The 56418-nt window shown below is 64.8% G+C and carries 57 protein-coding genes and 1 pseudogene (1 of these 58 only partly in view); 23 read left to right on the forward strand and 35 right to left on the reverse strand.

Annotated elements, in window-relative coordinates; translation table 11 throughout:
* The first annotated feature begins 282 nt into the window (after positions 1-282).
* The 6 genes from FOY91_RS02320 (at position 283) to FOY91_RS02345 (ending at position 9147) form a co-directional block, all read left to right on the forward strand.
* Positions 283-564, forward strand: a complete 282-nt coding sequence (locus FOY91_RS02320; protein ID WP_145147744.1) for a GNAT family N-acetyltransferase — start codon at positions 283-285, stop codon at positions 562-564.
* A gap of 331 nt (positions 565-895) precedes the next feature.
* Positions 896-3364, forward strand: coding sequence for an ATP-binding protein (locus FOY91_RS02325; protein WP_145147747.1), 2469 nt, complete (start codon positions 896-898; stop codon positions 3362-3364).
* A gap of 63 nt (positions 3365-3427) precedes the next feature.
* Positions 3428-3820, forward strand: coding sequence for a response regulator (locus tag FOY91_RS02330; protein ID WP_145147883.1), 393 nt, complete (start codon positions 3428-3430; stop codon positions 3818-3820).
* A gap of 66 nt (positions 3821-3886) precedes the next feature.
* On the forward strand, positions 3887-4723 hold the full coding sequence (locus tag FOY91_RS02335; protein ID WP_145147749.1) for a GGDEF domain-containing protein: 837 nt from the start codon (positions 3887-3889) through the stop codon (positions 4721-4723).
* The gene (locus FOY91_RS02340; protein ID WP_145147751.1) at positions 4716-6119 is read left to right on the forward strand and encodes an EAL domain-containing protein; all 1404 of its coding nucleotides are present in this window, start codon (positions 4716-4718) and stop codon (positions 6117-6119) included. The genes FOY91_RS02335 and FOY91_RS02340 overlap by 8 nt, the downstream gene beginning before the upstream one ends.
* A 109-nt stretch (positions 6120-6228) precedes the next feature.
* Positions 6229-9147 (forward strand): S8 family peptidase, encoded by a 2919-nt coding sequence (locus tag FOY91_RS02345; RefSeq protein WP_162527102.1) that lies wholly within the window; start codon positions 6229-6231, stop codon positions 9145-9147.
* A gap of 66 nt (positions 9148-9213) precedes the next feature.
* Here the strand turns inward: FOY91_RS02345 and FOY91_RS02350 are convergent.
* Together FOY91_RS02350 and FOY91_RS22200 are read right to left on the reverse strand one after the other, a co-directional pair.
* Positions 9214-9684 (reverse strand): annotated as a pseudogene (locus tag FOY91_RS02350) (integrase core domain-containing protein); the annotation flags it as partial.
* A gap of 277 nt (positions 9685-9961) precedes the next feature.
* A complete protein-coding gene (locus FOY91_RS22200) occupies positions 9962-10162 on the reverse strand; it encodes a hypothetical protein (RefSeq protein WP_238995188.1) in 201 nt (66 codons plus the stop codon).
* Positions 10163-10534: 372 nt separating this feature from the next.
* Here FOY91_RS22200 and FOY91_RS02360 point away from each other — a divergent pair, with 372 nt between their 5' ends.
* Complete coding sequence (locus FOY91_RS02360) at positions 10535-10861, forward strand: type II toxin-antitoxin system PrlF family antitoxin (RefSeq protein WP_145147755.1); 327 nt, start codon at positions 10535-10537, stop codon at positions 10859-10861.
* A 3-nt stretch (positions 10862-10864) separates the two neighbouring features.
* Positions 10865-11401 carry a type II toxin-antitoxin system YhaV family toxin gene (locus FOY91_RS02365; protein WP_145147757.1) on the forward strand — a complete coding sequence of 179 codons (537 nt, stop codon included), beginning with the start codon at positions 10865-10867 and terminating at the stop codon, positions 11399-11401.
* 15 nt (positions 11402-11416) lie between these two features.
* Here FOY91_RS02365 and FOY91_RS22685 read toward each other — a convergent pair whose 3' ends face one another.
* From FOY91_RS22685 to FOY91_RS02395, 8 genes are all read right to left on the reverse strand, one after another.
* On the reverse strand, positions 11417-11668 hold the full coding sequence (locus FOY91_RS22685) for a helix-turn-helix domain-containing protein (RefSeq protein WP_338062061.1): 252 nt from the start codon (positions 11666-11668) through the stop codon (positions 11417-11419).
* Positions 11560-11991 (reverse strand): recombinase family protein, encoded by a 432-nt coding sequence (locus FOY91_RS02370; protein WP_238995189.1) that lies wholly within the window; start codon positions 11989-11991, stop codon positions 11560-11562. Before FOY91_RS02370 ends, FOY91_RS22685 begins: the two co-directional genes overlap by 109 nt.
* A gap of 97 nt (positions 11992-12088) precedes the next feature.
* Complete coding sequence (locus FOY91_RS02375; protein ID WP_145147759.1) at positions 12089-12619, reverse strand: hypothetical protein; 531 nt, start codon at positions 12617-12619, stop codon at positions 12089-12091.
* Positions 12620-13067: 448 nt separating this feature from the next.
* Positions 13068-14309 carry an esterase-like activity of phytase family protein gene (locus FOY91_RS02380; protein WP_145147761.1) on the reverse strand — a complete coding sequence of 414 codons (1242 nt, stop codon included), beginning with the start codon at positions 14307-14309 and terminating at the stop codon, positions 13068-13070.
* 44 nt (positions 14310-14353) lie between these two features.
* A complete protein-coding gene (locus FOY91_RS21525) occupies positions 14354-14527 on the reverse strand; it encodes a hypothetical protein (RefSeq protein ID WP_162527103.1) in 174 nt (57 codons plus the stop codon).
* A 165-nt stretch (positions 14528-14692) separates the two neighbouring features.
* On the reverse strand, positions 14693-15316 hold the full coding sequence (locus FOY91_RS02385) for an SOS response-associated peptidase (RefSeq protein ID WP_145147763.1): 624 nt from the start codon (positions 15314-15316) through the stop codon (positions 14693-14695).
* Between the two features lie 22 nt (positions 15317-15338).
* Positions 15339-15608 carry an HU family DNA-binding protein gene (locus tag FOY91_RS02390; RefSeq protein WP_145147765.1) on the reverse strand — a complete coding sequence of 90 codons (270 nt, stop codon included), beginning with the start codon at positions 15606-15608 and terminating at the stop codon, positions 15339-15341.
* Between the two features lie 102 nt (positions 15609-15710).
* On the reverse strand, positions 15711-16160 hold the full coding sequence (locus FOY91_RS02395; RefSeq protein WP_145147768.1) for a hypothetical protein: 450 nt from the start codon (positions 16158-16160) through the stop codon (positions 15711-15713).
* A 168-nt stretch (positions 16161-16328) separates the two neighbouring features.
* Between FOY91_RS02395 and FOY91_RS02400 the strand changes: the two genes are divergently transcribed.
* Genes FOY91_RS02400 through FOY91_RS02420 form a run of 5 tightly spaced genes read left to right on the forward strand, consistent with a single transcriptional unit; the run spans position 16329 to position 22600 of the window.
* Complete coding sequence (locus FOY91_RS02400; protein ID WP_203234469.1) at positions 16329-17090, forward strand: ImuA family protein; 762 nt, start codon at positions 16329-16331, stop codon at positions 17088-17090.
* Positions 17005-18798: a Y-family DNA polymerase gene (locus FOY91_RS02405; RefSeq protein ID WP_338062057.1), complete on the forward strand. Its 1794-nt coding sequence runs from the start codon at positions 17005-17007 to the stop codon at positions 18796-18798. Before FOY91_RS02400 ends, FOY91_RS02405 begins: the two co-directional genes overlap by 86 nt.
* Positions 18795-22058 (forward strand): error-prone DNA polymerase, encoded by a 3264-nt coding sequence (locus tag FOY91_RS02410; RefSeq protein ID WP_145147770.1) that lies wholly within the window; start codon positions 18795-18797, stop codon positions 22056-22058. Before FOY91_RS02405 ends, FOY91_RS02410 begins: the two co-directional genes overlap by 4 nt.
* A gap of 3 nt (positions 22059-22061) precedes the next feature.
* On the forward strand, positions 22062-22349 hold the full coding sequence (locus tag FOY91_RS02415) for a hypothetical protein (protein WP_145147772.1): 288 nt from the start codon (positions 22062-22064) through the stop codon (positions 22347-22349).
* Positions 22350-22366: 17 nt separating this feature from the next.
* Positions 22367-22600 carry a hypothetical protein gene (locus FOY91_RS02420; protein WP_145147774.1) on the forward strand — a complete coding sequence of 78 codons (234 nt, stop codon included), beginning with the start codon at positions 22367-22369 and terminating at the stop codon, positions 22598-22600.
* A gap of 33 nt (positions 22601-22633) precedes the next feature.
* Here FOY91_RS02420 and FOY91_RS02425 read toward each other — a convergent pair whose 3' ends face one another.
* The 3 genes from FOY91_RS02425 to FOY91_RS02435 form a co-directional block, all read right to left on the reverse strand.
* Positions 22634-22837: a hypothetical protein gene (locus tag FOY91_RS02425; protein ID WP_145147776.1), complete on the reverse strand. Its 204-nt coding sequence runs from the start codon at positions 22835-22837 to the stop codon at positions 22634-22636.
* Between the two features lie 53 nt (positions 22838-22890).
* Entirely contained in the window at positions 22891-23307 is a 417-nt protein-coding gene (locus FOY91_RS02430; protein ID WP_145147778.1) for a hypothetical protein, read from the reverse strand.
* 95 nt (positions 23308-23402) lie between these two features.
* A complete protein-coding gene (locus FOY91_RS02435; RefSeq protein ID WP_238995190.1) occupies positions 23403-23732 on the reverse strand; it encodes a hypothetical protein in 330 nt (109 codons plus the stop codon).
* A 29-nt stretch (positions 23733-23761) separates the two neighbouring features.
* Here FOY91_RS02435 and FOY91_RS02440 point away from each other — a divergent pair, with 29 nt between their 5' ends.
* Positions 23762-23968: a hypothetical protein gene (locus FOY91_RS02440; RefSeq protein WP_145147780.1), complete on the forward strand. Its 207-nt coding sequence runs from the start codon at positions 23762-23764 to the stop codon at positions 23966-23968.
* Positions 23969-23970: 2 nt separating this feature from the next.
* On the opposite strand, the gene FOY91_RS02445 is transcribed toward FOY91_RS02440, so the two are convergent.
* The 20 genes from FOY91_RS02445 to FOY91_RS02540 form a co-directional block, all read right to left on the reverse strand.
* Positions 23971-26853 carry a conjugal transfer protein TraG N-terminal domain-containing protein gene (locus tag FOY91_RS02445; protein ID WP_145147782.1) on the reverse strand — a complete coding sequence of 961 codons (2883 nt, stop codon included), beginning with the start codon at positions 26851-26853 and terminating at the stop codon, positions 23971-23973.
* Positions 26854-26868: 15 nt separating this feature from the next.
* Positions 26869-28338, reverse strand: coding sequence for a conjugal transfer protein TraH (locus FOY91_RS02450; RefSeq protein WP_145147784.1), 1470 nt, complete (start codon positions 28336-28338; stop codon positions 26869-26871).
* The gene (locus tag FOY91_RS02455) at positions 28338-29105 is read right to left on the reverse strand and encodes a conjugal transfer protein TraF (protein ID WP_420822852.1); all 768 of its coding nucleotides are present in this window, start codon (positions 29103-29105) and stop codon (positions 28338-28340) included. Before FOY91_RS02455 ends, FOY91_RS02450 begins: the two co-directional genes overlap by 1 nt.
* Before the next feature lie 118 nt (positions 29106-29223).
* Positions 29224-29646 (reverse strand): hypothetical protein, encoded by a 423-nt coding sequence (locus tag FOY91_RS02460; RefSeq protein WP_145147786.1) that lies wholly within the window; start codon positions 29644-29646, stop codon positions 29224-29226.
* The gene (locus FOY91_RS02465) at positions 29624-31378 is read right to left on the reverse strand and encodes a conjugal transfer protein TraN (RefSeq protein WP_338062058.1); all 1755 of its coding nucleotides are present in this window, start codon (positions 31376-31378) and stop codon (positions 29624-29626) included. The genes FOY91_RS02460 and FOY91_RS02465 overlap by 23 nt, the downstream gene beginning before the upstream one ends.
* Entirely contained in the window at positions 31375-32118 is a 744-nt protein-coding gene (gene trbC / locus FOY91_RS02470) for a type-F conjugative transfer system pilin assembly protein TrbC (RefSeq protein ID WP_145147788.1), read from the reverse strand. Before trbC ends, FOY91_RS02465 begins: the two co-directional genes overlap by 4 nt.
* Before the next feature lie 12 nt (positions 32119-32130).
* A complete protein-coding gene (gene traU / locus FOY91_RS02475) occupies positions 32131-33147 on the reverse strand; it encodes a conjugal transfer pilus assembly protein TraU (RefSeq protein ID WP_145147791.1) in 1017 nt (338 codons plus the stop codon).
* Positions 33144-33419, reverse strand: a complete 276-nt coding sequence (locus FOY91_RS02480; RefSeq protein WP_145147793.1) for a hypothetical protein — start codon at positions 33417-33419, stop codon at positions 33144-33146. Before FOY91_RS02480 ends, traU begins: the two co-directional genes overlap by 4 nt.
* Complete coding sequence (gene traW, locus FOY91_RS02485) at positions 33419-34057, reverse strand: type-F conjugative transfer system protein TraW (protein ID WP_145147795.1); 639 nt, start codon at positions 34055-34057, stop codon at positions 33419-33421. Before traW ends, FOY91_RS02480 begins: the two co-directional genes overlap by 1 nt.
* The gene (locus FOY91_RS02490; RefSeq protein WP_238995192.1) at positions 34054-34596 is read right to left on the reverse strand and encodes a S26 family signal peptidase; all 543 of its coding nucleotides are present in this window, start codon (positions 34594-34596) and stop codon (positions 34054-34056) included. Before FOY91_RS02490 ends, traW begins: the two co-directional genes overlap by 4 nt.
* Entirely contained in the window at positions 34586-35257 is a 672-nt protein-coding gene (locus tag FOY91_RS02495) for a type-F conjugative transfer system protein TrbI (RefSeq protein WP_145147797.1), read from the reverse strand. The genes FOY91_RS02490 and FOY91_RS02495 overlap by 11 nt, the downstream gene beginning before the upstream one ends.
* Positions 35254-35595, reverse strand: coding sequence for a hypothetical protein (locus tag FOY91_RS02500; RefSeq protein ID WP_145147799.1), 342 nt, complete (start codon positions 35593-35595; stop codon positions 35254-35256). The genes FOY91_RS02495 and FOY91_RS02500 overlap by 4 nt, the downstream gene beginning before the upstream one ends.
* A 5-nt stretch (positions 35596-35600) precedes the next feature.
* Positions 35601-38177: a type IV secretion system protein TraC gene (gene traC / locus FOY91_RS02505; RefSeq protein WP_145147801.1), complete on the reverse strand. Its 2577-nt coding sequence runs from the start codon at positions 38175-38177 to the stop codon at positions 35601-35603.
* Positions 38174-39178: a conjugal transfer protein gene (locus tag FOY91_RS02510; protein ID WP_145147803.1), complete on the reverse strand. Its 1005-nt coding sequence runs from the start codon at positions 39176-39178 to the stop codon at positions 38174-38176. Before FOY91_RS02510 ends, traC begins: the two co-directional genes overlap by 4 nt.
* A complete protein-coding gene (locus FOY91_RS02515; protein WP_145147805.1) occupies positions 39175-40053 on the reverse strand; it encodes a DsbC family protein in 879 nt (292 codons plus the stop codon). The genes FOY91_RS02510 and FOY91_RS02515 overlap by 4 nt, the downstream gene beginning before the upstream one ends.
* Positions 40040-41374 (reverse strand): TraB/VirB10 family protein, encoded by a 1335-nt coding sequence (locus tag FOY91_RS02520; protein ID WP_145147807.1) that lies wholly within the window; start codon positions 41372-41374, stop codon positions 40040-40042. Before FOY91_RS02520 ends, FOY91_RS02515 begins: the two co-directional genes overlap by 14 nt.
* A 5-nt stretch (positions 41375-41379) precedes the next feature.
* The gene (locus FOY91_RS02525; RefSeq protein ID WP_145147897.1) at positions 41380-42189 is read right to left on the reverse strand and encodes a type-F conjugative transfer system secretin TraK; all 810 of its coding nucleotides are present in this window, start codon (positions 42187-42189) and stop codon (positions 41380-41382) included.
* Positions 42189-42761 (reverse strand): type IV conjugative transfer system protein TraE, encoded by a 573-nt coding sequence (locus FOY91_RS02530; RefSeq protein ID WP_145147809.1) that lies wholly within the window; start codon positions 42759-42761, stop codon positions 42189-42191. The genes FOY91_RS02525 and FOY91_RS02530 overlap by 1 nt, the downstream gene beginning before the upstream one ends.
* 1 nt (position 42762) lies before the next feature.
* The gene (gene traL, locus FOY91_RS02535; protein ID WP_145147811.1) at positions 42763-43053 is read right to left on the reverse strand and encodes a type IV conjugative transfer system protein TraL; all 291 of its coding nucleotides are present in this window, start codon (positions 43051-43053) and stop codon (positions 42763-42765) included.
* Positions 43054-43109: 56 nt separating this feature from the next.
* Complete coding sequence (locus tag FOY91_RS02540) at positions 43110-43430, reverse strand: TrbC/VirB2 family protein (protein WP_145147813.1); 321 nt, start codon at positions 43428-43430, stop codon at positions 43110-43112.
* Positions 43431-43827: 397 nt separating this feature from the next.
* Between FOY91_RS02540 and FOY91_RS02545 the strand changes: the two genes are divergently transcribed.
* From FOY91_RS02545 to repC, 4 genes are all read left to right on the forward strand, one after another.
* Positions 43828-44289 (forward strand): hypothetical protein, encoded by a 462-nt coding sequence (locus FOY91_RS02545; RefSeq protein WP_145147815.1) that lies wholly within the window; start codon positions 43828-43830, stop codon positions 44287-44289.
* A 101-nt stretch (positions 44290-44390) separates the two neighbouring features.
* Positions 44391-44903, forward strand: coding sequence for a hypothetical protein (locus FOY91_RS02550; protein ID WP_145147817.1), 513 nt, complete (start codon positions 44391-44393; stop codon positions 44901-44903).
* Between the two features lie 362 nt (positions 44904-45265).
* Positions 45266-46144, forward strand: coding sequence for a replication initiator protein A (locus FOY91_RS02555; protein ID WP_145147899.1), 879 nt, complete (start codon positions 45266-45268; stop codon positions 46142-46144).
* Positions 46145-46666: 522 nt separating this feature from the next.
* Positions 46667-48049: a plasmid replication protein RepC gene (gene repC, locus FOY91_RS02560; RefSeq protein WP_238995193.1), complete on the forward strand. Its 1383-nt coding sequence runs from the start codon at positions 46667-46669 to the stop codon at positions 48047-48049.
* An 8-nt stretch (positions 48050-48057) separates the two neighbouring features.
* Here repC and FOY91_RS22550 read toward each other — a convergent pair whose 3' ends face one another.
* The gene (locus tag FOY91_RS22550; RefSeq protein ID WP_275265916.1) at positions 48058-48909 is read right to left on the reverse strand and encodes a lytic transglycosylase domain-containing protein; all 852 of its coding nucleotides are present in this window, start codon (positions 48907-48909) and stop codon (positions 48058-48060) included.
* A 172-nt stretch (positions 48910-49081) separates the two neighbouring features.
* Here FOY91_RS22550 and FOY91_RS02570 point away from each other — a divergent pair, with 172 nt between their 5' ends.
* A complete protein-coding gene (locus FOY91_RS02570) occupies positions 49082-50374 on the forward strand; it encodes a hypothetical protein (RefSeq protein ID WP_145147819.1) in 1293 nt (430 codons plus the stop codon).
* Between the two features lie 2 nt (positions 50375-50376).
* Here the strand turns inward: FOY91_RS02570 and FOY91_RS02575 are convergent, their stop codons facing one another.
* Positions 50377-50646, reverse strand: a complete 270-nt coding sequence (locus tag FOY91_RS02575; protein WP_145147821.1) for a hypothetical protein — start codon at positions 50644-50646, stop codon at positions 50377-50379.
* Positions 50647-50874: 228 nt separating this feature from the next.
* Here FOY91_RS02575 and FOY91_RS02580 point away from each other — a divergent pair, with 228 nt between their 5' ends.
* From FOY91_RS02580 to FOY91_RS02595, 4 genes are all read left to right on the forward strand, one after another.
* Complete coding sequence (locus FOY91_RS02580; RefSeq protein WP_145147823.1) at positions 50875-51111, forward strand: hypothetical protein; 237 nt, start codon at positions 50875-50877, stop codon at positions 51109-51111.
* Positions 51108-51965 (forward strand): DUF7146 domain-containing protein, encoded by an 858-nt coding sequence (locus FOY91_RS02585; RefSeq protein ID WP_145147825.1) that lies wholly within the window; start codon positions 51108-51110, stop codon positions 51963-51965. The genes FOY91_RS02580 and FOY91_RS02585 overlap by 4 nt, the downstream gene beginning before the upstream one ends.
* 36 nt (positions 51966-52001) lie before the next feature.
* The gene (locus FOY91_RS02590) at positions 52002-56222 is read left to right on the forward strand and encodes a strawberry notch family protein (protein WP_145147827.1); all 4221 of its coding nucleotides are present in this window, start codon (positions 52002-52004) and stop codon (positions 56220-56222) included.
* Positions 56223-56300: 78 nt separating this feature from the next.
* Positions 56301-56418, forward strand: partial view of a hypothetical protein gene (locus FOY91_RS02595; RefSeq protein ID WP_162527104.1) — the 5' end (the start) only. The gene runs 245 nt beyond the window's last position; the window shows 118 of its 363 coding nt (coding positions 1-118); it begins with the start codon at positions 56301-56303; its stop codon lies off the right edge, out of view.

Consider the following 56418-nt stretch of genomic DNA (forward strand, 5'->3'; position numbering starts at 1 on the left):
TTCAAGAACCGCCGCCTGGTCCGCGACTATGAGCAGCTCACCGCCGTCGCCGAAACCCTCATCACCATCGCCGCCTCCGCCACTCTGCTACGTCGATGGACGTGAGGAGACGGCCTTTTCAAACGCACTCTGAGCCTGCGACCCTACGCCACTGAGGACTATGCGGCTATGTGTTCAGACAAGGCGGTTGTGCGGTACGTAGGGGGGTAACCATTGTCTCCCGAGGATGTGTAGAACCGCGTTCTGCAATACGCAGGTCACTAGTCTCTCCTTGGCTACAGTATGTTCGCCGTCATCAAGAAGGTTTCCTGTCGCTTCGTGGGAGAGACCGGCATCGCTGACTTTCATCGCTGCATCGGTCATGGCTTCGATGATGTGGGAGAGGCGGCTTGGGTGTTCTCGTCTGAGGTACACGGACGCGGCTACGCGTTCGAAGCTGCTGACGCCGCACACCGTTGGTTCGCTCGGCAGAAGGGGGATAGCCAGACTGTCTGCTTGATTGATCCTGCAAATGGACCTTCGCTCGCGCAAGCAGCACGCTTGGGCTACTCCCCCTTTTGGTGAAGCGAGATACAGGGGGTATATGGCCGTCATGCTCGAAACGCGTTCTGCCTGCGCGTGACCTACGTTCAAGAGAGAACGTCTGGGCTCCACTACTTTTTGCCATTCCGGAAAGGCCCGTGGCCTGGAGGCGTGCTGCCTTATGTAGGTTTTCTGTTCCGTTGCTACTCAACCCCCACGTTTGACTGGCTAGGGGCGCGGGCTACCGGTTTTATGGCATCCGGTCGGGGGCCCGCTGCTCCTGCCGCAGTCGCCGTTCTGCCGGGGGCCTAATAATTAACCGTCTGTAAGCCCGCGCAAGTTACTTGTATGCTGAACTTCGAGTAGGATCGACATGAAACAGGCAGCTCTTGCCATGGCACTGGCACTGGCCGTCCCGGCCAGTGCGCAAGCCGCCACGGCTACACGTTTCAACGTCGAGCTTTTGCAGGCCACGGCGATGATGATGGCCGAGCCCCAAAAGGCGCTGGTCCATGCCCGCGCGGCAGTGCGTTTGGCGCCAGGCGTGGCCGGTTCCGGCGAGCAATTGCTGGCACGCGCCCAGGCGCATTGGCTCGAGGGCGAGGCGTTGACGCGGGTGAATCAGCCCGATGCCGCCGATCCGGTCATCAACGACGCGCTTTTAATAGCCAAACGTATGGCGCCTCGCAGTAAATTGCACGCAGACCTGTTGATGTCGGCCGCGACGATCGACTGGATGACAGGGCGCGTTCGTGACGCCCTCGGCGGTTTCCAGTCGGCGTATACGGTCTACGAGGCGCTTGGAGAAGCGCGGTCCCAGGCAAAGGCGCTTCAATATATCGGCACAATCTATTTCGATGCGCGTGATTACTCACGGATGCTGCGCTATTATCGCCAGTCCGAAGACGTCTATCGCGGGGATCCTGCACTAACTGTCTCCGCGCTTAACAATCAGGGTGATGCGCTGAAGGAAATGAGACGTTTTCGCGAGGCGATCGATCATTATCGCCGCGCCCTCGCGATAGCACGCAAGCTGGCCAGCCCGGTGCTCGAGGTACGCATCCTCACCAACCTGGCCTCCGCCCAATATCAGGCCGGCAACTTTGCCGCCGCCGACACGCTGGCCGATCGTGGCCTTGCCCGTGCGGCGGGGCAGGATACCGGCTGGGAGCAGTTCCTTTGGGGCGTGAAGGCGCAGACTGCGCTTGCTCGCGGCGATCTAGAGGCTGCACGACGCTTCATCGACCGGACATTTGAGGGCAGCGACCTCACCAAGACCACCGTCCAGCTCCGCGAGTTCCACGAAGCAGCCTACAAGCTGTTCGAGCGGCTGGGCGAGGATCGGTCCGCGCTTGCGCACCTGACGGCGTTTAAGCGGCTCGACGACGAGCAGCGCGAGGTCACCTCCTCGACTGTGTCGGCGCTGCTCGCCGCGCGTTTCGACTTCGCCAACCAGGAACTGAGCATCACCCGGCTCAAGGCTGGGCAGCTCCAACGCGACATCGCGCTCGAGCGGTCGCGCACCCGTCTGCGAACGATGACGCTCTATGGGCTGATCGCCGCGTTGATCGTTGCCGGCGCGATCCTGTTCGGCACGATCTTCGCCGCGCTCAAGCTGCGGCGGAGCCGCAACGAGGTTCGCGCGGCCAACGACAGCTTGAATGTCACCAACAGCGCGCTGGAGAAGGCGCTGAAGGCGAAGACCGAGTTCCTCGCAACGACGAGCCATGAGATACGCACCCCGCTCAACGGCATCCTCGGCATGACCCAGGTGTTGATGGCAGATTGCCAGCTCGACTGCGCGGTGCGCGAGAAGGTCGAGGTTCTCCACGGCGCCGGCGAGACGATGCGCGCGCTGGTCGATGACATCCTCGATGTCGCCAAGATGGAGACGGGCGAGTTGGTGATCGTCGAGCGTGAGGTCGATTTTGCCCGCGTGATGCGGGAAACGGTGCGGCTGTGGAGCGGCCAGGCCGAAGCCAAGCAACTGCTCCTCGCGTTCGATGTCGCCTCCAACGTCCCGCAGCGGATGCTCGCGGACGAGGAGCGGTTGCGCCAAATTCTCTTTAATCTGCTTTCGAATGCGATCAAGTTCACCCCCACAGGGAAGGTTGCTCTGCATGCCGCCGTTGAGTCGGATGGCACCGCCGAGACGCTGGTGTTGCGCTTCAGCGATACTGGAATCGGCATCGCCGCCGATCGCCACGAGGAAATCTTCGAGCCCTTCAAGCAGATCGAAGGCGGCACCGATCGCCGTTTTGGCGGCACCGGGCTCGGCCTGTCGATCTGCCGCAGCCTAACCAACGCGATGGGCGGCGCGATCTCGGTGGCTAGCGACCTCGGCGAGGGATCATGCTTCACCGTTCGCTTGCCGCTAAAGCGGCTGGCAGCGTCCGCTGGCGAAACCACCGCGTCGGCGACGTCTAGCCCGGCCAGCCTCGCCGATGCCGCGGTGCTAATGGTGGAAGCGAACCCACTCGCCCGTAGCATCTTACAGGCTGTGATCGCGCCGGCAGTGCGCCGCGTGCAGACCGTGCCGGACGGGGCGGCCGCGATTGACGCGCTCGACGGCGGTGCCGACGTGCTGCTAGTTGAGGCGGCAAGCGCCGTGATCGACGGCGGCCACCCCCTCGATGGCCTCAAGGCGCTGGTTCTCGCCGCCCGGGCGCGGGATTTACCTGTCGTAATCCTGCTCAAGCCGTCGGACGATCTTTCCGCCGAGGCAGTGCTCGCTATTGGTGCGGAGCACACCGTGATGAAGCCTGTCGCGGCACCGGCGGTGATCCAGGCGCTCAGCCGGCTGTGGGGTGGCGAGGCTGCGGATCAGGCCACGGCAGCCTGAACGGCCGCTTTTCCTTGTCTTAACCTTTACCAGCTAGGCTCTTTCGAAAGAACGAGGTTGGTGATGCAGGTGCTTTTCGTCGAAGATGATCCAATGAACCGGCGGGTCGTGCGCGACATGCTCAGCGTGGCGGGGGCCGATATGGCCGAGGCCGAAGATGCCGAGCGCGGGCTCGCGATGATCGACGCCGGATCCTATAATATCATCCTGATGGACCTGCGCATGCCGGGTATGGATGGCCTCACCGCGATCGGCCACATTCGGGCACGTACCGATGCCAAGGCTAGCCTGCCTGTCATCGTCGTTACCGCCGATACTGCGCTCGACCTACGAGCATCGTGCCTTGCGGGCGGCGCCAATGAGGTTCTCCAGAAGCCCGTCGCGATGAACGCGCTGTTCGATGCGATCGGCCGGATGATAGCGCAGGCCGATGGCGACCAGATGATTCTCAATTAGCCGGCGCACGTGCGCCCCTTCGTCTCGCCTTCAGTTTTCCAAAAGTGATTATGGGCTCGTAGCGCAATGATCCGACCGCCCGGCATCGACACTGACAATTCTAGGCCGACCGGTATCTCGGAGTCTGCGATCGGCAATGCAATCGTTGTCGTGGGGGCGGCGCTCACCGCGCTATTGGCGATTCGTTTCCAGGCGTTTGAGCGGTTCGCTAGCTTCTCGCGCGGCTTCGAGCATTTCCAAATTGACGAGGCTCTGGTGGCGCTGCCTGTGCTCGCCGCGGCAGTAGCGATCATTTTCATGCGGCGAAACCGAGGACTCCGCGCAAAGCTTCGATTGAGTGAGATCCGCGAAAGCGCTGCCTACATCGCGGCACGCGAGGATGCGCTGACCGGCCTCGCCAACCAGCGCGGCTTCACCGAGGCGCTCGAGTCAGCCTGTGACGGCGGGACGTCGTTCTGCCTATTCGTCATCGATCTCGATGGCTTCAAGGCGCTTAACGATCGCTGCGGCCATGCCGTCGGCGACAAGGCGCTCGGGTGGGTTGGCGAACGGCTGCGTTCTGCCACCGCACTCGTCGGTGCGCTTTGCGCTGGCCGGATCGGTGGCGACGAGTTCGGTGTTATCGTTTTTGGTAATCCGAATCCGGACGGTGTTGCGGCAAGTATCCTCGCAACCTTAGGCCACGGCTTTAAATGCGACGGCTGCAGCGCAGGCCTGAACGCTTCGATCGGTTACGCACGGGCCTCGGGACGGTCGGTGGCAGCGGGCGATTTGCTGCGGCAAGCCGACGCGGCGATGTATCGCGTCAAGCGCGCCGGCGGTGCCGGCTGGCGCGGTGCCGAGGAGTCTTCGGCGTCATACAGCGGGCACACGCCGGCTATCTCGCGCGCGCGGAATGCTTGACATCGTGTACGCCACGCTCGCGATCGTGGCGTGCGCTGAACTGGGTGCCATCGCTCTGATCCTGCGCGCAGTGCGATGGCGACGCGTCAATCGAGTACGCGAACCGTCCGGGCCGGCCCCATTCTTCACCGCCCTCCGCCCCTCCGAGCGTTCGCCTGCGGACGTGCCGCCGCTTGTCGTCGCCCTTTGCGAGTTCGCCCGCTTCGAGGCGATTCGCCGAAACGTCGGCTACTCGACCGCGAACGCAATCATCGCGCAGGCGGCCGCTCGGATCCGTCGCCTAATACCGGACGTCGAAATCGGCCGGACGCATCGCGCGTCGATCGAGTTCGCCTTCGCCGCCGACAGCCCCGGCGGCGCCACCAGGCTGCTTAATGCGGTTATCGCTGCGTTCGATCAGACAGTGTATGTCGAGGGGTGCGACTTCCGCTTGGTTCCGCGCATCGGCTTCGCCATAACCGGTGCGGCGCTCAATCACGACGAACTCATCGAGCGGGTAGAGACCGCGCTGCAGAATCGCGCGGGCGCGCATCTTCGCATCATCGACGCCACCGACGCACTCGGCGAGGAAGCTTCGGCGCGCCTCGGGCTGCTGCGTGACCTTCACTATGCGATCGAGAATGATGCACTTGAACTTCACTACCAGCCAAAGCTCCGCTGCCGCACCGGCGTGATCGACGCGGCCGAGGCGCTGCTGCGCTGGACGCACCCAAGCCTCGGTCCGGTCCGCCCGGACGAGTTCATCGCCATCGCCGAAGAGACTGGATTGATCGGGCGCCTCACCCGGTGGACGCTGGCACGTGCGGTCGAGGACCAGCGACGGCTGAGCGAAGCGGGGCACGCCCTAACCATCTACGTCAATATCTCCGGCCTGCTGCTTCCCGACCCGGACTTCGCCACCGAGGCGCTGCGACTCGTCGAGGGTGCTGCCGGCCGCATCGGCTTCGAAATCACTGAGACGGCCGTGATCGAACGGCCCGAGCAGGCGATCGGCAATTTGCATGCGTTTGCCGCGGCAGGGATCAAGCTGGCAATCGACGACTATGGATCCGGCCTCTCGTCGCTCGCCTATTTGAAGCAGCTTCCCGCTCACGAACTCAAGATCGACAAGCTGTTCATCTCGGGCCTCACCAGTAGCCATCGCGATCCGCTGCTGGTGCGATCGTCGATTGATCTCGCACATGCCCTCGAAATGGAGGTGACCGCCGAGGGGGTCGACAATCCGATGGCGCTATCACTGCTCAGGGTAATGGGCTGCGATCTGATCCAAGGCTTCCTGGTTGCAAGGCCGCTGGCGCTGGAGGCGCTACTCACCTTTCTCGACGCCAGCGACTATGCCGAACGGATCGCCGGGCAGACGATACCGCGCTTCGACGCCGCCACTTCCGCACGTTGAGTGGTGAAGCAGACTAGCTAACCAAAATTAAGCAATCTCTTTGGAAGATTGGTCACCTCACCCAGGTAAATCAGAATCACGGACGATGTTTGATCCGTGGGGGATTGTCGTGAAGAAGTCGAAACAGGCCCGTCGCGTCACGCTTGCCCTGCTGCTCACCAGCGCACTCGTCGGCATGGCCGGCACCGCGCAGGCAAAGCCGGTCAAGTCGATCCTCGCGGGCGTCAGCACCGCGCCGACCGAGATTGATCCGCTCTATCGCAACATCAATCCGTTCTACCGGAACATTGGTGCCTTCTGGGGCACGGTAAACCCCTTCTATCGCAACATTGGGGCGTTTTGGGGCGACATCGATCCGTTCTACCGCAACATCGGCGCGTTTTGGGGCGACCTAAATCCGCTCTATCGCAATATAGGCGCATTCAACGGCCAGATCGTGCCCGACTATCGTAACATCGGCGCCTTCTGGGACGAAGCCGGTGGCCTCTGGACGGGCATAGACTCCACCTGGGCCGCGGCAGGCACTTTCGCCGCGAACCCTACCGCCTATTCCTCCTTGGCCGCGCAGCTCAACGCGCTGAGCGCGAAATCCGAGACCTACTGGGGCGCGTCGGTCACTTCGCAGACTGGCAAGAGCTTCGCCGAGGGCTTCGCTAACCCGCTGTTCGCGAAATATGGCATCAATCCTAACGACCCCGCCTCGCTGGAAAAGCTGCCCGCCAACGAGCGATCGCACTTCTTTATGGATTGGTATGACGGGCTGATGGATTTCTCCGGCACCGATCACGCCGATCATTGGATGAAGACGGTCAATTGGACTCCGCTGCTCACCCAGACGCAGGGGGCCGGCAAGGGCGTGGTCATCGGCCTAGTCGACTTCCATGTCGCCGGCGACGCCGATCTCCAATCGAAGACGATCTACAACGGCGGGAACGCGACCTATTCGAACGGCCACGGCGCCGCAGTCGGTAGCCTGATCGCCGCCGCGCACGACGGAAAGGGTGTGATGGGCATCGCGCCCAACGCGACGATCGCGGCGTACAACCCGTTCGATGCGACCGGCACCGCTGATTGGCCCGATATCAAGGCCGGCATCAAGGCCGTGGGAAGCCGCGCAAGTGTGGTCAACCTCTCCCTCGGCGTTCCGGGCAGTGTCCTTGATGCCGGCTGGCGCGGCGTGTTCACCGATCCGGGCGTGAAGCCGCTTAACAGCTCGACCGTGTACGTGATTGCCGCCGGCAACGATGGCATCACTCAAACGCAAAACGTCGAGTTCAAGGACGCCTTCTCCACCGCTTTCATCGTCGTCGGCTCGGTTGATCCAACCGGCGCGATCTCCGACTTCTCGAATCGACCCGGCAAGGCTTGCCTGACCGACGGCGGGAAGTGCGGCGACGACACCAAGCTCAACGGGAGCGGGCTGCTGCGCAATCACTTCATCGTCGCGCCGGGCGAATTGATTCTTGTCTCCGATGACAAGGGCGGCACGACCCGGCTTTCCGGCACGTCTTTTGCCGCGCCGCTCGTTTCGGGAGCGATCGCGCTGCTCCACGATCGCTGGCCGTGGCTGAAGGCGCAGCCGATGGCCACCGCCGCGATCATCCTCAATTCCGCTAAGGATCTGGGTGCCCCCGGGACGGACGATGTCTACGGCGTTGGTCTGCTCGACGTCGAGGCAAGTCAGGCGCCGCTGAACTTCGCCACGCTGAAATACTATTTCGTTGACGGCACCACAACCAAGTCGGTCGACGTTAAGACCGTGCGGTCGACTGTAAATGGCACGACGACATCGACGGCCATAAACCTGTCCAGCGGCTATCTTACCGTGTTCGAGGATCTCGGCGGCGGCGTCAAGCGCGACTATCTGATCCCGCTGTCGAGCCGACTGGTCGGCACGCAGGTGAACGGCGAATATTTTCAGGGCTATGTCGCTAACCGCCTTGTCGACTGGGCTACCAGTGCACCCGCCGCCAAGCTGGGCTTCACCCAGGCGCCGCGTCTCGGCTTCATGGGCGCACCGGGGTATAGTTGGCAAGTGTCGATGAGCTCGCGGCTCGCGAACACTTATGCGGTGCGCAGCGGCGGTGCCCGGCCGAAGATCAATAGCGCGATGCAGTTCACTTCTCCGCAGGGCGGGCTGAGCCTGACGCTCGGAAATGGCGATGGCTCGATCGAGGTTGGTCGCCAGGCAGGGTTCGGTCTGCTGTCGGACTATGATCCGCGCTCCGGCGGCGTGAACCCGCTGCTCGGCTTCGCCAGCGGCGGGGCACATGCCAGCGCCCAGATAGCATTGGCACCCGACCTCAAGCTTTCACTCGGATTGACCGATCGGGTTGGCAGCCGCCGCGCGGATATGAATATGCTTGCACGCGGGCTCGACCACTCGCTGGCGACGGGACTACGCCCTTACCGTGCCGAGGCGCAGAGTATGAAATTCGACTATCGCGTCGACCGTCGCTTGGGCGTCTCGGCGGCCGTTACCCAGCTAGCCGAGCGGAACAGCCTTCTCGGCCTCCGCTCGATCGAAGCTGACGATTTTGGCAACGGTACCGCCACCCGCTCAATTACGCTTGCCGCGCATTATGCACTCGACCACGGCCTCTCATTCAGTGCCTCGGCGACCGGATCGCAAAGCCGCAGCCGCGATCAGGCGGCGTTGCGGATCGGTTCGGGCGGGTTAATTGGATCGGCGTTCCAGGTCGGGGTGGCGAAGACCAGCATACTTGCCGACCAGGATCGCCTCCGCCTCTCGGTTGCCCAGCCGCTGAAGATCGAGACCGGCTCGATCGACTTCAAGTCGGTCGCCGTGGTCGACCGCGAGACCGGCGAGATCGGTGTCGTGACGCAAAAAATCGGCTTGGCCGGCGCGCAGCGTCGCTTCGTCGCGGAGGCGATCTATGCGACGCCGATCTTTGCCGGTGCTGCGGAGATCAGTGCCTTTGGCCGCGGCGAGCTAACGGGGCATGAAGACGCCGAAGCTGACCTGCCGAGCTACATGCTCGGGGCGAGGGCCCGGCTCTCGTTCTAACCCGCGAGCCTGAAGCTTTCGCAAGCGGTCGGCGTGAGCAGCCCCCCCGGGTGGTACGGGTGTTAGTTAGTGCATTGTCGTCTCCGCCGCCATCGCCGGCTGGAGGTGGAGCGAAGCGGAACCGGAGGCCGGCAATGGCGGTGTCGCCGCTTCTGGTGCGGGCGGCCGGTAACCCAGGCTGCTGTGTGGCCGGACGGTGTTGTAGTGGCGCCACCATGCCTCGATCAGCACCTTGGCCTCGGCGAGGCTGTAGAAGATCTCGCCATTGAGCAACTCGTCGCGCAGCGAGCCGTTGAAGCTCCCGTTGTAGCCGTTCTCCCATGGCAAACCCGGCGCGATGTAGAGCGTCTTCACGCCGATCTGGCCGAGCCAGGTCTGGACGGCGGTGGCGCTGATCCCGCTGCCGTTGTCCGACCTGATGTGCGCCGGCGAACCCCGTTCGATAAACAGCTCGGCCAGAGCTGCCAGTACGTCTTCATGGCGGAGCTGGCGTGACACGACCAGCGCTAGGCACTCGCGGCTGGCCTCGTCGATGATTTCAGATCGGCGTCCAACCCGGGACCCTCCGATTAGCGACCAACTACTTGTGATAGAACGTAAACGTGTGGCGCCAGCGCAAAAGATCGGCGCGTCCGGCCCCCCCCCCGTCCCAGTGAGTTTCGTTCTTCTTGTTAAGCATTTAGCCGGATCCGACCGCGGAGCACCAGCCCCACCCATGCCGACGTTTACACGCTCACGGAAGAGGGGTCCGCTTACCCCCGTTCCAATCTCTTAATACGGCACAACCTGCTACCGGCTGCACAATGTCGCATAGCTAGCGGTACGCGCCCAAAAACAGGTCGCCGGAAGCTCGGCGCCGGAAGAGCGTTGCCCAGCGCTGCCGGCGATGCTCGGGCCGGTCATGCGCTAGGTGGCAACGCTGGCAGAGCGCGGCGAGATTTCGCTGATTATTGTTGCCGGGATCATGGTCGAGGTGCGCGCTGGCCAGCACCACCCGCGTGCGCGCCGGCGTCATATCGCCTGCAGCTCTACCATACGCAGCTGTTTGGGAAGGCGATCGGGCGAGGCGGGCCCACGCAACCGCCGACCACGATCATCACGCCAGCACCGGCGCTCCTCGTCATACCAGCGGCCGTCGCCAAGATGGCGAACCTTCACGCCATGCGGTCGGCCGCAATGCTCGCATCGTCCTTTGGCACGCTGGAACCGGACAAGGGCAGACAGCTCGCGCCAGTCGATCGGGTATAGCCAGCGATGCTCCGGGCGGATAGGCATAAGGCGATTCTGATTCAATAAGCCGTAGAACGAAAGAGGAAAGTTACTCTTAGCAGAGAGTTGTTGAAGGGGTAAGGATTATTCCTTACATACCCTTGCGTGGAGGACTGTTATGGCTACTATCGTGCAAGAGCGCAGCAGGATCACTGCCAAGGGGCAGACAACCGTGCCTAAGGCTGTGCGCCAGGCACTGGGGGTCAGCTATGGTGGTGAGATCGCCTTTGTCGTCGATGAGCACGGCGTTAGCGTTCGACGCGTCGAGACCGAGGAAGCCGATCCGGTGATCGGAGCATTTCTGGGCTTCCTGGAACAGGACATGCTGCGCAATCCGCAGCACGTCGTTGCCTTTCCGCCCAGCCTGGCCGACCACATGGCAGCGCTAACCGAGCATGTCCGGGTCGATCTGGACGAGGCAATCGACGGACCGGTTGCACTCTGATCCATGATCGTCGTCAACGATTGGACCATCTACGCGCACCCGCTGCTGCTCGATCAGCTTGAGAAGCTGATTGCGGCCGTCGAGAAGGCGAAAGCGAAGAGCCTGCAGGATTGGGCCCGGAGCGCCAACGCCAAGGTACTAGCCGCTGTGCGATCCTTGATGTTGGAGAGGGTCCCTAGCGACCCCGCCCGGCCCGAGTATCGACAGGGCGGCACGCTTGGCGCCGCTCGGAAGCACTGGTTTCGGGCGAAGTTTGGCAATGGGCGTTTTCGCCTGTTTTTCCGTTATGACAGCCGCTCCAAGATCATCATCTTCGCCTGGGTGAACGACGACACCACGCTGCGGACCTACGGCTCGAAGACCGACGCCTATGCCGTATTCAACGGGATGCTCGACAAGGGCAATCCTCCTGACGATTGGACAGCGCTGCTCAAGGCTGCGTCCGTCGATATGGCCCACAAGGATTCGCTTCAGCAGATGACGGACCTCGATCAAGAAGCCGGCATCTTCGACGATCACGCCCCCCTCAATCGTTCCTGAAGGCGGGATACTCGCCTAAGCTCCTCCTCGTCCCTGACGATGTTCGCGCAACACGCGCTGCACGGTCGAGCGCGACACGCGGAACAGGCTGGCAAGCTGGGACGGCGATCCTTGACCGGACTCCGCCTTGGTGATGATCTCGGCACGCTGCTGGCTGGTCAGGCTCGGTCTCCGGCCGGTAGCCGGCCGGCACTGCGGGCATGGGCTAACCCGTTCATGGTCCGCTCGCGGATCATGGCGCGCTCGAACTCGGCGAAGGCACCCAATGTCTGGGTCATCAACCGGCCTGCAGCCGTCGTCGTGCCCACGGCCTCGGTCAGCGACCGGAAGCCGGCACTAGCCGCGGTGATCGCCTCCAGCGTGAACAAAAGGTCGCGGGGGGATCGCGACAACCGGTCGAGCTTCCATACCACCAGCACATCGCCCGGCTGCAGGCTCTTGATCGCTTTCGTCAGTTCGGGACGATCGGCTTGGCCGCCCGAGGCCTCTTCCCGAAAAATGGGTTCGCACCCCGCGCTGGTGAGCGCGCCGAGCTGAGCAGCTAGGTCCTGATGATCGCCGCGGGACACCCGCGCATAGCCGATTTGCATCATGCCGTTCTGACACCTGTAAACCCTTAGAAAACCACAATCGGGTCTGCAGCGTCAGAACCGACCGGTTCGACGCCAACATAGATTTGCGCCATGTCTACGGCATATTCTCAACACGCTTATGAATCGTCAGTCTTCTTGGGGAATAAGGCCCAGTTGCCGTCGAAGCGCTGATCAAGGTTATGCTGAAGAGGCTTCCCGCCATCGTCATGACCATGCGGTTGTAGCGGGACACCTCGCTGCGGCGCGGCACTTGTACGGTCATCATCCAGCTGCGTGGCCCTTCGATCGCTGAGGACACTATCTCGTGCCGCTCAATAGGCCTTGCCTTGCCGCCATCCCAGCCTGTCAGCTCATAGGCATCACGAGACAAATCGACGTCGAAATCGACGTCGCCGCCAGCTTTATAAAACCGGCATTTGCTTGGCCCTGTCGGCTTTACCTCCCACACCCCATCCGAAAGATCAGGGCTCCAGACACCGTCCTTGCCCATGGAACTGTCGTCTTCGACCTGCCACTTCCCAGCCCATCCTTCGCAGACCGAGGAGAAGTCGCCAGCGAATGCGGGAGACGCCAGAACCAACGCAAGAAACGAAGCAGCCGCCCATCTGAGCATGATCGCCTCCATAGATCTTTCAGTAGATTTGCTGCGGAATTGATACTCTTAGAGTGGGAAAATAGCACCAAAGGGATAGGCCGTGATACCCGCACTACCAATTACCGGGACCAAGCAGGTCCGCATCAGTGATGCAGACAACGCGGCCCCTCGGCGCGTAGTGCGTCCCAGCTGGTCTTCCGCGCGACCATTATCATCGCCGCGCGCATATCGGGCCGGTCCATCATGGGCAGCGCGGCGGCGAGCTTCATCGCATCCCGGCGGATGATCGGCGCATAGTGTGCGACCTATAATAGAACGTAAACGTGTGGAGCCAACGTAAAAGATCGGCGCGTCCGGACCCCCCCCGTCCCAGTAAGTTTCGTTCTTCTTTGCAGGCATTTAGCCGGATCCAGGTGGGGTCTTACGTTGGACTCCGATCTACACGTCCGATGGGTGTTGAGGACGCCGGTCCAGCGGCTCAGTCGCATCCGATCGGCCGTTTCATCTCGACCCGCCAGAACCGTGTAGGTACGCCTTCAATTCCGAAATCATTGTCGTTGACGAGCAGGATGGTGCGCTCGTCAAGAAGTGTGAGCCCCTCCAGATCGGGGCTGATCTCCGGATGGTCGTCGGTCGAGAAAAGCAGGTGCTTGTCGAGGCAGGGGAAACCCGGCGCATCGCCGGCGCTCAGTTCCTCGATCGTCGGTCTGGTGGCGGGGTCGCTCCACTTCGGTGCGAGTGCGCGTTCCGGATCGAGCCTCGTCAGATAGAGCTTGGCCGTCGCCGAGATGCGCTCGAGCACGATTAGCGTGTTGGCGTCGAGCATCGCAACGTCGCACAGTTTCACATCGGCGCGGTCGACATCGCTGAGCGCGTTGTCGCGCAGGAAGCTCTTCGGCTTGTCGAGCGGGTATAGATGCTCGGTAAGCAGAGCGCCGGTCGTGGTGTCCAGCGTCCAGAGACGAACATGGCGCGCGTGATCGCCGGCATGTTCGTCGGGATGAGCCAGCGGGCTCTGGAAGGCGACGTGCAGACGCTGGCCGTCCATCGAGAGCGTCAGCCCCTCGAAGCCGCGATTGAGCCGCCGATACGCCGCCAGTTGCGGCAGCGCGCCGACGACCGGGTAGTTCGCGCCGGCGAACGACGCCTCGGTGCCGGCCGGAACCCAGCGGACGCGGACACTGCCGTCCGGATCGAGGCGCAGCAGCGATGGCCCATATTCTTCTCCGACCCAGAACCCGCCGTCGGGCGTACCGGTGAGGCCCTCGGTATCGGCACCGCCTGGATCGGGCGGCAGGACTTCCCCGTTCAGGTCGAGCGCGGGTTCGGCGGCACGCGCATCGGTGCCAGCGGGCGGCAATCCCGATAATGCTGTGCCGGCAACATCGCGCAAAGCAAGCGTGCGGATGGCGGTCACGTGACGATCGCCGACATGGAGTTCGACGATGGCTGGCCCGATGGAAGGATAGGGCATCAGTTTGGCCCCGCTCTTGCCGGTGTGGGCCGCGAGGTGATCGAGCCCGTAGCGTTCGATCGCGAGCGGCAGCTTCAGGTTCGGCCCGCGATCACCGACCGCCCAGACGATGCCGTCGGCGTCACCGGCACGACGGGTAAGGCCGGAACCGATCCCGCGCGTGACGCGCAGTTTCCCGCCCGGAAGGTCGAGGCAGGCGAGTTCCTCGTCGGAATAGGCCAGCTCAGTAACGCGCGCTTTGGACATGATGGCGGGATAGCATCCTTCTTGGCGCACATGACAGCGCCTGGTTATTTTCCCCGATCAATGGGATTGGGGTGATTGCCTGCTCCCACGATCCGCACCGCACCCGAGGCGGTGGTCTTCAGCCCTTCGACCTTGCCGATGATGCCTTCCAGCAGGGCAAGCCGTCCTACGCCCGAGCCGACCGTCCCGGCAAGATCGTCCTGTTTCGTCTGGTCCAAAGCTCGTTTCTTGGTGATCACGAAATCGATAACGGTTCAGACGGGATAAGGATCGGAACGTCTGGCGGCTGCCAAACAGATGTTCATGCTTTCCTGCGGAACAGGCGGCTGACGAGCGGTCGTTAGCGCCACAGCGGCAAACCGGTCGCATCGCAACCGGAAGGGTCACTCGATACGCATCAGTTGAGAGGGATAGGGCGCGGCAAGCGCTTTCAGATCATCCCAGGGGGCGGACAGCCACCGGTCATGATCCTCGTCGTGAAGGATCACCGGCATGGCCTTGGGGTGGATCGGCGCGACGACCCCGTTCGGCTCGGTGGTCAGGAAGCCGTAGGCATTGCCGCGTTCGGTCGGTCGCCAGATGCCGGCGAAGGCGAAGAGCGGCCGGCTGGGCACATCGAACCAGTGCAGCGGCTTCCTGCCATTGCCGCCCGCCTCCTGGCCGTATTCGGAGAAGGATGTCACCGGCACGAGGCAGCGTCGCGCCGGTGCCGTCAGCATCGAATGCCAGAAGGGCGAACTCAGGTTACGCACGTTGGTCACGTATTTCGTCAGCCGGACATCAGGATCCCGCTTGCCCGGCACCTGGGTGGGCACGCCCCACTCCATCGGCTCGACCCGGCGAACGCTATCCTCCTCGATGATCACCAGCCCATATGCCGGCGTCTTCTTGCCCGTCGGGAAGATGTCGCCGACCGGGAAGGTCACGTCCGGCATGAACGGGAGCGCGACGCCGAAGGTCGCCGCGATCTCGGCCTGTTGCGCGGTCAGGCGATACCGGTTGCACATCGCCTGATCCTCTCGGCAAGCATCACAGCTTGTCCTTCAGCCCCTTGGCGGCGGTGAACGCCAGCTTCCTGGACGCCACGAACGTCATCGCTTCGCCGGTCGCCGGGTTACGGCCCTCGCGCTCCGGCCGGTCCTTGACCGTGAACTTGCCGAACCCTGGGATCGACACATCCTCGCCCTTGGCGGCTGCGTCGGCGATCTGGTCGAATACGGCGCTGACAGCCTTTTTGGCATCCGCCTCGCTGGTGCCGATGACGGCTGCGACGCTCTTGGCCAGTTCGCTGATGTTCATGATCGTCATGTCCTTTGAGAAAACCGGCGCGACCTTACTCGCGAACGCCAGCGAAGCAACGCTGCCGGATGCGGCGACGCTCGCCGGGCGTCTGGCCCTGGATCAGCGACGCCCCGCCATGCGCTCGCGCGTCAGGCGCGGATCCTCGTAGAGATCGCGAAGAGCCCTCAGCCGGAACAGGTTCCACCAGCGCTGCCAGCGATGCTCGGCCGCGGCGTGGATCATGTGGCAGCGTTGGCAGAGCGCGGAGAGGTTGGCGGGCAGGTTGTGCCCTGGATCATGGTCGAGATGAGCACAGGCCAGCACGACGTATGTGGTCCGCACCGAGGCGAACACGAGCCGCTCCCTGACCGCCACCCTCCGGCCCCGGTCGGACCGCCAATACCCCGCCTCGGCATCCCACCAGCGACCATCGCCAAGATGCACCACCCGGCGCAGATGTGGGCGGCTGCAGCGCTCGCAGCGCGCCCCGGCCCGAACGAAGCGGATCGTCGCGGACAATTCCTGCCAGTCGATCGGGTAGAGCCAGCGGTTCTCGGCACGGATCGGCATTGCATTTCTATGAGTCAGGGGACCGCTCATGGGAAGCGGAAATTCGCGGTCTGTTACCGCTTCGTATCGCGTGCGTTCCGTTCTGAAACGATGAACCGCGGCGATCGGATCTTGACCGATAGGATTTAGTAACGGAACATAAAGGGAACGAGTAGAGTCTGGAACCCGATGTCCGTCGCCCTTCAAACTTTGGCGCCCAGCATAGCGCATCTCCGGACGATCGCGATCCCGGTCACCGATTATCGCGTGCTGCCGTTCGGGATCGAGGCGCTTGATGGCCGGCTCGGGGCAGGAGGGCTGCGTGCCGGCGCGCTTCACGAGGCGACCGCTCGAAGCGACGCTCTGGTCGATGACGCGGCAACCACGCTGTTCCTGGCCGGAATTGCAGCGCGTGAGGCGGCAAGCACTGGCGGCCCTGTCCTATGGGCGAGCTGTCGGCCCGATATCTATGCGCCCGGATTGGCGCAGGCGGGCCTTGCCTCGGCCAACGTCATCCATGCGCACCCGCCCGACGATGCCGCCTTGCTCGCCGTGATCGAGGATGCCGTGCGCGATGGCACGCCGTCTGCCATTGTTGCCGAGGCCCACAAGGTGTCGATGGTGGCGACCCGTCGCCTGCAGCTGGTGGCAGCCGAGGCCGACATGCCGGTCCTGCTGCTGCGACGACGACGTCGTCGGGACCAGGATCCGTTTACCGAGCCTTCCGCTGCATGGACGCGCTGGCGGATCGGCACCGCGCCGTCCGGGCGACTGAATGTCGCGGGTGTAGGAAGACCCAGGTGGTCGGTCGAACTGGCGCGACAGCGTGGTGGTGAGGGCTTCTCCCTGATCGTGGAGGGTAGCGATGAGACGGGTCGTCTCGCTGTTCCTGCCGAACCTGGCCGTCGAGCGGCTGAGACGGTTGGAACGGCCCGCCACGCGGCCGCCTGAGCGGCCCGCCCTCCAACTGCCGGTCGACGACGATCCCGGTGCCTGCTCGGTCCCGCGCGGAGGAGGCTGGCGTCTTGGTGCGCGCTGGGCACGGCAGGGCATGCCGACACGCGACGAGGTTGAGGCGCAGGTCGCCGCGCTGCCGACACACGCTCAACCGCCGATGCGCGAGCTCGGTCGGCGATCGGAGGCGGCACAGCATCCCTACAAGGTGCCGCCGCCGTTGCAGGACAGAGTGGAAGCATCGCGCTTTCATATTAAAAGCACTTTGTTTGCCCCGCTGGCGTTGGTCGGGAAGGTCGGCCGCCGTGAGGAGGTCGTTGCTGCCTGTAGCGCTGCTGCCGCGCTCGGCATCCACGTCGGGATGGCCGCGACCCATGCACGCGCGATGGTGTCGGACCTGGACTTTCGCCCATCCGATCCGGCGGCCGACATTGCACTACTCGACCGACTGGCGCTGCTGGCGGTGCGTCGCTGGTCACCGATCGCCGCCATCACCCCCTCGGACGGGCTCTGGATCGATCTGGCCGGCTGCGACCATCTCCATGGCGGCGAGGAGCGCTTTTGCCGTCGCCTGCTTGCCTTCTTCCGCCGTGCCGGCTTCACCGCCCGCCTCGCTGTGGCCGACACGCCAGGTGCTGCCCACGCGCTCGCTCGATTCGGAGGAAGTGACCTCATCCGCGTCGACCCGCGAGGGACTGCGCAGGCGATTGCGCCGCTGCCGATCGCGGCGCTGCGGCTGACACCGTCTGCGCTGAGCGCCGCGCGCAAGTTCGGCTTCGAGCGCATCGCAGACCTGCTGCCGGTCGCGCGCGGGCCGCTGGCTCGCCGTCTCGGCCTGCCGGCGATCACCCGGCTCGATCAGGCGCTAGGCGCCGTGGCAGAACCGATCACCCCGCGCGAGGACCGGCAAGTGCCGATCGCCGAGCGCCGGCTCATGGAGCCGATCGGGACCGCCGAGGCGATCGAGCAGGTCATGGGCGACCTGCTGCGCGACCTGACCGATGTGCTGCGCGAACAGGGGCTAGGCGCACGATCGCTGCGGCTCACCGGCCTGCGGGTGGATGGCAGCGAGCAGGTCGTGGCGATCGGCACGTCGCGGCCGACGCGTGAGGTGCCGCACCTCTTGCGGTTGCTGAAGCTCCGCATCGAGCGGATCGATCCCGGCATGGGGCTGGAGCAGTTCTGGCTGGCGGCGCCGCACACCGAGCCGCTCGATGCCGTCGACCTCGGCGCGGTGCTTGCCGGCGAGACGCGGGCGCGCGACCCGGCCCGTCTGGTCGACGTCATCGCCGGTCGCATCGGTCCGCGCTCCGTCTTCCGGCTCGCCCCCGTCGAAAGCCATGTGCCGGAGCGGGCGGTCACCCGTTCCGATCCCATCGGCGTGCCGGGCAACTGGCCGAGCTGGCAGCGGCCGATCCGCCTGTTCGCGCGTCCCGAGCCGCTGTCGCGCGTCATGGCGCTGCTGCCCGACCAGCCACCCCGACGCTTCGAGTGGCGGGGCACCATCCACAAGGTCGTTGGTGGGGATGGGCCTGAGCGCATCCACGGCGAATGGTGGCGGCGGGACGCCGAGATCTGGGCTGTCCGCGACTATTACCGCGTCGAGGACGAGGAGGGCGGCCGTTTCTGGGTCTTCCGCCGCGGTGACGGCTTCGAGGACGACACCGGCGACATGTCCTGGTGGATGCACGGCGTGTTCGCATGACCCACTATGTCGAGCTGCAGGTGCTTACCCATTTCTCGCTGCTGCGCGGCGCATCGAGCCCGGAGGAGCTATTTTCCGCCGCAGCGCTGCTCGGCTACCCCGCGATCGGCGTCAGCGACATCGGCAACGTTGCCGGCGTCGTGCGCGCCTGGGAAGCGCAGAAGGTAACCGGCGTGCGCTCGATCGCCGGCACCCGCGTCGACCTGTCCTGCGGCCGACGCCTGCTCCTCTATCCAACCGACCGCCCCGCCTGGTCGCGGATCACGCGGCTTCTGACCGTCGGTAAGAAGCGGGCAGGGAAGGGCGGTTGCCTGCTCCACTGGGACGACCTTCAGCCCTGGTCCGAAGGTGTCATCGCCATCCTGCTGCCGCACGAAGCGGACGAGGAGAACATCGGTGCACTCGCTGACCTGAGGGCGATGTACGGGCGACGCGGCTACATGGCGCTGTTCCAGCGGCGGCGCCCAGGGGACGCGGTCCGCATCGATGCGCTGGCGCGGCAGGCGGGCGGTGCCGGCGTGCGCGCTGTCGTGACGGGCGACGTCCTCTACCATGCACCCGAGGCGCGGCTGCTGCAGGACGTGGTGACGGCCGTGCGCGAGAAATGCACCGTCGACGAGCTGGGCTACCGCCGTGAGGTCAACGCCGATCGCGCGCTTAAATCGTCCGACGAAATGGTGCGACGCTTCAACGCCTATCCGGATGCACTGCAAGCCAGCCTCGATATCGCCCGCCTCTGCACCTTCGATCTCGGGGAGCTGGCCTACCAGTACCCGCACGAGCGGCTGATCGACGGGCTGACCGCGCAGGAAGCCTTGCAGCAGCTTGCGTTGGAGGCGGTCGACCGGATGTTCGATGGCGAAGCGCCATCGGCCTACACCGACCAGATCGCCCACGAGCTGCGGTTGATCGGCGAACTTGGCTACGCGCCCTACTTCCTCACTGTCTATGCGATCGTGCGCGAGGCGCGCCGGCGGGGCATCCTCTGCCAAGGCCGCGGCTCGGCCGCCAACTCCTGCGTCTGCTTCGTGCTCGGCGTCACCTCGATCGACCCGATCAAGCACGAGTTGCTGTTCGAGCGCTTCGTCTCAGGCGAACGCCGCGAGCCGCCCGACATCGATGTCGACTTCGAGCATGAACGCCGCGAGGAGATCATCCAGTGGATCTATGAAACCTACGGCCGCGACCACTCAGCCCTCACCGCTGTCGTCCAGCGCTACCGCGCGCGAGGTGCCGTGCGTGACGTCGGCAAGGCGATGGGGCTGCCCGAGGACCTGACATCCTCGCTTGCCGGCCTGGTGTGGGGCTGGTCGGTCGAGGGCGTCGGCGAGAAGCAGGTGGACGAGCTCAACCTCGACATCGCCGATCGCCGGCTGCGCCTGACGCTCGATCTCGCCCGCAAGCTAATCGGCGTGCCGCGGCAAATGAGCCAGCACCCCGGCGGGTTCGTGCTGACCCACGACCGCCTCGACGACCTGGTGCCGATCGAGCCCGCCGCGATGGAGGACCGGCAGATCATCGAGTGGGATAAGGACGACATCGACGCACTCAAGTTCATGAAAGTCGACGTTCTCGGCCTCGGCATGCTCGGCGCCATGAACCGCGCCTTCAACATGCTCGAGGCGGACAAGGGGATCCGCGTCGGGCTGGCCGACCTTCAGGACGACGACCCCGACGTCTATGCCATGATCCAGAAGGCCGACACGCTCGGCACCTTCCAGATCGAGAGCCGGGCGCAGATGTCGATGCTGCCGCGGATGAAGCCGCGACGGTTCTACGATCTGGTCATCCAGGTCGCGATCGTGCGCCCCGGCCCGATCCAGGGCGACATGGTCCATCCTTACCTGCGTCGGCGTGAAGGGCTGGAGAAGCCGGAATATCCCCGCCCCGAGCTGCGCGCCGTGCTGGAGAAGACGCTCGGCGTCCCCCTGTTCCAAGAGCAGGCGATGAAGGTGGCGATCGTCGGAGCCGGCTTCACCGCGGCTGAGGCAGACCAGCTGCGCCGCGCCATGGCGACGTTCAAGTTCACCGGCGGCGTGTCGCACTTCAGCGAGAAGCTGATCGAGGGCATGGTCGAGCGGGGCTACCCGCGTGAGTTCGCCGAACGCACCTTCCGCCAGCTCGAGGGTTTTGGCTCCTACGGCTTCCCCGAGAGCCACGCCGCCAGCTTCGCCAAGATCTCCTACGCCTCCTCATGGATGAAGCATCATCATCCCGACGTGTTCTGCGCCGCGCTGATGAACGCGCAGCCGATGGGCTTCTATGCGCCGGCGCAGATCGTCCGCGACGCGCGCGACCACGGCGTCGAGGTGCGGCCGCCCTGCATCAACGCCAGTCGCTGGGACTGCACGCTGGAGCCGACCGGCGGGCGTTATCTCGCGGTGCGGCTCGGGTTGCGCCAGGTGCGTGGCCTCGCCAACGCCGACGGCGCCGCGATCGTCGCTGCGCGCAGCACCACGCCCTTCGAGTCCGTCGAGGATGTCTGGCGTCGCTCAGGCGTCCGTCGTGTCGCGACCGAAAAGCTGGCAGACGCCGATGCCTTCCACGCTTTCGGCGCCGATCGCCGGCAGGGACTGTGGAAGGTGCGCGGCCTGGGCGAAGCGCCGCTACCGCTGTTCGCCGCGGCCGACCGCTCGGCCGAGACGTTCAGCGCGGTGGGGCTAGAGCCTGTCGTCGCGCTGCGGCCGCTGACCGATGGCCGAGAGGTGGTCGAGGACTATCGCTCGTTGCAGCTTTCGTTGCGCGCGCACCCGCTGACCTTCCTGCGCGACGAACTCACCCGACGCGGCGTGACCAGATGCGCCGATCTCGGCCTCATCCGCGACGGCCGCCACGCCGAGGTCGCCGGCATCATCCTCGTCCGCCAGAAGCCCGGCTCCGCCAAGGGCGTGCTGTTTATCACCATCGAGGATGAAACGGGCGTCGCCAACGGCATACTCTGGCCCGACCGCTTCGAGGCGCAGCGGCGCACCGTCATGTCGGCCTCGATGGTCGGACTGAAGGGCCGGGTGCAGAAGGAAGGCGAGGTCATCCATGTCATCTGCGATCGCATCGTCGACCATGGCGAGCTGCTCCACCACATCGGCGACATGTCGTTTCCGCATCGCACCGGCCGAGGGGACGCAGGCCAGCACCCGGGTTCGCCTGATCGGGGCGACAAGGGATGGCAGCCGGAGGTGCGCAACCAATACTGGCCGCCCCACGCCGACGGCATGGATCCGGAGGAAGTCATGCGGTTCAAGTCGCATGATTTCCACTGATCCGTGGCGACGCTTCCGCGGCACCAGCGCGTCGTGATCGCACTCTCGGTCCACATCCTGCGCTCCGGCGTGTCGCGCTGCTCGGAGGCCCGCGTCGACGTCGCCGAGGTGCGCCTGGCGCTGCGGTGTCTGTTGCCGCACTGCCCCGAGCGCTGGCCTCTCGTTCTCTATTGGGATGCCGCCTCTCAGCCGAACGACATCGGTCGCGCCCAGGGGGTGACAGCTGCATTCAACGGGATCGTGCGCCAACTGCGCAAAGCCGGCCGTTATGAGGAAGTTACCCCATCGTGAACCCGTTGAAAGCCTGAATGCCAGCGACCGATCCACCCCCGTACAAATCCCTCGCCGAGTGGGCGGCCGACCGGGCCGACATGCTGATCGTCTGCACCTGTGGTCGGACGATCAACCTGCCGTCGGGAAACATCGTGGAGCGCTTTCGCGGCGAGGGATCGGTTTCCACCGCCGCCATCAGGCTGGTCTGCAAGGGATGCGGGCGGCGTGGCCACGCGACATTGACTCCCGTCCCGAAACTTCGGCGATAGATCCACCCGCCGGGGCGAGCGATCTTCCGTCGATCAGAAGAACCCTTCCTTACGACCTTCGCCGGTGTCATGGAGCTTATCACCGTTCACCGCCGAGCGACGAACCTCCAGCTCGACCCCGTCGCCGGCCTGCCGGATCTGGTAGTCCTGCACGCTCAAATTATTCCGTTTCGCGTAATCGCCGGCCGCCTTCTCGCTTCCGAAGGTGCCGCTCTTGTCGAAGTCGAAGCCACTCATTGTCTTTCCTTTCTCTGACATCCGGGACCGGGTTGGACCCGAGAACTGTTCGCCTAGAAGCTTAGAACGACCGCCTGACGGATCGGCGAGGCAGTGAACGTCGCCCGAGGGGGCTGCGGGCTCGGCCGGCGTGCCAGGAGCGGCACCGAGGATCCCATGCCCGACCAGCCAAGGGAGACAGCAACGGATGAATAGCTGTTCGGATGGACCCGATCCCTGCTGCCGTAACTCGCCAGTTGGACGACGTTATCGCCGAACGAACGCGCAATCGCCGTCACCACCTGAGCGGCCCCGGGATGATAGGGTGCCAGCCACGTCACGCGACCGGCGAGCACGCGCCGGCGCAAAGTAAGGAGGTTCTCGGCGAGCTTGGGGCTGGTCGCGTCGTTCGATCCGAGGGCAATCAGCGCGCGATAGACAGGTCGACCGCCATGCCACGTCTGCACCGTCTCGGAGGAGGGGGCACTCACCCGTGCATGAACCTCACAGCGCAGGCCTTGGGCGGCCAGAGCGTCAGCTGTTCCAACGCCAGTGCTGTCACCAAGGATGAGACATAGAGGCAGAATCATGCGTGCCCCGTCGCGAACAGAGCGATCGCGAGCGACATGACGAACAGCGACAGCCAGACGGCGATCTGGCCGTAGATGTGCATGACGAGCCCCACCCAGGAGTAGCGACGGCGTAGAAGAACACCGCTACCCACGGCCACGAAGAAGGCGATCAGGCTAGGGGTTGTAACTGACGGCGACCGCAGCAGCGCTGCCTCGACAAGCGGCATCAAGCCGATCGCCATCACCAAGAGCCAGGAGAACCCAAACAAAGCTGTTTGAGCTACGCCCATCGGCATGATCCCGGCCGAAGCCAGTCGAGAAGAGGTTGCCATTGGATCCGGCACGTGACATTCTCCTCGCGGAGGCGTTTGCCATGTCACAGCTTAACCTTTCGATTTATAATGCCACGAGAGACAATCCTGGCGGGCCGCTTGTCCTCATGGAGGACACCAGTGATGCTGGTATAATCCAGCCTATCCTTGATGACGACGGTCGCATGACCCTTGGCAGCGCGATAGGGCAGATCATCGCCTTTGTTATTCTGGGCGGAAGCTTCGCTTATTGCGCCTACATTCTGTAGTATCACTTCCTAAGCTCCGGATTTGTGAAAAACTCCTTGTTTGTGCCCCTGCCGACTTCAGCAGTCACGTCGCTCCCCGCAACGACGCTTCCCGCACGCATGGCTTGCTTGGTCTCCTGATCCGCGGCCAAGGTAGCAGTGCCGCCCTCAACACGCTGTACGACAGCCGATCCGTCCCCCGGCCCTGCGAGGGACGGGACGGCACTTAGCCCGTGTGGGTGATACTTGGCATTGACGTCGGCGGCCGTAGCCACCGGTACGGCCGGAATGGTTACAAGATCCGGCTCGTGCAAACGTGGCGCCACCTCGTCGAAGATGGCTTGCCGGCGCTCGGCCAGGAAAGTCGAAATCATCGTATCGCGAGTTCGCCGCTGCTGATCCGACAGCGCCGTTTCATACAAGCCAGGAGCATTGAGGCCCCGGTTTTCGGAGGCTTCCCGACTATACCATTGCGCGAGTTCCTGGCTTAGGTTTTCGCTCATTTGCATGCCGTGGCTTTCGGCAAAGCTGGCATCATTGGACAGCTGCTGAGCCCGTTCATGGAGCTGTCTTGCACGAAGTTCGTGCGAGTAGGCCTGCGACCTCGCATCCTCCTTGCTGACAGACGATGTCGTTGACGTCTGGTTTCGAGCGTACACGCCACCCTTGTCGTAGGTGCCGGTATTGACACTTGCACCCTCGCCGTTGCTCCTCTCGTTCCGCATGCCATCGGTCGCACTTGACCCGTCGTCCACGGATCGAGTTCTCTCCTCAGTATGCCCCAACCGCGAGGTCTGCTGGCCGGTCCACGTCCTGCTGCCCTCAATACGAGGTATCATCCGACCCATGTATTCACCTAGGCCAGGCAAACCAGCGCCACCGCCGGCCCCTGAGGCTTCCTTGCCTTGAGGCCCAGAAGCTGCGCCCAGCTTGCGTGAACCCGAACCGCCGACACCAGCTCTAATCGATCCGCTGACCGCATCGACCTTCTCAGCACCGCTCGCGTTCTGATCGGTTACACGATTGCTCTGGTTCACACTCGATCGATTGTCGATCCCGTCGAAGGTAGATCCCGACCTACGGTCGAATCGATCAAGAGACGTGCCGCTTTGGCTACCACTTCCAGTCTCGCTGCCACGGGTCATATCCGTCGACCGACCTGTCTGGCTTCGATCAGTATGCGTCGTCGTCAGGATGGAAGCTGCGGCCTGCTCTTCGCTCTTTGCCTCTCGCTCCAGCATGCTGGCCTGTTGGCGCATCTCGGAAACGTAGCCCGTCGACATCGTTGGCGTGACGCCCAGTCGGGACATGCCTGACGTGGTGTCGATCACGGCGAAGCCGTTGCCGTTGTTGGTAACGGTGGAGCCATTGTCCATCCGTTGCGTGAACCCTCCGGGGCCCGTCACCATGGTCGGCGCGTCTGACCACTGTCCGGTCTGGTACATGCTGCCGGTGGTGTTGGCGAAGCTGGTGTTGCCGTAGGAGTAGTTGCCGGTGGTCTGCTCCAGCGCGCCGGCCTCGGCTGCGTTCTGCGCCGGCGCCAGGATCGAGGTCGCCTGCCCCGAGATCCCCATCGCGCCGCGGGCGAGCCCGCCGGCGATGAACGGCACGCTCATCAGCATGAACCCCGCGATCGTCGCGGTCTCCGCGTTGACCGCCCCGATCCCGGCGAACGTCCCGAGCGACATGCCTCCGTCCGCCACGCCGTGCGCGGCCGACGTTGCCCGCGTCATGCAGATCATGTGGAGGATGACGTAGAGCGGCCCCCACGCAGCGAGGTAGAAGAACCCGGTCACGTAGCCTTTAAGCGCACCGACCCCGGTCTGCGGCAGCAGGAACAGCGGAAAGATGACCGGGAACATCGCGTAGAACACGACGGTCAGGACGATGTTGAGGATCGGCACCCACGACATCGCCTGCTGCGCGATCGAGTTGTAGGTGTTGCGCGCCTGGATGTCCGCCCGCGTCGTCGCGAACGTGTCGATCGAGGCGGCACCGACCCCGCCGGCCATGCCGTCGCGCGCCATCATGAAGGCGTTGATCGCAGTGTTCTGGCGCATGGTGGCGATGTAGTCCGAGCCGGAGCCGGTGAAGGCGGTGTTGGCGATCGGCACGTCCTGCCTGAGCTTGGCGGCCGCCTCCGCGTTCGACAGTTTGGGATAGGTCTCCTTGGCCCAGAACGGGGTGTTGGCCTCGATCATGCTTGCCCACTGCCCGCTTAGCATGTCGTAGGCGTTATGGCAGGTGACGATGTTGCTGGTCACGGTGCCCGGCGCCATCGGCGTGCCGGTGCGATCAAGCCACGGCTGCGCGCGCGCCTCCGACCCCGGCCCGAGGCTCGCCCACAGGTCCTTCGCCTGCGCCAGATCGGTCAGCGACTTGCGGTGGAGCAGGATGTCGCCGAACACGCAATTCTTGAAGTGCGCCTGCAAGTTGCTGGCGAACTCGGCGTCGCGAATCTGGAAATTGCGCGTCTGGTCGAACAGGCGCGCGCCGTAGATCATGCCGTTGGTCGAGTAGTTGAGCTGGCTCGGCATGGTGAAGACGGTCTCGGCCGTTCGCGTCAGCCAGTCGCCGACCTGGCTGGAGAAGCTCGCCGTTACGGCGAGCCCGAGCGGCACGTTGGCGACGGTGGCGGGGGCCAATGACGGGTTGATCCGGTCGGTGACCTTCACGTCGATCGTCGGCACCATCAGGCAGAGATAGATGAGGGTCGCGCCGATGAACCAGTTCATCCACGCCCGCACGTTCATCGTGAAGGCGACCACGAGCAGCGACCAGATCAGGCCGATGACCATGACGACCTTGATGAGCGACTTGAAGCCGCCCCCGCCGGTCCAGGCGGCGACCGCGTTGAAGGTGTTGACGATATACTCGCCGCCGCCAATCGTGAAGACCTCGACCATGACCGTCGTCCCGCCTTAGTTGAGACCTTGGGCGCTAAGCCCGCGCGAGAAATTGAGCGACGCGGCCATCCCCGGCGACATCGCGTTCTGGAGCGTGGACTCCAGCTGCACCGAGCGATTGATAAGCGCGATCGTCATGTTGAGCGTGTTCTTCAGCTTGACGTCGCGCTGCGCGTAGCGATTGCGCGCTTCGGAAAGCTGCGTCCGCCACGTCTGCGCCATGCCCTCGTCGGCCGGCTGGAAGTGGACCTCGGCCTGGTTGATCCGGTCGAGCATGTTCTCGATCATCGCCGAGAGCAGGTTGACCGAAACCATCTCGGCCATGGCGTCGACCTCGTCACCGGTGAAGGTTCCGTGGGCGAGCGCCTGGACGGTGAGGATCTTGTAGAGCGGCACCGTGGTCATGTTGAGCAGCTGCTGCTCGGCCGCGCTCAACGCGCCATCGGTGCGGATCTTGTCGTTCATCGACTCGATCATCGTCTTCACCTTCTGGCGAAGCCCATCCCTGGTCGCGATGTTGAGCTGCTGCTCGGACACGTTGAGGCACTTGTCGGCCTCGTCGCACGACAGGAATTTGACCGAATTGCCGGTCTGGGTGCCATCGAGGAGCGCGGTCACCACTGCGTCCTCGGCCGGACCGACGAACTGCACGCTGGCGCCGCCGGCTGCATCGGGGTTGGTGATGATCGTGCCGACCAGCGTCATCAAATATTCGGAGAAGCCCTTGTCGAAACCGCCGAACTTGTTGGACCGCTTGATCGCCTCCCAGGTGTAGTTGCGCGGCGCTCCCGGGATATGCTCGGCCATCTTGGGATCGCTATTACCGGCGAGCGTCGAGTCTTGCTGGCCCTCCGCGTTGCAGCCCTGCCGCGAGCGTGCCCAGTCGGAGAACTTGCCCTGCGCATTGCCGACCGCGGTGCAGATCGTCGAGCGCGCGCCCGCCATCTTCGGCCAGACCGAGCCGACCAGCCCTTGCGCCGCCTCGCACGAGGAGATGTTCATCTGGTTCATCTGCTGGGCGGCCTGCTGGAACTCGCCCATGACCTTGCCGATCTCGGGCGAGACGCTGTCGATCGCGAGCTTGAAGGCAAAGCCGAGCGCGTTGTTGGCGACCGCCTTCATCATCGCCACCATTTCCGACGCGTTGATGAACGAGAAGGAACCGGAGAACAGGTCGATGCCGCCGCAGCCGGCGCGCGCGCTCGGCAGCTGGAGGTTGAACGGCTGGACGCTCTTCTGCGGGAAACGCGACCAGACGTTGCCGCCGGTGTAGTAGCCGGCCGTCTGGCCCTGATAGGCGCTTGGCCCGGTGACGTTGGCGGCCCCGCCGGCGTCGTTGAAGAAGTTGTTCATCTGCCCGGCGACGTCGGCCCGTGCGATGCCGACCGGCACCATGCTGGCAGCACCGAGCGTCATCGCGACCGCGGCGGTCCGGCGCAGGAAAGCGCGGAAAGCAGAGGGGCGGGGAGAGGGGGCTTGAGCCATCAGTAGTCGCTCCCGACCTTGGTGTTGGTGAGCATGAAGATGCGGTCCATGATCTCGTCGGCCGACATCACCCCGAACCCGATCGGCACCGTCTTCCTGGTCGCGGTGTCGAACAGCACCAGCGCCGGCGTGGCGAGCGGCACGCCCATGCGTTTGCGCTGGCCGCTATCGACCACATAGTTGGGGAACTGGTGGCTAGGTCCTCCATCGGTCGAGACCGCCATCACTGTAATGCGGTGGCTGTCGGCAACCGAGCGCAGGATCGGCGAGAACACCTCGCAGGCGGCACAGCTCTGCGCGAAGAAGTAGAACATGCCGTAGCGCTGACCCAGCGCCGAGAGCACCCGGTCGCGATCGGCGGTGCGGTTGTCGGTCCATGCGCGCTTGGCAACGGTCGAGACTGGCCGCTGCAGCGTGTAGTCGATGTCCGGGTTCTGCCACAGCGCGCGCTGCCACGTATCCGAGAAGGTCGAGGCGCGATCCAGCTGTTCGCGCTGGAAGCGGACGTAGGCGATGACGTTCTCCTCGGTCGGTTCCAGGATCGCGCGGGCCTTCAACTCGTCGAGCTGCGCCGAGATGGCCTTCATCCGCTCGGCTGCACTCTGCGCCGGGGCTGGCGCGGCCTTCGGCCTGGCCACCTCCGCCTTGGGGCGTTCGCAGTAGAACCACTGCCCGAGCCGCCGCTCGCCGCAATAGAAGCTGTCGCCGCGATCGCCGCGATCGGAGGCGGACACCGACTGCGGATCCGCCGCGTCAGCCTGATCCATCGCGGCATCCGCCAGCGCGACCTGCTCCGGATCGAGCGTCTGCGCGGCGACCGGCGCTGCGATCGGCGCGACAGTCGCGACCAACATCAGCAGGCAAGCCGCCAGACGGCCGCGGCTCTCAATCCTCGCCATCGTCATCAACCCCTTCCTCGTAATCGCCATCGAGCTCGGTCTCGGCGAGCTTCAGCATCGCCATGGTCAGTGCGACGTCGATCATCCTGGTGCCCTGATCCATCATGCGGACAAGACCGCGCAGGTGGAGGCGGCCATGCCTGCGGCCGTTGGCCGTGGCGCGCATTCCGGTCTCACGGCGGACCAGCCAGCCCTTGTCGACCATGCGTGGAAAGGCCGCCTCGATCTCACGCGGATCGATCGCGCAGCCGAACCAGCGTGAAACCGTCGCTGCGACCTCGCCGGCCGACTGCCCGCGTCCGGCGCGGTGGATGCGCAGGAAGATCGCGAGATCGAGCACCGACATGTCGATCGGGCAGGGCGAACGCCCCCCGGCGCCGTCAGCATCATTTGCCCCCGTGAAGGTCATAATACCCCTGTATCTTGTGCTGGATATCGCCCAGCGTCCCCACCTCGTCGGGCAGTTTCGCGGCTTCGGTGAACTCGGCGTAGACCTCGGTGAAATCCATTTTCGACAGGTCGAGGCGCTGGAACTCCTCAATGGTGAAGCCCTTGCACTGCTCGGTCTTGGGCTTGCCCCAGGCCTTGCCGATCTGGGCACGGCCCTGGACCTGGAGGATGCGGGCAAGCTTGCTGCCGAAGCAGCAATAGGCATCCTTGGAGGTGACGCAGACGCCCAGCACCTTGTCGGAGCAGTAGCTGCCAACCTTGTAGCAGAGGCCCTTGTCGTCCTTCTCGTCGAGCTTCTTCTCGGCCGCGCTGCAGAGCGCCGGGGTCAGCAAGGGGACGCCCTTGCCCGAGCAGCAGTTGGCGGCGCCGAAAATCTTCTTGTGGCAGGTGTCGCGCTCGCCGGAGAAGACCGTCAGGTTGTTCGGATCGAACTGCTTGCCGGCATCCCCGATCGAGTGGAGCGCGACGACGGCATCCTTGAACTCGGTAGACGCCTCGCGCTCGATCGTCTCGCAGTTGCCGTTGAGGCAGTAGACGTCGCCGCCGCAGACATATTGCTTGTCGGCCGCGGGACCGGCGGGAAGGGGACATTTGTAGACCCGTTGGGAAACGCGACAGGCGCCCTCCTGCGGATCGTCCAGGCATTCGTCCCGCAAATAGCTGCAGAGGCCATTGCCATCGAGGTCGGCGCAGTCGCTGGTTTCCGAGGTGCGGTGGCAGCTGTAGGTACGCTGCCAGTCCCAGCAGGCGCGCGTCACTTCAACACCACTGACGGTGCGGGTCGAGGGCTCTGGGTCGACGCAGGTTTCGGCCGACAACTCGCAGGTCTGGTTGGCGGTCGCGGCGCTGCACATGCGCTCGTCACGATGCTCGCTGACTACTCCGCCGGTCACCTCGGTCTGGTACGCTCGGCGGACCGCGGGCGTATCGCACTCGTAGGTGATCGTGTCGCCCTCCTCGACGTCGGGCTCGATGCAAAAGCGTGATCTTCGCGCCCGGCAGATGTTGTACGTGACGGTCTGGCGAGAGCGTTCCCGGCAGACACCGCTCGCGACCGGTGCGTTGAAAGTGGGGAAGCACCGCCGCGATGTGTTATTGTTGCCCTGCGCGGTGGTCGTCGCCCAGTTCTCGCAGGTATAAAGGTACTTGGTGGTGCCGGGCGTCACATTGACGACGAGGGGTGTGCGGCAGACCGCCCCGCCTTCCTCGATCCTGGTGCCGCGGTTACAGGTTGCCTCGTAATAGCCGTTGCTGCCCGATGCCGGCGGTAGCGGGGTGCAGGAGCCGGACGTGCCGCCCATGCTCTCGCCTTCGAGATAGGTGTTCGGGTCGCCTACGATGGTGGTGCCCCGGCTTGTCGTCGACAGGATCTCGGCGTTGCTGAAGGTCGCACGACTATGGTCCCGGTCAGTCACCGAGCCGTAGGCGGCATCGGTGTTCGCCTGAGCGGTTCCGTCAACCACCAGGCGGTCAGGATCGTCGTAGTAGACGTTCTGTGGCAGGTCGGTGCCGGCATAGCCCGGCACCTCGGCGACCTTCGCGTCACTCGGCATCAGCGCCTCGTCGGCGCGCATCGCCTTTCCCATGTCCTTGCCCTGCTGGCGCGCCTCCTCGATCGTCGTCTGCGCGACGACGTCGCTGGCACCTGCGAGCGCCAGCGACAGCATGATCGAGGCGACCAGACGCTTCAACCGCCAGCCTTGGCCATGTTGCGCCGCGCCACGGCAGCGACGCCGGCGCCGGGTCCGCGTGCGTCGACGAAGGTGTCGAGGACGTAGCGCACCGACACGTTGCCGGTGATCCGGTCATAAGGCGGCACCACCGTCTTGCAGTGGAGCCCGGCGCACATGTCGAAGTCGGACGAGACCGCGACATACGTCGGCACTGCCTGGACGTCGAAGGCGCGGAACAGGCGCGGGTCGATGCCGACGTTGGAGAGCTGGTCCTTGTCGTTGACGACCTTGCCCAGCATCGCGCTGAACTGCTTCATCGAGTTATTCGGAAACCCGCGAAATACAACGATCCCGCCGGCTTTCGACGTCTCCGCAATCAGCTGACGAAGCGACGCCGGAGGCATCGATAGGCTGGCGAAGGCGATGAACTGCGGCGCATCGCCCTTCGTCCCCGCGACGTTGCCGCTCGCGCCCTTGATGATCTCGTCGAAGTCGAACGCGCCGTCACTGCCCGCCGGCAGATCCGCCTTGGCGAGCGCCACGATGTTGTCGGTGCCCTTGTCACGGACCGCGATCGCGTCCTCGCGAAACGCGTCGCCGCGAGTGCGGACCTGCTCGGCGAACGCCTGCGCGTCCGTCGCCATCTCGGCCGAACGGCGTTTAATCGCCTGTAGGTCGAGGCCGTCGACGGTCTGGGCAAGCGCCTGGATGCCGGCGACCCCGGCGAGGGCGGCGATGACGATGGTGGTGCGGCGCATGGTTCTGTCTCCTCAGAGCACGCAGCAGTTGCGCTTGCGCCAGACGAGGTAGCCCATGTCCTCGCCCTTGACGGGGAAGGCGCGGCCCGACGTCGGCGGCATGGTCGAGGCGCCGAGCGCGGAGCATGCGCCGGGACCGGCGACGGTCGGGATCGGGTTGACCATCTGGACGCGGTACTGCTGCTTCCTCAGCACCGGCATGAGGTACTTGTTGCACAGGCCCTTGGAGCCCATCGTGCCCCAGGCCAGACCCTCGCGGTGGATCTTGAAGGCGAAGCGGGCGAGCGCGAGGCGCGAGGCCTGGACGTGGCCGATCGAGGCGGCGACGTTGCCGTTGACCGGATACATCGGACCCTGGCAGCCGGCGCACCAGAACACCGGATCGAGCGACAGGCCGGCGGTCGAGGCGACGCAGTCGCCGGCGCACGCGGCCTGCGCGATCGGCGACGAGAACAGCACCGCTTCCGGGTTGATGAGCGCGGTCAGCGTGTCGTCCTGCCAGAGCGGATCGACCTCGGTCATGTAGGCGATGTCGAACGATGCCTGCTCGAAGCACAGGAAGTCGGTCAGGATCTCCATCCAGTAGAGCAGCGGATAGACGTACCAGTGGACGTGCCACTTGGACGAGTTCTGCGCCTTGCCGCCGATCGCGGATGGCCCCTCGAGGTGGCCCTGGCCGATGTCGAAGCCCGGCGCGATCTTCATGCCGCCGAGGTTCACGAAGCACCACGGCTTGGTCGAGACGTCGGCCAGACGCACCGGCTCCCAGAAGCCGGCGGCGATGCCGATCCGCGGCACGGGATTGCCGCACGCGCAGATCGGCGAGGACGGGTTGGCCGTGTCGGGCCGGGTCGACGGCCAGATCTTGAGCGCGCCGACCGAGAGCGGAAACAGGCACGACCAGCAGACGTCGGTGATCGGATTGACGAACTTGCCGCTGCAGGTCGATTGCGCCTGCGCGGCCGGGGTCATCAGCGCCGTCGACAGGACAGCGACCAGACCCAGCAGGAACAGGCGCAGCGACGTCATGGACGCTCCTCCACGACGCTTGCGCTGATGAACGCCTCGTCCGCCCGGTTCTTCCGGAAGCCGTAGAGCGCGGTATAGAGCGCGGTGGTCACCAACAGGGCGGCGACGGCGAACGACGCCGGCCGACCGAGCAGGGCGACGAGCGGCGCGATCGCCAGCACCGACACGGCGCAGGCGACGCACAGGATCTGCCACGTCCGCCGCATGACGCGCAGATCGTCGGTTTCGGGCGCCGCCATCGGCGTGCGCAGCAGGTCGAGCCAGAGCGGCATCAGCTGTTTCCCTTGAGGAGGATTTCGGAGAGCTTGAGGACGCGGCCGTCCTGGACCGCGATCGCCGGCGTGTGGCGGATACCGAGCTTGCCGGTGATCCGGCCTTCCTGATCGAAGTAGAAGCGGCGCTTGCGCGCCGTCATCTCCTCGATCGGCGAGCCGTTGACGAGGATGATCTTGGAATTGAGGTCATCGTAGCGCGCCGTCGCCCAAGCCATCTGCGCCTTGTCATCACCGTCGACGAAGACGAGGGCTTGCCGCACCGAGACGAAGTCGAGCGGGTTCACCGTGCGACCGGCTTGCGCGATGAGGTTGCCCTTCTGGTCGCGGACGTCACGCTCGATGACGATGGTCGGATCATAGGCCCAGGTCCGCGCTTCGGTTGCCGGCGTGATGCCGTCGACGGGCTTCGGCCGACGCACGCGCGCTTCCGCCCGCTTGGCGAAGTCGGCGTTCATCCGGTCGATGCCGCCCGACGCCTGCAGGCGCTGAAGCCGTTGCTCGATCGTCGCCAACAGGTCGGTCTCGATGATCGGGAACGCCTGGCCGACGACGCCGTGGTCGCTCGCCATCGTCGCCGAGGTCATCGACAGCGAGAGCAGCGCCACGATCGCGGCGGTCTCGAGCCCGCGCCTCACAGGATCGAGCTCCCGACCCCGACGATCTTCTTCGAGCAGGCGTAGCCGACCGCGGCATAGCGGCTGTCGAACCCGTCCGCGTGCGGCGAGCCGGCGAAGTAGCAGCCCTGCGGGATCACGCCGGTCGGCCCCGCCACCAGCGGCTCGCCGGTCTTCGTGAACGGCTTCATGCGCGCGACGAGCTTGCCGGCAACGATCACGTCAGACCCGCGATGAACGACGAGATCGCCGGGCATGCCATAGACGAGCTTGCCGAACATCTGATGCTGCGGCCCGAAGTGGCGGATCACCAGCGGGTCGGCCGGCGGCACGAAGAAGACATACTCCCCGCGCTTGGGCACTGCCGTCTTGTGGATCACGAACGCCCAGTTGGGCAGCGATTCCGAGGCGTTGATGAGCAGGCCGTGCGTGTCGCGCCAGTCGCTGATCGCGTTGTAGGAAGCGGCGCCGACGATGAACAGGCCGAGAGCCGCCCACAGGCGCTTGCGCGGGCGGAAGCCCTCCGTCGCCGCCGGCAGGGTCGCGGGCTTACTGGCCACCGGGACCTCCGAAGCTGGAGACGCTTGCGCCGGTCGCAGGATTGAAAGCCGGATTGACGGCCCCGGCCATCATGCTCGGATCGACCGGGACGGGCGCCGGCTGCGGCATGGCGAAGCCACCGGCAGGCGCCCCTTGTGCCAGCTGGGACGGAGCGGCCTGCATCGGCGCTGGTGCTTGCGCGCCGAGGACGGCGCCCATTTGCGCCGGCGTCGTGGGCTGCGGCACGCGCACCCCCGCGGCATAGATCGCCTTCATCACGTCGCCCGTGATGTCGGGGACGCTCTTCGACAGGACGGCCTCGCCGACCAGCACGACCTGACCCTTGGCGCCACGGCGCTGCAGCTCGGTGTCGAGCGAAGCCATGAACAGCTTCATCTGCGCCTCGACCTGCGCTGGCGGGGTCGAGCTGCGCGCCTGCGCCTGGACGTAGTTGCCGACGATCCGCGACAGGTCCGCCTTGACGATATGCTGCGGCGGGGCCGCGATCAGCGTCCGCGTCACCCACATGCCCCAGACGATCAGCGCCAGGACGGTCGCGCCGAGCAGGAGCTGCGCGGTCGTGTAGCCGGCGAACACCGTGGCGCTACGCTTGGTCCGGGCGGCCGTGACCAAGGCGGGGACCGCGGGCTCGGCGATCGGCGAGGGGGTCTGGTCGATCATGCGCCATGCTCCGGACGGGCCGGATCGCGCGGGAGGATCGCGTGCCGGCGGAAGAAGATGAGGGCGAGCGCCACGGCCATGTGGACGCCGCCGACGACGAGCTTGAACTGATCGATGCGGGCCGCGTCGGCCGCGACGTAGCGGGTCGACAGGTTGGCGAGCTGGTGCATCATCCCGTCGAGCGACAGGCCGCCGATCGCGAGGAAGAACAGCACGAAGATGCCCCACGTCATCAGCAGCGTCGTGGCGATGAAGTCGAACGCGTGGAGCATGAAGTAGAGGAGGAAGCCGTAATCGACCTTGCGGGGGGACCGGGCGGGATGCGGGCTGGTCGCCATGCCGCTCACTCCGCCGCGATCGCGAGCGGCGCGTCGACATCGCTCCACTTTTCGGGGTTCTCCGGATAGGCGACCCGCTCGATCGCCTCCTCCATCGTCAGTCCTTGGGCGAGCAGGTCATGGATCGCGGCGAAGGTGCGGGGCGACGACGAGAAGACCGTCGCCGAATAGGGATCGAGCACGAGGCGGCCGACCGCCAGCGTGTCCGGACCCTTTATCATCACGTCGGAATATTCGACGCCGTTGCGCTTCAAGGAGCGGAGCAGCGCGTCCGTGTGATCGTCCATCTCGAAGCGGTCGTGCTTCTTGAAGTCCGCGATCGTCTCGGCCTTCTGCTGGAGGATGACGAACCAGTCGCTATTCTCCAGCGCCGCCTTGGAGCCGTCCGACTTGTAATAGTCGTTGAGGCTCTGCGTGGCGGTGACCAGCGACGCGCCGTACTTGCGGCAGGTGCGGGCATAGGCCTCGATGAAGTCGGCCATCGAGCCGCCCTTCAGCATCTGCCACGCCTCGTCGAGCAGCAGCGCCTTGGGCACCGAGCGATCCTCGCGACGCATCGCCTGGCTCGCCATGAACATGATCGCGGTGAGCGCGACCGAGCGGAGCTCCTCGCGCGAGGACAGATCGGACAGCTCGAACACGGTAAGGTTTGCCTTGAGCTGGAAGGACACCTCGCCCTCGAAGAAGCGGCCATAGGTGCCGGTCCGCGAGAACGGGCGCATCGCGATGGCGAGGTCGATCGCGAGCGGATTGCCGGTCGCGTCGAGCGCCTCGATCACGTCGTTGACCGAACCCTGGCGGCCCTTGGCGGTCCATACCTCGTTGATCGCGCCGTCGATCAGGCCGCGCTCGGTGTCGTTGAGCTTGTCGATGTGCCGCGCCATCTGGTTGACGATGGATTTCAGCATCGCGAAGCAGTCCATGAGGTAGTCCTCATCGGTCTCCGCCAGCACCGGATCGATCATCGAGAAGGGGTTGATGCAGAAGCCCGAGGCCATGGTGAACTCGACGAAGGCCCCGCCCTGCAGCTTGGCGGAGTGCTCGAACGAGCGGCCGTCGTCGATCACGACGACCTTGGCGCCGGCGCCACACAGCGATGCGCACAGCTCCTGCAGCGCGACCGACTTGCCCGAACCCGACTTGCCGAACACCGCGACATTGTGGTTGCCCGCCGTGTTCTCGAACGGTGACCAGAAGAAGGGCTGGCCGCGGCGTCCGACCAGCATCAGGTGCGGGTTGGCGCCGCCGAGATACTCGCCCTGGAGCGGCATGAGGCTCGCGGCAGTGGTGGTGAGCACCGTCCGCATCCGCTTCATGTTCTTGAGGTCATAGGACAGGCCATTCGCCATCGTCATCGGCATGGCGGCGAGCAGGCCCTGGATCTGCAGGTAGCGATCGTCGAGCAGGTCCCAGCCGGCGGCCCGGTACACCGATTTCAGCACGCGCTCGTTGGCGTCGCCCTTGCCCTTCGGACTGAACGAGGTGACCGAGAAGAACGCCTGCACCAGCTTGCGTCCCTGGCGCAGCTCGTCCTTAACGAACTTCCACTCGGCCGACTGGTCCTTCAGCTGCGGCAGCATCCGCGCCGACTTGCTGTCCGCAAGGCTCGTGGTCCGTATGAACTTGCGCCCGGCGCGCTGCCCCTCGGCTTCCGCATCGGGGAAATCGAGGCAGAGGTTGGTCGACACCGGGCAGGGCATGCGCAGCTTGTCGGCGAAGATGTCGCCGATGAGCTTGGTCATGTCCCACGGCGCCCAGCGCTGCGGCAGGTTGCGCACCGAGAAGGAGCGCACGTCGAACGTGTCGGGGTAGATCTCGCCGATCTCGGGGGCGTTATCGATCGTCTTGCCGGTCGGCCGGAAGCGCTCGGTGCGCAGCAGGATGCGGTCCGGATCGATCTTCATCTCGAGGTCGTGACGCACCGCCTGGTCCGCGATCGGATCGAACGGGTTGTAGGTGATCGTATCGTCGCCCGGGGCCGTCGTCGGCGAGGTGATGTCGTCGATCCAGCTGATGAGCGTCTTGGGGTCCATCGGCCGCGACTGGACGCCGATCGACTCCAGCGCCGAGACCAGTCCCTCCATGACGGAGACGATCTCCTCGTTGGAAACCCGACTGTTCTCCGGGGTCGAGTAGGAGAGCGCGAGCCGGTGGTTGCGCAGGCAGAAGGGCGCGGCGTTCGACAGCGAGTTCCACACGCCGTCGAGCAGATACTCGGTGCGGTGCTTGGCCATGCGCTCATAGACGCCGGCGGCCGAGTAGCGCGGCAGATACCATTGCGAGAGCCGCTCGCTGATCCGCGGGCTCATCCAGCCATGGATCTGGAGCGCGCCGGGGGTGGGGATGCCTTCCGACAGGAACTGCGCGAGGATCTCGTGGCTCTGCTCGGTCGCGCCGATCATCGGCGCCGCCTCGAGCACGAAGCCACGCGTCGCGCTGTTGTAGAAGATGTGCGTCTTCGGATCGTAGCTGCGGTACGGCAACCAATGGACGAAGCGCGGGACCGCGGTGTCGGGACGCGGCGCCTCGGGTTTCGCCGCATCACCGAGCAGCGTCGACAGGAGACCCTTGAAGAAGCTCATTGGTCGACTCCCGGAAACGAGGATGCGCGCAGCACCGGCACGGTCGGCAGGACTGGCGTCGGGGTGGCGGAACGGGCCGCCTCACGCGCCTGGGGTTTGGCGCTCGCGATGCGATCACGCAGCGCCCGATCGTGCGCGACAGCATCGATCACGGCCTTGGCTCGCGGTGTCGCATAGCGCGGCACGATCGTCGCTGGGCCTGTCGGCGCCGCCGACGTCGACCGAACGGCAGGGCGGGCAGACGACGCGGACGGAACGGTAGGGGAGGCGGTGATCTGGGGGACGACGGCCGTGGTCGCGGTCGGCGCGGAAGGCGCCGATGCCGCGACGGGGCGCGCGGGGGCTTGTTTGCCCAAGCGGGCTGGCGTGGAGAGGCTCGCCGCCTGCCGACGCGGCCGCGCCGACAGGCGGCGCGCCACCTGGTCCTTGATGTCACCCACCGGATCCGCGCTCGCCGCCTTTGCGCGCGCAGCCGCAACAGCGGCCTCGCTCGGCATGTCGGGATCGACCGCGGCCACATCCGAGACCGGCGGATCGGCCCGCTCGACGGCCGAGAGCAGCGTGTCGCCGCCGGTCGCCGCCGCGACCTGCGCGGGGGGGGTCGCGACAGCCGAGGGGCCGAGCGCCTGCTGCCAGTCGCCTTGCTCCACGACGGCATGGACTGCCGTTTGCTCATGGAGCCGTCCCGCGGCGTCGATCTGGGCCGGGAAAACGATGCGCAGGACGCGCTCGTGGGTGCGGGCGGGTGCCGCTGCCGCGGTCTGGAAGCCCCGGCCGTCAGTACGCTGCGCAGGATAGGGACCGGCCGGCGTAATCATGCGGTCGCCGTCCTCGCCCGAGATCATCGCCAGCGCGCGATCGTCGATGGTCGAGCTCGGCGCGCAGATCCCGTCGGGCGCCGCGCAGGAGAAGCTCCCCTTGATGTTGCCGCCCATCGTGGTGCAGCCGGCAAGCGCTGTGGTGGCGACGAGGGCTGCTGCGAGGAGGCGACCGCGGGTCATGCCTTGCCTCCCGCGATCCAGGCGGCAAGCACGTCCTTCGGCCGGTAGCCCTCGATCACAGCGCCGTCCGAGCGGACGATAACCGGCGTGCCGCTAAGGCCATGCTGCCTTGCGAACCGCTCGTTGGCATCGAGGCCCGACGTGTCGCAGGCGCCCGAGTTCTTCAGCGGCTCACCGGCATAGGCCTGATGCAGCGCCTCCTCGCGATTCTTCGCGCAATAGACCTGGTTGGCGATGTCGCGGCTGCCCAGCACCGAGATCGGCCGCTCGATGACCCGCACGTTCATCGAGCGCAGCGCGTTCGACAGCGCCTTGCAGTAGCTGCAGCGGAAGTCGGAGAAGACGGTAACCGTCCGCCCCGCCGGGTTGCCCCAGACGATCGCGCCGGCCTTGGGCAGCGCATCCATCGAGAGGCGTTGTAGCGGCGCCGGCGCCGAGGTCTGGCGCACACCGGCACCGGCCTTCTGCGCGATCGGCGGCATCTCGTCGCGATCGGGTGCGGCGTTGGCCTTGGCCGCGCCACCCACCAGCATGTCGGGATTGATCTCAAGCAGCCGCGTCGCGGTCAGATCCTGCCGCGTCTGCATGTCGTACACGCGGCCGATGACGAGGTAGCGGCCCGAATGGTCGACGTAGAACAGGTTGCTGCCGGCGGTCACCTCGCAGAGGCCATTAACCTTGCCGCAGTTGACCTTGGTCAGCTGAGTCTTGGGCAGGCGCGCCTTGATGAGGCCGGCAACCTTGGCGTCGTCGATCGGCACCTGACTGGCGGCGACGGCGCCGGTGACGCCGCTCAGCAGGGCGAAGCCCGCGAGGAACGCCAGACGATCCCGGCGGCCGGTCAGCACGTTGCGGAGGCGATCAGTTACGGACATATGCACCCTCCAGGAAGACGACCTCGACATCGACGCCGGTCGGCATCTCGATGACGGGCTGGTACTGTTCGGCGCGCTCGATCAGATATTTGGAGACCATCTCGCCGCTTTCGGAAACGCCGTTCCCGATGCCGCCCTCCGCGATGTCGCTTAGGCCGAGACCTTGGCGCTTGCCGTTGACGATGACGTTGGGCGAGGTGAGCGCGAGATTGGAGTTCGCGGCGAACCCCTTGCCGATCCCGCCGACGAGGCCTGCGAGAAACGCCTGCGTGACCAAAGACCCCTCGCGGCTGACGACGCGGCCACGCACGCCGGTCTTGCCACCGAAGGCGATGAAGCCCTTGACCTCGGAGACCGCATAGCGGCCGCCGGGCTGCGGGCATGTCATCTTCTGCAGCTTGATGTAGACCTTCTCGCTCGACAGCTCGGCGCGCGCCGCGCCGTTGACGAGGCAGCCTTGGATCTTCGTCGTCAGCAGCTTGCCGTTCTGCATGACCGAGCGCGCCGGTCCGATGATGCGCAGCACCACCGGCAGCGGGTCGGTCTGGCTGTTGACGCCGGCCGCCGCGTCGACGCCGACGATGACCTTGGCGGTCGCGAAGCTGTTGGGCGGCAGGTAGTTGGGGCTGTCGGTGTAGACCGTGTTGCCCTTGGCGACCTTGGAGGCGGTGCCCGTGTCGGCCCCGCCGAACGACACCATCTTGACCTCGCTCAGCCGGGCGGGAGCCATCTCCGATCCCGGGGCGGCCATGCCCGGGCGCTGGTAGAGCGCCGCTCCGCCAGGGCCGTACATCGCGGCCGGGCCGGCGACCGGCGGCGGCGGCTCGCTGGCCCGTTCGTTGACCTGGCGGCGCAACTGCTCGTTCTCGGACTGGTAGGCCGACAGGACGCGCTGCCCATCCGACGACATCGACTGGTTCTGCGCCCGCAATGCCTCCATCTGCGCCGCGAGCTGGGCCACGCGGGCGTTGGTGCCGTCGACCGACTTCAGCTGGTTCTCGTTCGACTGGAACCGGTTTTCGCTGAGCGCCATCCACTCCTGCTCGGAGAGGTTACGGTTGACCATGTCCGCGGTCGACACCTTCACCGTCTCGGCCTTGTCGGGATCGACCACCTTGCCATTGTCATTGCCGCTGAACATCCAGAAGGACGACAGGAGCAGGCCGCCACCGCCGATGCCCGCGAGCAGCATGCGCTGCTTCTTGCGGGCGGCGGTGTTGCCGTCGAGTTCGGAGGCGACCGGCGAGACGCCGTCAGCTTCGGCGCTTTCCGGGCCGTCGAGCGGCTTGCGGCTGCGCGAGAACATGTCCTTGATGCCCATGGCGATCAGTTTCCGTTACGAGAGACGAGATAGGCGGTCGTGACCTTGCCAGGGGCGAGCTTGGCCTCCGCGATCGAGACCGCGAGCGCGGTCGGCGGGGCCACCGTCGCCTCGGTGAGGGTGGTGGGCTGGGTGCCCTTGTTCTCGATGCGCAGCACCCGGCCCGTCATCGTGTCGCCGCGATATTCGGCGATCATTTGGACCTTGAGGTCACCGACATAGACGGGCTTGAGCGAGCGCTGACGCATCTCGTAGCCCTCGACCGTCTTGTTGGCGTACATCGCCTGGACGAGCGCGACCGCGCCTTCCTCGGAAGACGCCTGCGCAACCTGAGCTGCGCCTTGCTCGGCAGCCTCCTTGGCGATCGCGGGGTTGGTGACGAACACCTGCACCGCCTCGTCGCCGGACACGCGGCACTGAAACTTGTAGACGTAGCCGCGCTTGCTGGTCGCGAAGAACGACAAAGCGGAGCGGGCGAAGCCATCAGGCACCGACAGGTAGATGTCGCCGCGCACCGGCTCGTTGACGACAGAGAAGTCGTCGGACGGGTTGCCGGTGTTGATCTTGGACACGCTGGCGAACTCGTCCTGGACGAGGCTGATGCGGGTGAGATCCCTGGCCGACGCGCTGCAGCTGACCTGTGCGCCGTCCGCGGCCATCAGCGTCTGGTCCGGCGCGGCGACCGCAGGGGTGGCGATGGCAAAGACGGCGATGCCGATTAGCGCGCCGCCGACCGCACGACTGGCAAGGCACGAGATGCGCGACGCGAGGGCCGTGCCGGCGGTCGCCGTTCCGATCGCGACCATCGTCGACATCATTCGCCGATCCTCCCCTTCTTGACGGGCTGGACCATGCCGAAGCCGATGAGCTTCAGGGACAGACCGGAATACTCCCAGTCGAACTGGAAGGTGCGGCGCTCGCTGGTGACGACCTTTTGGCCGACCACCGTGTTGAGCGTGCCGCTGACGGACGAGCGCAGGTTCTTCGGGTCGATCTCCATCGACTGGATGTTGAAGAACTGCGAGATGCTCGACCCGCGCTGCTCGTTGACGATGCGCAGCAGGTCGGCCTTGATGCGGCCCTCCGCCTTGGGCGAGACGATCTGGAGGACCGAATCCATCCAGTATTCGAGCGTGCCCGGCGAGCGAGTGAGGGTGAGGATCGCGGCGTCGCGCGTGACGAGCTCGAGATACTCGCGCGAGACGCCGGCGCTGGAGATGGTCAGCGGCGAGCGGATCACCGGCTGCAGGACGATCTCGCGGTTGCGGGTGGCCGAAATGAGCAGCAGCAGCGCGACCGCGCCGCCAAGCACGAGCGCGGCGATGCCGAGCAGATTACGCTGGCGTAGGACGCGCTGGCCCTGCGTATGCTGGTACGAATAATCCATGTCAGCCTACCATCAAGCGGAGGTAGGAAGGCGGCGTGGCGCGCAGCGACGGAAAGCCGCCCGGCAGATGCCAGTAGGCCAGATGGATCAGCCACGATGTCGCCCGCCCAGCCTTGGCTTTTCTCAGCGCCCACCAGCCCAGGATCGCAAAGCCGATCCCGAAGACGATGTGCTGGGACAGGATCCCCCAGGTGAAGGGGATGACCATCGCGAGAAACTCATCCAGCGTCCAGAACCCGATCAGCTCAGGGTCATCCATATGAGAGGGGATCACATACTTGTCGGCTGACATCACGCCACCTTCCAGGACGATGCCGGCAGCACTGCTATGCTGCCGGCATCCGCAGGTCAGATCGTCGCGGTGACGGTCGAGGTGACGATGGGAATGCCGGTGCCGGCGCCGACGCCGACGCCGACCGGGATCGCCACCTGGCCGAGGCTGAAGCGGCCCGAGGCGAGACCAACCACGCCGCCGGCGAGCGACAGCACGGTGATGATCTTGCCGCCCGAGCCTTCCAGGAAGTCTGTGAACTTCAGCAGCGCGGTATCGAACGTACCATCGGCGCCGGCGAACGCCGGGTGCGCCAGCAGCACGGCAGTCGCGGCGACGGCGACGGCGGCGAGCGCCGACGTCTCGGCACCACGGCCCATCTTAAGGTACTTCGTCATGTTGGAGGTCTCCTTCGATCGAGCGCATTTCAGCGCGCCCGGAGAAGGGGTGGCGGCCAAGATTCTAAGGCGCAATCGCGGACGCTGGGAACTTTTCGACGAAAGGGGATTTTCGCGGATTATTCACCGAATCATCGGTATCTAACGCTTGGGATGGCCGTCCTAACGGTCGCGTGACCGCCGTCACGGTCAGCTGGCCGCGCTCACGGTCAATCCGGCCGCCGCTGCGGCCGGGCGGCCGTATCGGCGGTCAGGCTTCCGCCCACTATCAGATCCGAGTCGGGGCGGGTATGCGGCCTCGGCCACTCTGTTCCGGGTGTGCTCTGAATGAGGTACAACGTTCACACGAGTTGGTCGCCTCAGACGGTGATCTCGGTCTTGAAAGAAGAAGGCTGTCATGGCTGACGCTAAGCGCGCATGCGATTTCCGGGTCTCCGAGTACTTGTTTAAGCTCTCGGCAGAGGGTGTTCGAGTATTCTCAAACAGCGTCTATCGTCACGCTTCCTTAGGAGAGGTAATAAATGTCCGAGCAGACAGAGCCGGCAAGCTCGCCGAAAGTTATGAGACAGAAGATCTGGAGGCTCACCTGCGAATCATTCCCGCAGATGGAGATATAGAGCTAAGCATTGAGATTCTGGAGACTAGCGCCGACTTTATAGACGCCGCTATCCCCTCCTTGGAGCAGGCACTTGGAAAGAGTGTCAGATTCATTGAGGTGATGTCGCTTATGCTGTTCGACTTCATCGCAGAGCGCAATACCACCGAGGTCTTGACGAAGCTTGGCATGAGCATTCAGGAAGCTAGCGAATACCGCATTGCCCTCAAACGTCGAGACTCCAATGTAATACCATTCAGGTGATACGGTAGTGTAACGACTTTAGCTGACAAAATGGCGGTACAATCACTTGATTCAGCGAGATAGCCCGCGTTAACCAATGGGTACGTTGTTAGGGGGTTCCAATGAACTTGTCAGAGGCCCAGTCGCAACACGACGCGACCGACCAAAGCCGGTCGTCCGGGCGGGTGGATTTCATTCTGGCAAGAATGAGCGTGCGTAATCTCAGTCGCCGGCAGGTGGCGTCGATCACGGGCATTGGACGCACTCGGCTTCAGACGATCCTCCACGCAGAGGTCGATAAGCGCACTCCGATGCGGATGGATGAATTCCATATGATTCTAGAGAAGCTGGGGATCGGGCAGCTGGAAGTGGCGATCGCTGCCGACGTGATCGATAATCAACCAGATGTAACCGTGGAGACCGTTTCCAGCGTTGTTTCGATGCTGGCAGAGCTGATGCGTGGGCTTCCCAGAGAGCTTATCGGGATGGTCTATCACATCGATGGCCTGGAGCATTCCGATGTGCGGCCAGAACACGGTGGCCGTATGCGGGAACTCGTCGTTAGATCACTAGCCTCTCACTATCGCAATCTTGCAGATCGCCGCGACATGCGAATCAATAATCCCGATCTATAGTAATAGGCCACATTTGAAGGATGCCGCCTATCATTTATCGAATACCTCGCCTAAGGCCAAATTCTCAACAGCCCAAACTTTGCTTCATAGCGCTAGGATTATGGATTGCCAAAGCGTCACATAACGAAAGCACTCGTTGTGGTTATTATAGGCCAAGGGGCCACGGGTGCCACGACGCAGTTTTCCGTGTGAAAGCACGAGGATGCACGCCCATTCATCTCGCTGACGCGCAGGCATCCATCAGACGTATGAAAAGCTCGTGCTTTGACACGGAAAACTGTCATTCAGCTCGCTGTGAGGTGCTTTCTGGGTTTATGGGACGTCATAGACGCGCGCTTTAATTTATCGAGGCCGAAGTGACGATGCTGTTGAAGCAACCTGACCTCTTTCAGCTGGACAGCCCGCTTTTTGCAGACCTGCAGGGGGAGCGGACCGTCGCCGAGTTTCCGTTCTTCGCTCTGTCAAAGCGGATGAACATGACGTCAATGATTTTCGAGAGTGCAGGCGCGCGTATTGAGATCAATCCTAGTTCAACTGGCGTAGCCACTATCTATGACAAAGAGATCCTTCTCTACATTGCCAGTCTGATGGTTGAGCGAATGGAGAAGGGGGAACGTGTAGATCGTGTGGTTAGCTTTACTGCCAACGATCTTTTTCGCGTAACCAGCACAAACTCATCTGCTCGATCCTATGCTTCGCTCAAGGCATCGTTGGCACGGCTACAGGGCACGCAAATAATCACCAATATTGAGACAGGTGGTGAAGGATCAGACAGCGCGTTCTCCTGGCTTCTCAAAGCAGACATAAAATATGTGAAGACGCCGGACGGTGCTCGTCGGATTAAGCGGATTGAGGTTATGGTTTGTGACTGGCTGTATCGTGCGATCCTAGTGGATCGCCGAATAGCAGCATATCACCATGACTTCTTTAGGCTGGGCCCTATCGAACGCAGACTATATGAGCTTGCAAAGTTTAATTGTATCGATGGTGTTGGCTTCGAGGTGGAGCTTGAAGGATTGGCGAATCGGGTAGGGTGTGCCAGCGATCGACGAGGTCTTGAGTACTTCAAAAAGCAACTTCGCGAATTTGCAGAAAAGCAGCCGCTACCGGAGTACCAATTGCACCTTACTGACCAAAAGCAAGTATCATCTCAAGGTGGGCGACCACGTATCAAGACAATCGTTCATCTATCCACCAAGGCATCACTACGCCCGGCTATTGAGGGTGGATCCTTACCTTAGCGCCCGCTGCTGAGGTTACGATATGTCTCCTGCTATCCAATCGATGCGATCATAGATTCATGGTTCCCGTGTCAAAGCAAGAGTGGATTGATACCGGGGTTTTCCGCGTCAAAGCACGAGACATGGTCGGGCACTCTCGCGTTTTCCGCGTCAAAGCACGAACCTTGAGGGGGTTTTCCCGGTGATCCCACGAGTCTCAGCACTTTGGCATCATGGGCTCGTAGGGCATCAGGTGTCGATCGACCGCCTAAGCTTGCGGCGGCGTATACTTTCAGGCCGTCAACGTGGTCGGCTGGAGTAACAGGAGTACCTTGGCTGTGACCGAATAAAGAGAAGCCCGGCACGAAGGCCGGGCATCCCCAAATCAGTGATCGACTCTCGATCGGCAATGTCAGCGTCGCCAAACGCCAACGGTCTCTCGCAAGACCCGACATAGCCGCTCCCGATCCCGGAATCAAGGATGCGCGTTTCGCGCCACAGCATCGCTTTGCCTGGTCCAGCCTCCATCGGGGAGGTCGGAAAGTGGACACGCATATCTGGACGACGTCGGGCGAGAATGCTCGTCGAGGAGCTGGCGTAGCGGCGCAGCGCATGCCCGGTCGCGGTCTGAGAAAGCACGGCAGGGAGGCCGCCGCCGCGAACACGCTCACGGAGGCTTTCCGCGGGCTCGATGCCGGCGTCACCAGGAGCATGGCGCTCGGTGCGTTGAAGCGTGCCCGACCGTACATGGGCATCCCACCAAGGATCGTGGCGCTTATGGACACGCTCTTCAAATACTCGCGCGACGCCGACTGGCGGGGCGGGCGAATCCCGACGGTGTGGCCCTCCAACGAGGCGCTCGCGCGCGAACTGGAGGTTAGCGTCAGGCAGGTTCAGAACCTGCTCAGGCAGGCGGAGGCTCTTGGACTACTAAGCTTCCGGGATAGCCCCAACGGCAAGAGAGGCGGCTGCCGTAACGCCCAGGGTGATATCATCTGGGCATACGGCATCATCCTCGCCCCGATGGGCACGCGCTATCAGGAGTTTAGCGACCACGCGCACATCGGCGCCGAGGAGGACGGGCACCTCAAGCGGCTGAAACGACGTTTGGAGGCCGTCCGCCGGAAGCTCCGAATGCTAACCCAGGCGGCCATGGACAATGGCTTCGGCGAGCGCGAGGCCTGGAGCGCCATGGATGTCGTCTTGATGGCGACCAACCAGATGCGAAACAACCGGGATATCGCGCTCTATACGGCTTGCGTGCAGCAGCAGGAAGCCTGCGCATCCGCGCTGGAAGCGACCCTGAACGATGGCTTTGCGGCTCTCGATCGATCTCGGGAAGGTCCTGAAACTTCATGCTGGCATGAACCTGACTTCACTCACTCTACAACTACAAACCAGCTTCACACTGCTAAAGCAGTTACCTGTAGGGGCTTGGCAGTAAGGCGTAGTGGCGCTGAGGACGTCGCTCAGCCGATAGCCACGGTTGAGGAGGAGATGGCCGCGCATGGCGTCGGTCTCGGGTTCATCAGCGAACTAGCCTACGAACTTCATCCGACTTTGCGTCTGTCCGATGAGGATTGCAGTTGGGGTGAGGTCGTCTCCGTCGCCGAACGTCTCTCTCACCAGGCCGGCATAAGCGGCCACGCCTTCCACGAGGCAGTGCGTGTCATGGGTCAGCGCGGTGCCGCTGCCTCGGTTATCGTCACTCTGCAGAAGTACCGGCGCGGCGACGTGCATCGTCCCGGCGCCTATCTGCGCGGCATGTCGAGAAAGGCCACTTCAGGCACGCTGAAGCTTGGTCCGACCCTCCATGGCCTGCGTGACGCCAATCGCTCCCAGGCGATGAAATGTCTCGCGGATACAGGCACTATACCGATCGGTGCGATGCTTCCCGGCCTGCTGCGAAAAGCGAAACAGGGATGACGACACCGTCAAAAGGCGGCGAGTTCTACCTGTCGGCCGACCCGGACCGTCTGTCTGAAGGGATCGGCTTGCGGCGCGCCCAGCCTGCCAAGACGCGTCCAATTCGCCAGGATGTTCGTGACGTAAGCCTGCGTTTCCGCGATCCGTGGCATCATGCCCGCACGGACCCGGCCGGGTCCGGCGTTGTACGCCGCCAGTGCGAGATGGACCTGTCCGAACTTGTCGAGCTGCTGGCGCAGATAGCGGGCGCCACCGCGCATGTTCTGCACAGGGTCGTAGCGATCGACGCCCAGCGAGGCGGCCGTCGCCGGCATGAGCTGCGCCAGACCGAACGCACTCGCGGAGGAGATCGCGACCGGATTGTAGCCGCTCTCGCGGATTATCATCGCGTCGAACAGCCCGGTCGGGATGCCATGTTCGCACGCGATGGCGCTCATCATTCCGTAGTAGGCCGCACGTCGAGCTTCCGCTGTATGTCCAAGGAAGCCGGCCGGACGATAGGCGAGCGGCGCACATCCGGGTGTGTAGCTGACCGCAGGGGGGGATGCGTAGCCGCCGCGCATCCAGCCCGGGACCGCGATCGACGACGTGGCCGCGATCGGGATGACGGCGCGAGCGCCACCGGTGTCCGCTATCCCGCTGTCCTCAGATCGCGCTGCGGCCGCCAATTCGCCCTTCATCCGATATTCCACGTAGCGGCGGCTCAGATCATGGACGCGGAAAGCGTTGGAGAGCGGAGGAGAGGTTGGCGCCGGTATTGCGGAGGATGAGGAAAGGTCGGGTGCTTCGCTCAGCACGGCAGGGTGCATCGAGATCAGTTCAATCTGGCGCGTGACCTGCCTGAGCTTCGCAGACGCCACCGACGGCAGCGATCCGGCTGCACAAAGAACGATTATGACCATTATCGAGACGCGCATTCGGACCACCGATTTGCTGCTTTCGAGAAGTGGAGATCAGATAACTTCATGTTGTCAACCCATCCGGGAACGGCCAAAACCACTTGGAAAGGGCCTGTTCGAGGGGTTCTGAAGCATGTGGCTGATCCACCGAGAGACCGACGGACATAGCGGCGACCGCATTCCACTACCCGCCCCCTTACGCGAGGCGCTGGTCCGCTGGTACGTCGGAGAGGGCTCGCGACAGGACGAGAAGGCCGGGATCACGCTGGTCCAGAACGCGCGTATCGGGCACCGCTGGATCGCATGCGGCTGTCTCGGCCGCGATGCGCTGCCGCCGATCCTGACCCCGGCGTTCCTGTCGGAGGCCGACACCTACTATCTCCGCCGATTGACGAGCACCAAGCGACCCGAGCACCGCCCTGACTGCCCATTCTTCCGCGACCAGGTGACCAACCGGATCACCGAGGCGCGGTCGCCGACCACGCCGGCGGATCCGCCCTCGGGCTTCTTCGAGGTGTTGCGTCCAGCACCGGAGCGCCTGGCGCAGCGCCCGGAGGAGGACAGCAACGACGACCGCACCCGCCACGCCTCGACCCCGCGCCTTGCCCGGCTGCTCTGGCGGTTGATGGACAGTGCCGGCGTCAACACCGTCGCGCCGCTCAATTACGGAGAGGAGTGGTCGATCCGCGAAGGCTTCGCCGCGATCGGGCGCGCCGTCGGAAAGATCGAGATGGCGCCGGGCATCGAGCTGGCCCGCGCTTTCTGGACCCACGCCCGTCCGCTGCAGGCAGGCGTCGTCTATGGCACGCTGCGCAAGCTCGCGCCGCGCTGGCCACGAGCGCATGCGCCGCAAGGCTTCGTCCTGCTCTATGCTCCGTCGTTCCAGGGCCATGAGATCCATGTCCCCGATGGCGAGCCAGTGACGATCGCCAACCGCGTGCAGTCGCCCTCAGTTCGCGGCAACCGCATCAGCGGTCCCTTCCTGATCCTCGTCGTCGCCGGCAAGTATCCCGAGGCGCGAGGCTATGCGCCGCTGCGCGCCTACGCCCAGCCCATCTACAACGGCCGGCTGTTCGTGCCAGTCGATTCAGACTTCGAGCGCAGGGCGTTGCGCCGCATCCTCGACTGCCAACGCCGCCTGCACCCTCGCGGCATCGACCTCGCGATCGGCAAGCCGCTGTTCGACACGATGACGCCCGACGGCCCCTGCCGGCCCGATTTCGTCATTGAGGCCCGGTCACGGGTCACCGGCGAACTACGCACCGTGGTCGTCGAGGCCATGGGCTTCGCGACCGAGGAATATGAGGCGGCGAAGGCCGTGACCCACCCGCGAATGCGCCATCTTGGCCAGCTGCTGACAATGGATCCGGCCGAGGTGGAGGGAGACGACGCGACGGGGAAGCTGCTGGCGGCACTCGATCTGTAGCGTCAGCTCCAGCTCATGGTCGCGGCGAATGACCCTACGATGCCAAGCGTAACAGGCGTCGACAACAGATACAGCTTCTGCCAACGCCACCACATCTTCGGCACGAACAGCACGGCTCCGCGTACCGAACGCACGTTTTCCCAGACCCGGTCGCGCCACATGCCATGCAGGGTCACTGTAACGGTCAACGTCATCGCGATCGCGCAGCAGATGCCCGCCGCGAGATAGATAGCGATCCAGTTGGCGATCTCGACTGGCGTGAATTGAGACATCGACACCTCGCAAGCGATAAGAGTGCCCTCGACAAAGCGGTTCGGGTCGATTCAAGTTCCGGGTCCAGCTTTAGTCCTGCTCGGTTGAGCAACCGTAAACGGGTGCGCTCACCAAAGGTCACCAGCGACAGAGAGGAGAGGGAGGAGGGGGAAGGGTCGAATTGATCGGCCTGCCCTCCTCATTCCACCAGATGCCGCAAGGCGTCCCGAGCGAAAGGTGTATCCACCATGGATCGCTTCCTTCTCTTCATCCGCGAGAGCGGACGCGAGGATATCCTCGACTTCCATCCTGACAAACTCGCAGCCCGCAGGGCATTGGTCGCCTATGTCCGCCGCCAAGCGAATGACCACTTGCATCCGCATCCGATCAACGACGACGTCGCCGTCCAGACGTACTTCAAGCGCGAGGGTGCGATGTATAGCATCGCCCGGGTCCAGAAGACGTCGGAACGGTCCGGGCGATGACACTGGTCGCACGCAGGCCCTCGCAGGCGCTGGTCGATCTGGTCGGCGCGCTTGGCGGCACATGGCATGGCAACAACGCCATGTGCCGTTGCCCGACGCATCCCGACAATACGCCCAGCCTGTCGCTGCGTCAGGGAGATCAGGGCCTGCTCGTGACGTGCTTCTCCGGCTGCGATCCGGTCGACGTGCTGCGCGAACTCGACCGGATACCGCTCGGGCACCGCTTCGCTCCACCGCCGGAGACGCCCCGCTCAGGCACCGCAAACATCGAACGGCTGTGGTCGGAGGCGCGACCCGTGCCAGGGACCCTCGGCGAGCGTTATCTGGCATCGCGCCACCTGCTACCGATCCCGGCGGACGTGCGCTTTCACCCGCGCTGTCCGCGAAAACCTCGCCCGCATACCGTCTTTCTGCCGGCGCTGCTGGTCGCGGTGCGCGAAGGGCGCCGACTGGTCGCGCTGCAACGCATCTTCCTGGATCCGGCGACCGGCGCTTACACCGAGAAGGCGACGCTTGGCCTGCTTGGCACCGGCGCGTGGCAAGGTGGCGGGTCCGGCACGACGATCGGGCTCGCCGAGGGCTTCGAGACGGCTCGCGCCTGGTCACGGATCCACGACCTGCCCTGCTGGGCGACGCTGGGATCCCGCCGGCTCGACCTCGTCGACGTGCCCGACACCGTCACCACGCTGATCCTCGCGGGCGACAACGACCTGGCCGGGAGACGCGCCGTCGCCCGCACCACCGAACGTCATGCCCGCGAAGGCCGCGTGATCCGGGCCGACATCCCCAAGGGCGCCAAGGATTGGGCAGCGGTCTTGGAGGCTCGGGAGAGGGGAGGGGGAGGGAAGGGGTGAGCTGCCGGATTGGCAGGAACCCAAGGGAGACCCTCCATGCGCGACCTTCTCGACATCCCGGCCGTCACCGATACCGATGCGGCGCGGCCGATCGTCGACCTCCTCGCCGGCAGCGCGTCAATCAGCCGTCGCGACATCAACGCCGCGATGGTCGCGACCTTCGGCGGCACCGACGCCGACGGCCGCTGGACGCAGCGCGACAGCTTCGAGATCCTCGAACATGCGCTGGCGCTGCATCTTGCTGGCCAGCCTCACTCTCTCGCGAGCTTCTCCGACGTCGCGTCCGCCTCCGCACTGATGGATCGCCTGCCGACGCAGACGGTGCGCAGCGAGGAGCAGATCGAGCTGCAGCAATTCTCGACGCCGGCCGACATCGCCGCGATCGCCGTGCTCATGGCGGCGATCGGTCCGCAAGACGTCGTGCTCGAACCCAGCGCCGGCAACGGTCTCCTGATCGCGCAGGCACCTCCTCACGCCGCCCTGCAGCTCAACGAGCTCGACCCGAAGCGCCGGGCACGGCTCGCCGCCACCTTTCCGAACGCCACCGTCACCGGCCATGATGGCGCCGCGCTGGTCAGCCTGCACGCCAGCCTGCCCCGGCCGAGCGTGGTGGTGATGAACCCACCCTTTTCGCGCAGCCTCGGCCGCGGCGCCGATGATCTCGCAGGACTCCGCCACCTTCAGGCTGCGATCCGGCGCGTCGCCAAGGGCGGTCGCGTCGTGGCCGTCATGCCCGACTGGTTCGCGCCCAGCGCGCGCCTCCGCGCCGCCTACGAAGCAGTGCTCACCGGCTGCACGGTGCGGACCTCGCTCCGCCTCGAGCATTGCTACCGCAAGCACGGCACCGACATCGCGGTGCGGCTTTATGTCATCGACAAGGCCCCGGGCGGGATCACGCCGGTCACCGTTCAGCGCAGCGCGGTCGCCGACTTCCTCGACCTGCTGACCGTGCCCGAGCGGCTGTCGCCGGTGGGTGAAACCACGATAGCACCACCTGCGCGCAAGCCCGCCACGACGATGTTCGGCGCGGCGCGCGCGAGCAAGGCAGCGCCGCCGCGACCGACCCATGCGCCCGTCCGCAACGACGTGCTGCCGGTCGGTTATCAGACGCTCGCCGTGCCCGCACCGCTCGCCGAGCAGGTCGGCGTCTATCTGCCGTACCGGCCGAGCCGCATCGTCTTCGACACCGCCGGCGAGCACCCGACCGCGTTGGTGGAGTCGGTCGCGATGGGATCGATCCCCGCCCCGATCCCGGGCTACGTCGCCAAGCTGCCCGAGCGCATGGTCGCCGAGCGCATGCTGTCCTCCTCGCAGCTCGAAACGGTCATCTACGCCGGCCATGCCTGGAGCCAGATGCTGCCCGGCACCTTCAAGCCTGCCGAAAAAGGTGTCGCGCTCGCTTTCGATCCGGAAGGCAGCCGCTACCGCAAGGGCTTCTTCCTCGGCGACGGCACCGGCGCCGGCAAGGGCCGCCAGGTCGCCGCCTGCATCCTCGACAGCCGACTGCAGGGCCGCAAGCGCCATATCTGGGTGTCGAAGAACGAGCTGCTGCTCGAAGATGCGCGCCGTGACTGGACCGCGCTCGGTGGTCTCTCGGCCGACGTCCAGCCTGCCTCCAACTGGAAGATCGATCAGCCGATCAAGCTCGACGAAGGCGTGCTGTTCGTTACCTATCCGACGCTGCGTTCGATGCGCTCGGACAGCAGCCGGTTGCAGCAGATCCTCGACTGGGCAGGTCCCGACTTCGACGGCGTCATCGCTTTGGACGAAGCGCACGAGATGGGCGGCGTCGCCGGGGGCGAGGGCGCCATGGGCAAGACCGAAGGCTCGCAGCAGGGTATCTGCGGCGTGCTGCTCCAGAACAACCTGCCCGGTGCGCGCGTGCTCTATGCGTCGGCGACCGGTGCGTCCGACGTCAACAATCTGGCCTATGCGGTACGGCTTGGCCTGTGGGGTCCGGAGACCGCGTTTGCCGACCGTGAGGCGTTCATCGCCGAGATCCGCAAGGGCGGCATCGCCGCGATGGAGCTGGTCGCCCGCGACCTGAAGGCGATGGGGCTGTACACCTCGCGCGCGCTGAGCTTCGCCGGGGTCGAGTATGAGGTGCTGCGCCACGGCCTGACGCCAGTGCAGATCGAGATCTACGACACCTATGCCAAGGCTTGGGAGGTCATCCATCAGAACATGGAAGCGGCGCTGGAAATGACCGGCGTCACCGATGGCCTGACCGGCGATACCTTGAACAGCGGTGCCAAAGCCTCTGCCCGCTCCCGCCTTGAGTCCACCAAGCAGCGCTTCTTCGGCCAGGTGTTGCTTGCCATGAAGCTGCCGACCGTCATCGCCGCGGTCGAAAGCCACCTCAAGGCCGACCAGTCGGTCGTGCTGCAGCTGGTCACCACCGCCGAGGCGATCCTCGACCGGCGTCTTGCGCAGATGTCGGCCGACGAGCGCGCTGACCCCGAAATCGACCTGTCGCCGACCGACTATGTCATCGACTATCTCACCCGTGCCTTTCCGACCCGCCAGATGCAGACCTACACCGACGACACCGGCACGGCCCGTTCGCTGCCGATGAGCGATGCCGAGGGCAATCCGGTCCACAATCCGGATGCGGTTGCAGCACGCGATGGGATGATCGAGCATCTCTGCGCGCTGCCCCCGATCAAGTCGGGCCTCGACGCACTGATCGAGCATTTCGGCCCGGAGCAGATCGCCGAGGTGACCGGGCGCACCCGCCGGCTCGTGCCGACCTCCGACGGTCGCCAGAAGATCGAGACGCGCTCCGCCCGCACCAGCCAGGTCGAAGCAGCCGCGTTCATGGCCGGCTCCAAGCGCATCCTCGTCTTCTCGGATGCTGGCGGCACGGGGCGGTCCTATCACGCGAGCTTCGACGCGGCGAACCAGCAGCAGCGCGTCCACTTCCTGCTCGAGCCGGGCTGGCGCGCCGATCGCGCGATCCAGGGGCTGGGCCGCACGCATCGGACCCACCAGGCGTCGACCCCGCTGTTCCGGCCGGTGACGACGGACTGCAAGGGCGAGCTACGCTTCACCTCGACGATCGCCAGGCGGCTCGACAGCCTCGGCGCGCTCACCCGCGGCCAGCGCCAGACCGGCGGGCAGAACCTCTTCGATCCTGCCGACAACCTTGAAAGCGAATACGCCAAGGACGCGCTGGTGACGTGGTTCCACCTGCTCGATGGCGGCAAGCTCAAGAGCACGAACCTCGCCGACTTCTGCTCACGCACCGGCCTCGAGATCCACGACAAGGACGGCACCATGAAGGAGGAGCTGCCGCCGATCCAACGCTGGCTCAACCGCCTGCTGGCGCTGCCGATCGGGTTGCAGAACGCCATCTTCGAGGAGTTCCTGGCGCTGGTCGAGACGCGCGTCGCCGCGGCACGCGAGGCCGGTACGCTCGATATCGGCGTCGAGACGATCACGGCCGACACCGCCCGGGTCATCGACGACGCGCTGCTGCGCACTGACCCGCTCTCGGGCGCGACCTCGCACCTGCTGACCATCGAGATCGCCCGCCGCAAGAACCCCATCTCGCTCGAACGCATCCTTGGGCTGGCACAATATCAGGACGACGCTGCCTTCGTCGTCAACGCCCGTTCGGGCAAGGTCGCACTGCGCACCAGGGCGCGGTCATGGATGGACGAGGAAGGCGAGCCGATCCTGCGCCTTGAGCTGCAACGGCCCTGCCGGCGCGAATATATGCGCGATGCCGATCTGCTGGAGAGCGCGTGGGACGTCGTCGACCGCGCCACGTTCGAGGCGAAATGGGCAGAAGAGGTCGCCGAGGCCGCAAGCCAGCTCGACGTCGAGACGATCCGGCTCGCCACCGGGCTGCTGCTGCCGATCTGGTCGGCGCTGCCGTCCGACCACCTTGCGGTCAACCGCATCGTCGATGCCGCGGGTAACTCGTGGCTCGGCCGCCTGGTCTTCGACCAACATGTCGTCCAGCTCTACACCAAGCTTGGCATCGCCAAGTCCGAGGATATGCCCGCAGACGCGATCGCGCGCTCGGTGTTGTCGGGACGCAGCGTCGACGTGACCCACCCGTTCGCGATGACCATCCGGCGTGCGCTGGTGAACGGCACGCAGCGCATCGAGATCGCCGGCGCGCCCGCAGCCCAGCTGCCCTGGCTGAAGTCGCTGGGCTGTTTCACCGAGATCATCGCCTACCGCACGCGCCTGTTCGTACCGGCAAACGATGCCGAGACGGTGCTGGCGCGACTCCTCAAGGTCGCCTGACCGCAGCTTGCCGTGGAACAGGCTCGGACCGACTCATCAGGGCCTGTTTAGTTCCGTCAATTGCGATAAGGAACGATGATGCAACGTGAGATCACCCATAGCTGCGGCCACATCGAGCGACACGCCATCTATAGCGAGTTCGCGGCCGACGGCGACCGACAGGCACGCCAGGTCGCGCGCCGCAAATGCACCCCCT

It is taken from the genome of Alterirhizorhabdus solaris (assembly GCF_007785815.1).
GTDB classification, from domain to species: domain Bacteria; phylum Pseudomonadota; class Alphaproteobacteria; order Sphingomonadales; family Sphingomonadaceae; genus Alterirhizorhabdus; species Alterirhizorhabdus solaris.

Excerpts from the sequence above, each read along its gene's own strand:
- FOY91_RS02360 (WP_145147755.1), top strand. The coding sequence starts at position 10,535 with ATGGCTACTATCGTGCAAGAGCGCAGCAGGATCACTGCCAAGGGGCAG.
- FOY91_RS02335 (WP_145147749.1), top strand. The coding sequence starts at position 3,887 with ATGATCCGACCGCCCGGCATCGACACTGACAATTCTAGGCCGACCGGT.
- FOY91_RS02480 (WP_145147793.1), bottom strand. The coding sequence starts at position 33,419 with ATGCCGCTCTGGCTCGACCTGCTGCGCACGCCGATGGCGGCGCCCGAA.
- FOY91_RS02450 (WP_145147784.1), bottom strand. The coding sequence starts at position 28,338 with ATGGCTCAAGCCCCCTCTCCCCGCCCCTCTGCTTTCCGCGCTTTCCTG.
- FOY91_RS02390 (WP_145147765.1), bottom strand. The coding sequence starts at position 15,608 with ATGAACATCAGCGAACTGGCCAAGAGCGTCGCAGCCGTCATCGGCACC.
- FOY91_RS02575 (WP_145147821.1), bottom strand. The coding sequence starts at position 50,646 with ATGTCTCAATTCACGCCAGTCGAGATCGCCAACTGGATCGCTATCTAT.
- FOY91_RS02385 (WP_145147763.1), bottom strand. The coding sequence starts at position 15,316 with ATGTGCAACCGGTATCGCCTGACCGCGCAACAGGCCGAGATCGCGGCG.
- FOY91_RS02520 (WP_145147807.1), bottom strand. The coding sequence starts at position 41,374 with ATGGGCATCAAGGACATGTTCTCGCGCAGCCGCAAGCCGCTCGACGGC.
- FOY91_RS02400 (WP_203234469.1), top strand. The coding sequence starts at position 16,329 with ATGTCCGTCGCCCTTCAAACTTTGGCGCCCAGCATAGCGCATCTCCGG.
- FOY91_RS02525 (WP_145147897.1), bottom strand. The coding sequence starts at position 42,189 with ATGTCGACGATGGTCGCGATCGGAACGGCGACCGCCGGCACGGCCCTC.
- FOY91_RS02515 (WP_145147805.1), bottom strand. The coding sequence starts at position 40,053 with ATGTCCGTAACTGATCGCCTCCGCAACGTGCTGACCGGCCGCCGGGAT.
- FOY91_RS02320 (WP_145147744.1), top strand. The coding sequence starts at position 283 with ATGTTCGCCGTCATCAAGAAGGTTTCCTGTCGCTTCGTGGGAGAGACC.
- FOY91_RS02330 (WP_145147883.1), top strand. The coding sequence starts at position 3,428 with ATGCAGGTGCTTTTCGTCGAAGATGATCCAATGAACCGGCGGGTCGTG.
- FOY91_RS02370 (WP_238995189.1), bottom strand. The coding sequence starts at position 11,991 with ATGCAAATCGGCTATGCGCGGGTGTCCCGCGGCGATCATCAGGACCTA.
- FOY91_RS02440 (WP_145147780.1), top strand. The coding sequence starts at position 23,762 with ATGTCACAGCTTAACCTTTCGATTTATAATGCCACGAGAGACAATCCT.
- FOY91_RS02410 (WP_145147770.1), top strand. The coding sequence starts at position 18,795 with ATGACCCACTATGTCGAGCTGCAGGTGCTTACCCATTTCTCGCTGCTG.
- FOY91_RS02530 (WP_145147809.1), bottom strand. The coding sequence starts at position 42,761 with ATGGATTATTCGTACCAGCATACGCAGGGCCAGCGCGTCCTACGCCAG.
- FOY91_RS02405 (WP_338062057.1), top strand. The coding sequence starts at position 17,005 with ATGAGACGGGTCGTCTCGCTGTTCCTGCCGAACCTGGCCGTCGAGCGG.
- FOY91_RS02445 (WP_145147782.1), bottom strand. The coding sequence starts at position 26,853 with ATGGTCGAGGTCTTCACGATTGGCGGCGGCGAGTATATCGTCAACACC.
- FOY91_RS02340 (WP_145147751.1), top strand. The coding sequence starts at position 4,716 with ATGCTTGACATCGTGTACGCCACGCTCGCGATCGTGGCGTGCGCTGAA.
- FOY91_RS02555 (WP_145147899.1), top strand. The coding sequence starts at position 45,266 with ATGCTGTTGAAGCAACCTGACCTCTTTCAGCTGGACAGCCCGCTTTTT.
- FOY91_RS02425 (WP_145147776.1), bottom strand. The coding sequence starts at position 22,837 with ATGAGTGGCTTCGACTTCGACAAGAGCGGCACCTTCGGAAGCGAGAAG.
- FOY91_RS22200 (WP_238995188.1), bottom strand. The coding sequence starts at position 10,162 with ATGACGCCGGCGCGCACGCGGGTGGTGCTGGCCAGCGCGCACCTCGAC.
- trbC (WP_145147788.1), bottom strand. The coding sequence starts at position 32,118 with ATGCGCCGCACCACCATCGTCATCGCCGCCCTCGCCGGGGTCGCCGGC.
- FOY91_RS02570 (WP_145147819.1), top strand. The coding sequence starts at position 49,082 with ATGTGGCTGATCCACCGAGAGACCGACGGACATAGCGGCGACCGCATT.
- FOY91_RS02365 (WP_145147757.1), top strand. The coding sequence starts at position 10,865 with ATGATCGTCGTCAACGATTGGACCATCTACGCGCACCCGCTGCTGCTC.
- FOY91_RS02460 (WP_145147786.1), bottom strand. The coding sequence starts at position 29,646 with ATGACCTTCACGGGGGCAAATGATGCTGACGGCGCCGGGGGGCGTTCG.
- FOY91_RS02380 (WP_145147761.1), bottom strand. The coding sequence starts at position 14,309 with ATGTCCAAAGCGCGCGTTACTGAGCTGGCCTATTCCGACGAGGAACTC.
- FOY91_RS02545 (WP_145147815.1), top strand. The coding sequence starts at position 43,828 with ATGGCTGACGCTAAGCGCGCATGCGATTTCCGGGTCTCCGAGTACTTG.
- FOY91_RS02495 (WP_145147797.1), bottom strand. The coding sequence starts at position 35,257 with ATGATCGACCAGACCCCCTCGCCGATCGCCGAGCCCGCGGTCCCCGCC.
- FOY91_RS02455 (WP_420822852.1), bottom strand. The coding sequence starts at position 29,105 with ATGGATCAGGCTGACGCGGCGGATCCGCAGTCGGTGTCCGCCTCCGAT.
- FOY91_RS02590 (WP_145147827.1), top strand. The coding sequence starts at position 52,002 with ATGCGCGACCTTCTCGACATCCCGGCCGTCACCGATACCGATGCGGCG.
- FOY91_RS02540 (WP_145147813.1), bottom strand. The coding sequence starts at position 43,430 with ATGACGAAGTACCTTAAGATGGGCCGTGGTGCCGAGACGTCGGCGCTC.
- FOY91_RS02550 (WP_145147817.1), top strand. The coding sequence starts at position 44,391 with ATGAACTTGTCAGAGGCCCAGTCGCAACACGACGCGACCGACCAAAGC.
- FOY91_RS02420 (WP_145147774.1), top strand. The coding sequence starts at position 22,367 with ATGCCAGCGACCGATCCACCCCCGTACAAATCCCTCGCCGAGTGGGCG.
- FOY91_RS02325 (WP_145147747.1), top strand. The coding sequence starts at position 896 with ATGAAACAGGCAGCTCTTGCCATGGCACTGGCACTGGCCGTCCCGGCC.
- FOY91_RS02375 (WP_145147759.1), bottom strand. The coding sequence starts at position 12,619 with ATGGAGGCGATCATGCTCAGATGGGCGGCTGCTTCGTTTCTTGCGTTG.
- FOY91_RS02395 (WP_145147768.1), bottom strand. The coding sequence starts at position 16,160 with ATGCCGATCCGTGCCGAGAACCGCTGGCTCTACCCGATCGACTGGCAG.
- traC (WP_145147801.1), bottom strand. The coding sequence starts at position 38,177 with ATGAGCTTCTTCAAGGGTCTCCTGTCGACGCTGCTCGGTGATGCGGCG.
- FOY91_RS02585 (WP_145147825.1), top strand. The coding sequence starts at position 51,108 with ATGACACTGGTCGCACGCAGGCCCTCGCAGGCGCTGGTCGATCTGGTC.
- FOY91_RS02510 (WP_145147803.1), bottom strand. The coding sequence starts at position 39,178 with ATGACCCGCGGTCGCCTCCTCGCAGCAGCCCTCGTCGCCACCACAGCG.
- FOY91_RS02580 (WP_145147823.1), top strand. The coding sequence starts at position 50,875 with ATGGATCGCTTCCTTCTCTTCATCCGCGAGAGCGGACGCGAGGATATC.
- traU (WP_145147791.1), bottom strand. The coding sequence starts at position 33,147 with ATGACGTCGCTGCGCCTGTTCCTGCTGGGTCTGGTCGCTGTCCTGTCG.
- traL (WP_145147811.1), bottom strand. The coding sequence starts at position 43,053 with ATGTCAGCCGACAAGTATGTGATCCCCTCTCATATGGATGACCCTGAG.
- FOY91_RS02500 (WP_145147799.1), bottom strand. The coding sequence starts at position 35,595 with ATGGCGACCAGCCCGCATCCCGCCCGGTCCCCCCGCAAGGTCGATTAC.